47 protein-coding genes, 2 pseudogenes and 1 riboswitch are annotated in these 44,582 nt (G+C 45.5%); of the genes and pseudogenes, 28 read left to right on the top strand and 21 right to left on the bottom strand.

The genetic code is table 11. The features are described from left to right. Positions 1 to 386 precede the first annotated feature (386 nt). Together BN1234_RS06740 and tkt are read left to right on the top strand one after the other, a co-directional pair. A complete protein-coding gene (locus tag BN1234_RS06740) occupies positions 387 to 1,433 on the top strand; it encodes a 2,3-butanediol dehydrogenase (protein ID WP_054955899.1) in 1,047 nt (348 codons plus the stop codon). Positions 1,434 to 1,761: 328 nt separating this feature from the next. After that, on the top strand, positions 1,762 to 3,777 hold the full coding sequence (tkt, locus tag BN1234_RS06735; protein ID WP_054955898.1) for a transketolase: 2,016 nt from the start codon (positions 1,762 to 1,764) through the stop codon (positions 3,775 to 3,777). A gap of 269 nt (positions 3,778 to 4,046) precedes the next feature. Here the strand turns inward: tkt and BN1234_RS06730 are convergent, their stop codons facing one another. Further along, complete coding sequence (locus BN1234_RS06730) at positions 4,047 to 4,994, bottom strand: NAD(P)-dependent oxidoreductase (RefSeq protein WP_082423125.1); 948 nt, start codon at positions 4,992 to 4,994, stop codon at positions 4,047 to 4,049. A 160-nt stretch (positions 4,995 to 5,154) separates the two neighbouring features. Between BN1234_RS06730 and BN1234_RS06725 the strand changes: the two genes are divergently transcribed. The 3 genes from BN1234_RS06725 (at position 5,155) to BN1234_RS06715 (ending at position 7,840) form a co-directional block, all read left to right on the top strand. Beyond that, positions 5,155 to 6,510, top strand: a complete 1,356-nt coding sequence (locus tag BN1234_RS06725; RefSeq protein WP_054955896.1) for a glucose-6-phosphate isomerase — start codon at positions 5,155 to 5,157, stop codon at positions 6,508 to 6,510. A 98-nt stretch (positions 6,511 to 6,608) separates the two neighbouring features. Further along, positions 6,609 to 7,241 (top strand): YigZ family protein, encoded by a 633-nt coding sequence (locus BN1234_RS06720; protein ID WP_054955895.1) that lies wholly within the window; start codon positions 6,609 to 6,611, stop codon positions 7,239 to 7,241. Positions 7,242 to 7,246: 5 nt separating this feature from the next. Then, positions 7,247 to 7,840, top strand: coding sequence for a TetR/AcrR family transcriptional regulator (locus BN1234_RS06715; protein ID WP_054955894.1), 594 nt, complete (start codon positions 7,247 to 7,249; stop codon positions 7,838 to 7,840). Positions 7,841 to 8,004: 164 nt separating this feature from the next. Here BN1234_RS06715 and BN1234_RS06710 read toward each other — a convergent pair whose 3' ends face one another. Further along, complete coding sequence (locus BN1234_RS06710) at positions 8,005 to 8,406, bottom strand: secondary thiamine-phosphate synthase enzyme YjbQ (RefSeq protein ID WP_054955893.1); 402 nt, start codon at positions 8,404 to 8,406, stop codon at positions 8,005 to 8,007. A 188-nt stretch (positions 8,407 to 8,594) separates the two neighbouring features. On the opposite strand from BN1234_RS06710, the gene BN1234_RS06705 reads away from it, so the two are divergent. The 3 genes and pseudogenes from BN1234_RS06705 to BN1234_RS23050 all read left to right on the top strand — a co-directional run. Continuing rightward, positions 8,595 to 8,837 (top strand): hypothetical protein, encoded by a 243-nt coding sequence (locus BN1234_RS06705; RefSeq protein WP_054955892.1) that lies wholly within the window; start codon positions 8,595 to 8,597, stop codon positions 8,835 to 8,837. Between the two features lies 1 nt (position 8,838). Then, positions 8,839 to 9,903 carry a sulfate/molybdate ABC transporter ATP-binding protein gene (locus tag BN1234_RS06700; RefSeq protein ID WP_054955891.1) on the top strand — a complete coding sequence of 355 codons (1,065 nt, stop codon included), beginning with the start codon at positions 8,839 to 8,841 and terminating at the stop codon, positions 9,901 to 9,903. Between the two features lie 98 nt (positions 9,904 to 10,001). Continuing rightward, a pseudogene (locus BN1234_RS23050) lies at positions 10,002 to 10,571 on the top strand (substrate-binding domain-containing protein); the annotation flags it as partial. Between the two features lie 33 nt (positions 10,572 to 10,604). Here the strand turns inward: BN1234_RS23050 and BN1234_RS06690 are convergent. The 4 genes from BN1234_RS06690 to BN1234_RS06675 all read right to left on the bottom strand — a co-directional run bounded on the left by BN1234_RS06690 (position 10,605) and on the right by BN1234_RS06675 (position 13,136). Further along, positions 10,605 to 11,285, bottom strand: a complete 681-nt coding sequence (locus BN1234_RS06690; RefSeq protein ID WP_054955889.1) for a hypothetical protein — start codon at positions 11,283 to 11,285, stop codon at positions 10,605 to 10,607. Next, the gene (locus BN1234_RS06685) at positions 11,285 to 12,178 is read right to left on the bottom strand and encodes an ABC transporter ATP-binding protein (RefSeq protein WP_054955888.1); all 894 of its coding nucleotides are present in this window, start codon (positions 12,176 to 12,178) and stop codon (positions 11,285 to 11,287) included. Before BN1234_RS06685 ends, BN1234_RS06690 begins: the two co-directional genes overlap by 1 nt. Continuing rightward, positions 12,171 to 12,545, bottom strand: coding sequence for a GntR family transcriptional regulator (locus BN1234_RS06680; RefSeq protein WP_054955901.1), 375 nt, complete (start codon positions 12,543 to 12,545; stop codon positions 12,171 to 12,173). Before BN1234_RS06680 ends, BN1234_RS06685 begins: the two co-directional genes overlap by 8 nt. Positions 12,546 to 12,716: 171 nt before the next feature. Next, positions 12,717 to 13,136, bottom strand: a complete 420-nt coding sequence (locus tag BN1234_RS06675; protein ID WP_054955887.1) for a hypothetical protein — start codon at positions 13,134 to 13,136, stop codon at positions 12,717 to 12,719. Positions 13,137 to 13,327: 191 nt separating this feature from the next. Between BN1234_RS06675 and BN1234_RS06670 the strand changes: the two genes are divergently transcribed. Then, complete coding sequence (locus tag BN1234_RS06670; protein WP_054955886.1) at positions 13,328 to 13,882, top strand: N-acetylmuramoyl-L-alanine amidase family protein; 555 nt, start codon at positions 13,328 to 13,330, stop codon at positions 13,880 to 13,882. 43 nt (positions 13,883 to 13,925) lie between these two features. Here the strand turns inward: BN1234_RS06670 and BN1234_RS06665 are convergent, their stop codons facing one another. After that, positions 13,926 to 14,435, bottom strand: coding sequence for a hypothetical protein (locus tag BN1234_RS06665; protein ID WP_054955885.1), 510 nt, complete (start codon positions 14,433 to 14,435; stop codon positions 13,926 to 13,928). Between the two features lie 271 nt (positions 14,436 to 14,706). Here BN1234_RS06665 and BN1234_RS06660 point away from each other — a divergent pair, with 271 nt between their 5' ends. From BN1234_RS06660 to BN1234_RS06635, 7 genes and pseudogenes are all read left to right on the top strand, one after another. After that, positions 14,707 to 15,057, top strand: coding sequence for an ECF-type sigma factor (locus BN1234_RS06660; RefSeq protein WP_054955884.1), 351 nt, complete (start codon positions 14,707 to 14,709; stop codon positions 15,055 to 15,057). Next, positions 15,048 to 15,215: a helix-turn-helix domain-containing protein gene (locus BN1234_RS21805; RefSeq protein ID WP_082423124.1), complete on the top strand. Its 168-nt coding sequence runs from the start codon at positions 15,048 to 15,050 to the stop codon at positions 15,213 to 15,215. The genes BN1234_RS06660 and BN1234_RS21805 overlap by 10 nt, the downstream gene beginning before the upstream one ends. A 314-nt stretch (positions 15,216 to 15,529) precedes the next feature. After that, positions 15,530 to 15,992, top strand: a pseudogene (locus tag BN1234_RS06655) (IS256 family transposase); the annotation flags it as partial. A 230-nt stretch (positions 15,993 to 16,222) separates the two neighbouring features. Continuing rightward, entirely contained in the window at positions 16,223 to 17,491 is a 1,269-nt protein-coding gene (locus tag BN1234_RS06650; protein ID WP_054955883.1) for a serpin family protein, read from the top strand. 129 nt (positions 17,492 to 17,620) lie between these two features. Beyond that, positions 17,621 to 18,652 carry a TIR domain-containing protein gene (locus BN1234_RS06645; RefSeq protein WP_054955900.1) on the top strand — a complete coding sequence of 344 codons (1,032 nt, stop codon included), beginning with the start codon at positions 17,621 to 17,623 and terminating at the stop codon, positions 18,650 to 18,652. Further along, complete coding sequence (locus BN1234_RS06640) at positions 18,649 to 18,879, top strand: hypothetical protein (protein ID WP_054955882.1); 231 nt, start codon at positions 18,649 to 18,651, stop codon at positions 18,877 to 18,879. Before BN1234_RS06645 ends, BN1234_RS06640 begins: the two co-directional genes overlap by 4 nt. Before the next feature lie 151 nt (positions 18,880 to 19,030). Then, positions 19,031 to 19,804 (top strand): MBL fold metallo-hydrolase, encoded by a 774-nt coding sequence (locus tag BN1234_RS06635; protein ID WP_054955881.1) that lies wholly within the window; start codon positions 19,031 to 19,033, stop codon positions 19,802 to 19,804. 137 nt (positions 19,805 to 19,941) lie between these two features. Here the strand turns inward: BN1234_RS06635 and BN1234_RS06630 are convergent, their stop codons facing one another. The 6 genes from BN1234_RS06630 to BN1234_RS06600 all read right to left on the bottom strand — a co-directional run bounded on the left by BN1234_RS06630 (position 19,942) and on the right by BN1234_RS06600 (position 26,208). Then, a complete protein-coding gene (locus tag BN1234_RS06630; RefSeq protein ID WP_054955880.1) occupies positions 19,942 to 20,757 on the bottom strand; it encodes a carbohydrate ABC transporter permease in 816 nt (271 codons plus the stop codon). Beyond that, positions 20,747 to 21,631 (bottom strand): carbohydrate ABC transporter permease, encoded by an 885-nt coding sequence (locus BN1234_RS06625; RefSeq protein ID WP_054955879.1) that lies wholly within the window; start codon positions 21,629 to 21,631, stop codon positions 20,747 to 20,749. The genes BN1234_RS06630 and BN1234_RS06625 overlap by 11 nt, the downstream gene beginning before the upstream one ends. Then, positions 21,628 to 22,428 (bottom strand): sugar phosphate isomerase/epimerase family protein, encoded by an 801-nt coding sequence (locus BN1234_RS06620; protein WP_054955878.1) that lies wholly within the window; start codon positions 22,426 to 22,428, stop codon positions 21,628 to 21,630. Before BN1234_RS06620 ends, BN1234_RS06625 begins: the two co-directional genes overlap by 4 nt. A gap of 27 nt (positions 22,429 to 22,455) precedes the next feature. Next, positions 22,456 to 23,757, bottom strand: coding sequence for an ABC transporter substrate-binding protein (locus tag BN1234_RS06615; protein ID WP_054955877.1), 1,302 nt, complete (start codon positions 23,755 to 23,757; stop codon positions 22,456 to 22,458). A gap of 710 nt (positions 23,758 to 24,467) precedes the next feature. Further along, the gene (locus BN1234_RS06605) at positions 24,468 to 25,274 is read right to left on the bottom strand and encodes a Cof-type HAD-IIB family hydrolase (RefSeq protein WP_054955875.1); all 807 of its coding nucleotides are present in this window, start codon (positions 25,272 to 25,274) and stop codon (positions 24,468 to 24,470) included. Positions 25,275 to 25,305: 31 nt separating this feature from the next. Then, entirely contained in the window at positions 25,306 to 26,208 is a 903-nt protein-coding gene (locus BN1234_RS06600; protein ID WP_054955874.1) for a DMT family transporter, read from the bottom strand. A 238-nt stretch (positions 26,209 to 26,446) separates the two neighbouring features. Here BN1234_RS06600 and BN1234_RS06590 point away from each other — a divergent pair, with 238 nt between their 5' ends. After that, a complete protein-coding gene (locus BN1234_RS06590; RefSeq protein WP_054955872.1) occupies positions 26,447 to 27,157 on the top strand; it encodes a metal-dependent hydrolase in 711 nt (236 codons plus the stop codon). A gap of 103 nt (positions 27,158 to 27,260) precedes the next feature. Here BN1234_RS06590 and lplA read toward each other — a convergent pair whose 3' ends face one another. Further along, complete coding sequence (lplA, locus tag BN1234_RS06585) at positions 27,261 to 28,271, bottom strand: lipoate--protein ligase (RefSeq protein ID WP_054955871.1); 1,011 nt, start codon at positions 28,269 to 28,271, stop codon at positions 27,261 to 27,263. Positions 28,272 to 28,470: 199 nt separating this feature from the next. Further along, positions 28,471 to 28,679, top strand: a riboswitch (cobalamin riboswitch). Between the two features lie 212 nt (positions 28,680 to 28,891). Between lplA and BN1234_RS06580 the strand changes: the two genes are divergently transcribed. From BN1234_RS06580 to BN1234_RS06565, 4 genes are all read left to right on the top strand, one after another. Beyond that, positions 28,892 to 29,938, top strand: coding sequence for a FecCD family ABC transporter permease (locus BN1234_RS06580; RefSeq protein WP_054955870.1), 1,047 nt, complete (start codon positions 28,892 to 28,894; stop codon positions 29,936 to 29,938). Next, on the top strand, positions 29,935 to 30,726 hold the full coding sequence (locus tag BN1234_RS06575; RefSeq protein ID WP_054955869.1) for an ABC transporter ATP-binding protein: 792 nt from the start codon (positions 29,935 to 29,937) through the stop codon (positions 30,724 to 30,726). Before BN1234_RS06580 ends, BN1234_RS06575 begins: the two co-directional genes overlap by 4 nt. Before the next feature lie 205 nt (positions 30,727 to 30,931). After that, positions 30,932 to 32,326, top strand: coding sequence for an L-cystine transporter (locus BN1234_RS06570; RefSeq protein WP_054955868.1), 1,395 nt, complete (start codon positions 30,932 to 30,934; stop codon positions 32,324 to 32,326). Positions 32,327 to 32,537: 211 nt separating this feature from the next. Then, positions 32,538 to 33,278, top strand: a complete 741-nt coding sequence (locus BN1234_RS06565; RefSeq protein WP_054955867.1) for a DUF4184 family protein — start codon at positions 32,538 to 32,540, stop codon at positions 33,276 to 33,278. Between the two features lie 78 nt (positions 33,279 to 33,356). Here BN1234_RS06565 and BN1234_RS06560 read toward each other — a convergent pair whose 3' ends face one another. After that, the gene (locus BN1234_RS06560; protein WP_054955866.1) at positions 33,357 to 34,445 is read right to left on the bottom strand and encodes a M24 family metallopeptidase; all 1,089 of its coding nucleotides are present in this window, start codon (positions 34,443 to 34,445) and stop codon (positions 33,357 to 33,359) included. 238 nt (positions 34,446 to 34,683) lie between these two features. Here BN1234_RS06560 and BN1234_RS06555 point away from each other — a divergent pair, with 238 nt between their 5' ends. From BN1234_RS06555 to BN1234_RS06540, 5 genes are all read left to right on the top strand, one after another. After that, entirely contained in the window at positions 34,684 to 35,193 is a 510-nt protein-coding gene (locus BN1234_RS06555) for a GNAT family N-acetyltransferase (protein WP_054955865.1), read from the top strand. Between the two features lie 48 nt (positions 35,194 to 35,241). Then, positions 35,242 to 35,817: a GNAT family N-acetyltransferase gene (locus BN1234_RS06550; RefSeq protein WP_054955864.1), complete on the top strand. Its 576-nt coding sequence runs from the start codon at positions 35,242 to 35,244 to the stop codon at positions 35,815 to 35,817. A 185-nt stretch (positions 35,818 to 36,002) separates the two neighbouring features. Next, on the top strand, positions 36,003 to 36,926 hold the full coding sequence (locus tag BN1234_RS06545; protein WP_054955863.1) for an AEC family transporter: 924 nt from the start codon (positions 36,003 to 36,005) through the stop codon (positions 36,924 to 36,926). A gap of 125 nt (positions 36,927 to 37,051) precedes the next feature. Beyond that, positions 37,052 to 37,219 (top strand): hypothetical protein, encoded by a 168-nt coding sequence (locus BN1234_RS22460; RefSeq protein WP_170307997.1) that lies wholly within the window; start codon positions 37,052 to 37,054, stop codon positions 37,217 to 37,219. 178 nt (positions 37,220 to 37,397) lie between these two features. Then, on the top strand, positions 37,398 to 38,273 hold the full coding sequence (locus BN1234_RS06540) for a VOC family protein (RefSeq protein ID WP_054955862.1): 876 nt from the start codon (positions 37,398 to 37,400) through the stop codon (positions 38,271 to 38,273). A gap of 95 nt (positions 38,274 to 38,368) precedes the next feature. On the opposite strand, the gene BN1234_RS06535 is transcribed toward BN1234_RS06540, so the two are convergent. Beyond that, positions 38,369 to 38,887 (bottom strand): hypothetical protein, encoded by a 519-nt coding sequence (locus BN1234_RS06535; RefSeq protein ID WP_054955861.1) that lies wholly within the window; start codon positions 38,885 to 38,887, stop codon positions 38,369 to 38,371. Between the two features lie 126 nt (positions 38,888 to 39,013). On the opposite strand from BN1234_RS06535, the gene BN1234_RS06530 reads away from it, so the two are divergent. After that, positions 39,014 to 39,814 carry an MBL fold metallo-hydrolase gene (locus BN1234_RS06530; protein ID WP_054955860.1) on the top strand — a complete coding sequence of 267 codons (801 nt, stop codon included), beginning with the start codon at positions 39,014 to 39,016 and terminating at the stop codon, positions 39,812 to 39,814. Between the two features lie 113 nt (positions 39,815 to 39,927). Here BN1234_RS06530 and speD read toward each other — a convergent pair whose 3' ends face one another. Then, on the bottom strand, positions 39,928 to 40,743 hold the full coding sequence (speD, locus tag BN1234_RS06525) for an adenosylmethionine decarboxylase (RefSeq protein WP_054955859.1): 816 nt from the start codon (positions 40,741 to 40,743) through the stop codon (positions 39,928 to 39,930). A 198-nt stretch (positions 40,744 to 40,941) separates the two neighbouring features. Beyond that, positions 40,942 to 41,193, bottom strand: a complete 252-nt coding sequence (locus tag BN1234_RS06520; RefSeq protein ID WP_054955858.1) for a YolD-like family protein — start codon at positions 41,191 to 41,193, stop codon at positions 40,942 to 40,944. 343 nt (positions 41,194 to 41,536) lie between these two features. Between BN1234_RS06520 and BN1234_RS06515 the strand changes: the two genes are divergently transcribed. Then, positions 41,537 to 41,986, top strand: a complete 450-nt coding sequence (locus BN1234_RS06515) for a DUF6843 domain-containing protein (RefSeq protein ID WP_054955857.1) — start codon at positions 41,537 to 41,539, stop codon at positions 41,984 to 41,986. A gap of 140 nt (positions 41,987 to 42,126) precedes the next feature. On the opposite strand, the gene BN1234_RS06510 is transcribed toward BN1234_RS06515, so the two are convergent. From BN1234_RS06510 to BN1234_RS06500, 3 genes are all read right to left on the bottom strand, one after another. Beyond that, positions 42,127 to 42,588 (bottom strand): SRPBCC family protein, encoded by a 462-nt coding sequence (locus tag BN1234_RS06510; RefSeq protein WP_054955856.1) that lies wholly within the window; start codon positions 42,586 to 42,588, stop codon positions 42,127 to 42,129. 83 nt (positions 42,589 to 42,671) lie between these two features. Further along, positions 42,672 to 43,457 (bottom strand): AraC family transcriptional regulator, encoded by a 786-nt coding sequence (locus BN1234_RS06505; protein ID WP_054955855.1) that lies wholly within the window; start codon positions 43,455 to 43,457, stop codon positions 42,672 to 42,674. Then, a complete protein-coding gene (locus BN1234_RS06500; protein WP_054955854.1) occupies positions 43,454 to 44,521 on the bottom strand; it encodes an RluA family pseudouridine synthase in 1,068 nt (355 codons plus the stop codon). Before BN1234_RS06500 ends, BN1234_RS06505 begins: the two co-directional genes overlap by 4 nt. Positions 44,522 to 44,582: the final 61 nt, after the last annotated feature.

The raw sequence follows: 44,582 nt of genomic DNA, 5'->3' as shown, positions 1-44,582 counted from the left end.
CAGCGGGCGGGCGCGCTGCAAGCCCGCCGCCACCGCCGCCGCCGAAACAACCGAAGGCATCCGGCGGCGGGAAGGCTTCGCCTGCTGAGGAGCAGGGCGGCTCAGCAATGGACCGCCTGCTGCAGGCGAAAAACCGCAACAAACGTTAGAAAGCTATGCTTAAGAAGGCATCTAGGGCTGCAGACCCGATGCCAACAGATAAGAGTTTCCGCTTTTCAGGCTGTAAGCCTGGAGGCGGAATTTTTTTTATTTACTTTAAAGTAAGTCATTTACATTTGTAGTTCACGATTTACATTATATTAATTATTTACCTGTGTTAAATCTGGATATGAGTAGTAATATTGTTGTGTAAGCGCTTATAAATTTTACATCAGGAGATGATTGTGATGAAAGCATTGAGATGGCATGGTGTAAAGGATTTAAGACTGGAGAACATTGAGGAACCGAAGCCTGCAAAAGGCGAGGTAAAAATAAAAGTGGAATGGTGCGGCATTTGCGGCAGCGACCTTCACGAGTATACAGCGGGACCTATCTTTATTCCATTGGAAACCCATCCGTTGAGTGGCGATAAAGCACCGGTGGTGATGGGCCATGAATTTTCGGGACAGGTTGTTGAAGTAGGTGAAGGCGTAACAAGAATAAATGTCGGGGATCGGGTCGTGGTCGAGCCGGTTTATTCGTGCGGAACCTGTGAAGCATGTAAGCAGGGCAAATACAATCTGTGTGACAAAATGGGCTTCTATGGCCTTGCCGGCGGTGGCGGCGGCTTTTCTGAATATGCTGCTGTACCGGAAGTGATGATTCATAAAATTCCGGAATCGGTATCCTATGAGCAGGGAGCGCTTGTTGAACCTTCAGCTGTTGCGCTTCACGCCGTTCGTTCAAGTAAATTAAAAGTAGGAGACAAAGCGGTCGTATTTGGTACAGGTCCGATTGGTCTGCTGGTTATTGAAGCGTTGAAAGCATCCGGAGCTGCCGAGATTTATGCCGTTGAGCTGTCTCCTGAGCGTAAGCAAAAAGCAGCTGAGCTTGGCGCCATTGTTATTGATCCGAAAGAGTATGATGCTGTGGAAGAAATCCACAAACGTACAAACGGCGGCGTCGACGTTTCCTTTGAGGTAACTGGCGTACCTCCTGTACTGACTCAAGCCATCAATTCAACAAAAATCGGCGGCGAAACGATGATCGTCAGCATTTTTGAGAAGGAAGCATCGATTCATCCGCAAAATATTGTAATGAAAGAGCGTACAGTAACCGGTATTATCGGATACCGTAATGTATTCCCTGCTGTAATCAGCTTGATGGCTCAAGGGTACTTCCCTGCCGATAAATTGGTGACTAAACGGATTAGTCTTGATAAAGCCATCGATGAAGGCTTCGAAGGTCTGCTGAAAGAAAGAAATCAGGTTAAAATTTTAGTGAAAGCGGAATAAGAACCTTTTATACCAGTCGCCGGGATTCCACGAACTGTGGAGTCCCGGCTTTTTTGTGAAGAATATGTTGAGTTCATCCGGAACTTTTTTAGTCATCATCCGATGCTTCAAATGAAGGTTTTCTGGTTATAACCCCTGTTATTAGGGACATAATGCATGATGGATAGAACCGTCCGAAAGGAAGAAATAAAATCGTGTATGGAAATGCCAAGGTACAGATGATACAATAAGAGTCAAAATGATATTCTCAACATTCCTAACTGCCTTATCAGTATAAAATATGACAGGGAGAACGGAATTCAAGCACCACATTTGAGGAGGACGAATCATGACAACCAATCAGACAATTGACAACTTGTCCATTGCTACAATCCGGACACTAGCTATTGATGCTATTGAAAAGGCGAAATCGGGCCATCCCGGCATGCCTATGGGTTCTGCTCCAATGGGATACCAGCTTTTTGCCAAAACGATGAATCATAACCCGGATCAGCCGTCTTGGATTAACCGCGACCGTTTCGTATTATCAGCAGGTCACGGCTCCATGCTGCTGTATAGTCTGCTTCATTTAAGCGGCTATGATCTCTCGATGGATGACCTGAAACAATTCCGTCAATGGGGAAGCAAGACTCCTGGCCATCCGGAATATGGACACACAGCAGGGGTTGATGCAACGACTGGACCGCTGGGTCAAGGGGTTGCAATGGCCGTTGGTATGGCTTTGGCTGAGGCTCATATGGGTGCTGTATATAACAAAGACAACTATAAGGTCGTTGACCATTACACTTATGCTATTTGCGGTGACGGAGATTTAATGGAAGGCGTATCCGCAGAGGCTGCTTCTATGGCTGGTCACATGAAGCTTGGCAAATTGATCATGCTGTACGATTCCAACGACATTTCTCTGGATGGAGAGCTGAATCTTGCATTCTCCGAGAATGTAGCGAAGCGCTTTGAAGCATATGGCTGGCAGGTGCTGCGCGTCGAGGATGGTAACGATCTTCCTGCAATCGAGAAAGCCATTGCAGAAGCACAGGCTGATGTGAATCGCCCGACATTGATCGAAGTGAAGACCGTTATCGGTTACGGAAGCCCGAACAAGCAAGGTAAGGGCGGACATGGCGGTACTCACGGTTCTCCGCTTGGAGCAGACGAAGCGAAACTGACTAAAGAATTTTATAAATGGGTTTACGAAGAAGATTTCTATGTTCCTGAAGAGGTCCGTGAGCATTTCGCACAGGTTAAAGAGCGCGGAATTGCAGCTTTCAAGGCATGGGAAGAACAGTTCGAGAAGTACAAAGCAGCGTATCCTGAGCTTGCAGCACAGTTTGAAAGAGCAGTAGCAGGCGAGCTGGCTGAAGGCTGGGATAAGGACCTGCCGAAGTACAGCACAGAAGATAAAGCGGTATCGACACGTGTTGCTTCTGGTAAAGCACTGAATGGTCTGGTTCAAGGCGTACCGAATCTGCTCGGCGGATCTGCAGACCTTGAAAGCTCTACAATGACACATCTGAACGATTTGGCATCCTTCACACCAAGCAGCTATGAAGGACGTAACGTTTATTACGGAGTTCGCGAATTTGCTATGGCTGCTGCAATGAACGGTGTTGCGCTGCATGGCGGACTTAAGATTTTCGGAGGTACCTTCTTCGTATTTACGGATTATCTGCGTCCGGCTGTACGTCTCGCTGCGCTAATGAAGCTGCCGGTAACGTATGTATTGACTCATGACAGTATTGCAGTAGGTGAAGACGGCCCGACACACGAACCGATCGAGCAGCTTGCTTCCCTGCGGATTATTCCGGGTCTGACTGTGATCCGTCCGGCGGATGCCAATGAAACTTCAGCTGCATGGGCTTATGCTGCCGAGAATCAGGATCGTCCGGTTGCCCTTGTTCTCACTCGTCAGAACCTGCCGATTCTTGCTGCTACAGCTGACAATGCACGCGAAGGCATTAAGCGCGGTGCCTATGTAGTTGCTGATGCGAAAGAAGGCAAGGCTCAGGCACAAATTATCGCGACGGGTTCTGAGGTGCAGCTGGCTGTAAAAGCACAGGAAGCACTTGCAGAAGAAGGTATTCAGGTTCGCGTGATCAGCATGCCGAGCTGGGATCTGTTCGATCAGCAGGATCAGGCATACAAGGATTCCGTGATTCTGCCGGATGTTAAAGCTCGTCTTGCTGTGGAAATGGCTCACCCGTTCGGCTGGGAGCGTTATGTTGGAGAGAAAGGCGATATCCTGGGTATCTCCACCTTTGGCGCTTCAGCTCCTGGAGATCGCGTAATTGCCGAGTATGGATTTACTGTAGAAAATGTAGTTAGCCGCGTGAAGGCGCTCCTCTAATTCCATAGCTTGTAATATCAAGATAATAGTTTTCGACACCCGCACATTTTTGCGGGTGTCGATCTATATACATAGCTTTTTACGGTTTTAGCAGATGTTCCATGTAATAGTAATCGGGGTAATACTGAAGGAGATCGGCTTCGCCTATGAACAGTTTGTCGAGCTGTCTAAACATAAAAAAACCTGCCCTCTGTATATGCCATGCCTTATAGGCATAAAAGCATGGCAGCTGAGAAGAGCAGGTGTAGTTATAATATATACAGCGCGTATTACTGTTTTTGCTGCTCGCCAATCTTTTGGCCGATCCAGGCTTCATAACATTTAACCACGGCGGATAGATCCTCATCGCCATACCCTTCGCTTGCACCTGCCTGGAACAGACTTTTGGCCAGATTCAGCATCGGTGAAGGCATGCCTATGCCATCGGTCAGGGAGGAAGCCAGCTTCAGATCCTTGAGCATCAGAGCGAGTGAGAATTGGTTGCTGAAATCTCCCTCGATAATCTTACGTCCCTTTAATTCAGCAGCTTTACTACCAGCAGATCCAAGCTGAACGAGCTCCAGAAAGTGATCAGCAGGGATGCCGGATTTTGCGGCAATGGCAAATCCCTCGGCAAGGGCAAGGTTGTTGATTCCTACGACCGTATTATGGGCAAGCTTAGCTACAGCACCGCTGCCATTTGGGCCCATGTGGATTACTTTTTTTCCAAGGGTATTGAATACATCGGTAACGGACTCGATCACGGCTGCGTCTCCGCCAACCATAAATACGAGCGAACCGTCGATCGCTGCCGGCTTGCTGCCAGTCACAGGTGCATCAAGGAAAGAAGCTCCTTTTGCTGATACAGCTGCTGCAATTTCCTTAACCAGGGCTGGTGAAATCGTACTGCAATCGATAACGGTCATGCCATCCGTAAGTGAGGAGAGGATACCGCTCTCACCATAATAGACATCACGTACAGCGTCATCGTTTGAGATCATAGTAATGACGACATCGGCTTCTTCCGCAGCTTCACGCGGAGATGTTGACGTGTAAGCTCCTTGCTCAGCTAAGGGGCGGCATTTCTCATCTGTTCGGTTGTAAACGGTAACCTCGTAGTTTTGTCTCAGCAGATTGGAAGCCATGGGAGCACCCATAGTACCAAGACCGATAAATCCGATTTTTTTCATCACTATCACCTTCGTATATAATTTCGTTGATTGCGTTAATCTTAACATGAGAGTAGTCTTTATTCTAGCTTTGGCAGGCAAACGGTTGTTCTGTAGTGACGAAAGCTTGACGGTTAAAGGACGAAACTTGATACATGAAACAAATTAAAGTATCCTAACTTATGAATGTTGACTCTCTTTACATGATAAAACAGGAGGCTGTAAACTTATGTCTAAAAAAGTGAAGTTTGACTATAGCAAGGCCCTTTCATTTATTAATCAACATGAGATTGATTATTTAGCGGAACCTATCCGTACGGCTCATGAACAGTTACATAACCAAACCGGTGTAGGCTCGGATTTCCTGGGATGGATCGACCTTCCGGCTCAATATGACAAAGAAGAATTCGCGCGTATTCAAAAAGCAGCAGCGAAGATCCAGAGCGATTCTGAAGTTCTGATCGTGATCGGGATCGGCGGATCTTATTTGGGAGCCCGCGCAGCGATCGAAATGCTGTCCCATTCCTTCTATAATATTCTTCCGAAGGATAAGCGTAAAACGCCGGAAATTTATTTTGCAGGAAACAATATCAGCTCCACTTACGTAAATCACCTGCTTGAGCTTATTGAAGGCAAGGATTTCTCGATCAATGTCATTTCGAAGTCCGGTACGACTACTGAGCCGGCTATCGCATTCCGTATTTTCCGTGCAGCACTGGAGAAGAAGTACGGTAAGGAAGAAGCCCGCAAGCGTATCTATGCAACCACAGATAAAGAAAAGGGTGCGCTTAAGAAGCTTTCGAATGAAGAGGGCTATGAGTCCTTCATCATCCCGGATGATGTTGGCGGGCGTTATTCCGTATTAACGGCTGTAGGCCTTCTGCCAATCGCAACCGCTGGCATTAACATCGAAGAGATGATGCAAGGTGCGGCTGACGCAGCAAAAGAATACAGCAACCCGAATGTAGCAGAGAATGAAGCTTACCAATATGCCGCAGTTCGTAACGCTCTGTACCGTAAAGGTAAAGCTATCGAAATCCTGGTTAACTACGAACCGTCACTTCACTTTGTTTCCGAATGGTGGAAGCAATTGTATGGTGAGAGTGAAGGTAAGGACTATAAAGGCATCTATCCGGCATCTGTGGACTTCTCGACTGATCTTCACTCCATGGGCCAATTTGTTCAGGAAGGCACCCGGAACATTTTTGAAACAGTGATTCAGGTAGAGAATGTATCGAATCATATTACGATTGAATCCGATCCGGACGACCTGGATGGACTTAACTTCCTGACAGGAAAAACAATGGATTTTGTTAACAAAAAGGCGTTTCAGGGTACCATGCTCGCTCATACAGACGGACAGGTTCCTAACCTAATTGTTACAATTCCTGATTTTTCTCCCTATTCCTTTGGATATCTGGTATACTTTTTCGAAAAGGCCTGCGGAATCAGCGGTTACTTGCTGGGTGTGAACCCGTTTGACCAGCCGGGTGTAGAAGCGTACAAGAAGAATATGTTCGCTCTGCTTGGCAAGCCGGGTTACGAGAAAGAGAAAGCCGAATTGGAAGCCAGACTTTCCGAATAACACCACATTTCACATTAGACAGAACAGCTGAAGGAAGCAGTTTTCCGCTATTTAAGCCGGAGACTGCTTTCTTGGCAATAAGGGGTTGAAATCGGCAAATGCTGGAACGTTACAAGACGGTGCGGTCAGCGGGTTTGCAGGAAATTGTTATTAAGAAATCTCGGTTTATTGGTCATGTTATGCCGGTGGAAACCGAGGAAGCCGCAATCGCATTTATTGATGAAATCAAGAAGAAGCATTGGAACGCAACACATAACTGTTCCGCTTATATGATCGGGGAACGGGATGAGATTCAGAAGCAATCAGATGATGGAGAGCCAAGCGGAACGGCAGGCAAGCCTATACTTGAGGTTATTCGTAACCAGGGGCTTAAAAATGTAGCCATTGTTGTGACGCGTTATTTTGGCGGGATTATGCTGGGTGCCGGAGGATTGATCAGAGCTTACACAGATGGTGCAGTAGCAGCTATTGAGGCTGGGGAAGTTATCACACGCGTACTTCATCGGGAAGTATATGTTGAGCTGGATTACACATGGCTGGGTAAGGTTGAGAATGAGCTTCGGAGTCGACATACCCGAATGGGTGAAACGTTATTCGCAGATAAAGTAACACTCACTTGTCTTCCTGAAGATCAGGAGAAGGATGCCTTTATTGCATGGATGGTCGATTTAACTCAGGGGCAATCGGTGATTACGGAGGGAGAGCGGCTCTATTTTATTGAAGGGAAATAAAAGATATGGCAAGAAGAGCGGTAGAACGGGAGTTATCTAGGGAGCGTATTTTGGAAGCGGCCAGGCATTTGTTTATAACCAAAGGATACCGGGCCATCTCGATGCGAAGCATCGGGCAGCACCTGGGTTACAGCCACGGGTCCTTATATTATCATTTTAAGGAAAAGGCGGAGCTTTTCTACGCCATTGTCATGAAAGACTTCAACGATCTTACTATTCTTCTGAAACAGACAGCTGGAAAAGCACCCAGTGACGGGACATCTAAGCTGGAACAGATCCTGCTGGAGTTTATCCGTTTCGGTATGAATAACCCCTATCAATATGAAATTATGTTTATGATCAGGGATGAAGAACTTTTGGCATACTGTCGATCCGAGCAAAGCCGCTGCTTTGATATATTCGCGACGCTGGTTCGACAGCATTTGCTGGAAGACACTTATTGTGATGAGGAGAGGCGGAACTTGCCGCTGACCTTGTTTTTGTCCACACATGGTTTTATTTCCTATTATATTCAGGACAAAATCAGCTTTGAAGAGATTAAGCCCGCCGCAATAGCTCACGTAAAGGTATTATGCCGAAGTTTCTATAGTAAGGTGTAACCCCCTGCATAAATTTGTGAAGGTGGTTTTATTGCAGGTTTTTACTTCAATCAATTGCTTCGTTGTAGCGTTGATACGTCAATTTCTTGATGTATATCAAAGGGCCATCCCACTTAGTAGAAAGAATCTACTCCTGGGATGGCCCTTTTGTTGAGTGGTGGTGTTTAACCCTCCATAATTTTTACGTAGTATTCGCGGTTTCGAGGTCCATCAAATTCACAGAAATAAATGCCTTGCCAGCGGCCTAACAGTGGCTTTCCTTCCGAGATGATGATCTGCTGAGACGGGCCGCATGTGATGGATTTGAGATGGGAGGCTGTGTTGCCTTCTACATGCCGGTATTTCGGGTGTTTCCATGGATAAACCTCATCCAGACGCATAAGCACGTCACGTTTTACGTCAGGATCGGCATTTTCATTAATAGCAATTCCGGCTGTTGTATGAGGACAGTAGACAAGGACCGTTCCGTTATGAACGCCGCTTTCCCGAACGATTTGAGTGATATCTCGTGTAATATCTCTCATTTCATCACGTTTAACGGTTGACAGATGCAGATGATACAGCATTTGCTCTTCACTCCTTATGTAATTATTTTTTTTACTGATACCAATATATTAACCCGTTAGGTCCCAAAGTTGGATTGACGATCATATTCAACTTTTGGTAAAGTGTGTATAACATAAAACCAAGTATACTAATAGGAAATATTGTTTTTAATAATTTGGTTAACGGGAACACCGGAAGGGAGGGAGAAATGCTTACTGCACTTACGCGCCATAAAGGCTGGATGTGGGGATTTAGAAGCGTTATACTGCTTTACTTTGCCGTACTCATTGTTCTTCCGGTAATAGGTGTATATGTGCATTCGTTTTCTGCGGGATGGGAGCATTTCGCCGTCAGTCTTCTGGATCCGATTACATGGAATGCGGTGCTCGCCTTTTCAGCAGGACTCCTGCTTTTGATGGAATGGGTCAAAAAGAGAAAGGAAGTGCATTGATATGCATGTGCAAGTCCGTGATCTGAGTAAACATTTCGGTTCTTTTCATGCTGTAAAGAATGTTAGCTTCGATATCGAAAAAGGGCATTTAATCGGGCTGCTGGGGCCAAGCGGGGGCGGTAAAACATCGATTCTGCGAATGCTTGCAGGACTGGAAAGCCCGGACTCCGGACAAATTTCCTTCCATGGCCGGGTTGTAAATGATATCCCGCCTCAGGAACGAGGCATCGGGTTTGTATTCCAGAATTATGCGTTGTTCAAGCATATGACGGTGTACGATAATATCGCGTTCGGCTTGAAGGTTAAGAAGGTTCCCAAATCCAAGATCAAGGATAAGGTCATGGAGCTGGTGGAGCTGACCGGGCTCAGCGGCTTCGAGCGGCGATATCCGCATCAGTTATCAGGGGGGCAGCGCCAGCGGGTGGCTTTTGCCCGTGCACTAGCACCGGAACCGCAGCTGCTGCTGCTTGATGAGCCGTTCGCAGCAATTGATGCCAAGATCAGGCAGGAGCTTCGCTCATGGCTGCGTGATCTGATTGAACGGGTCGGTATCACCTCGATTTTCGTCACACATGATCAGGATGAGGCGATTGAAGTAGCTGATGAGATTATGATCATTAATGAGGGGCGAGTGGAGCAGAAAGGTACGCCTTGGGATATTTACAAAGAGCCGTCTACACCGTTTGTCGCGACTTTTATCGGTGAATCTACGATGGTGGAGGATGCATCGGCTTTGAAAGGGTTTGATGCGGTTGGCAGCGGAACTCAGACGCGTGCTTTAATTCGTCCGGAATATATTGAAATTGGTAGAGATGGGGACTTTCCAATCTTGTCGGCAACGGAGAAAGGGATTGTGAGACATATGCATTTTCGCGGCAGTGAGTGGCTTATTGAAATAGAAGTTGGTGGTCACAAGCTAGTCACTTACCGGTCCTTAGAGAAAGAAACATTACAGGTCGGACAGGAAGTACGAGTGCTTGTCCACCGGGCATATTTATTTAATGATACGGACAATTGGATCGAGGAGAATCGGCTTAAGGTCGATCCGATGCCGATTATAATTTAATCAACCATGGAAAGGGAGAGGGTGGGGAGTCGGATTATGAGAAAGAGCAAGAGTGCACATCATATTAGGTTATGCTGGTTGCTTATGCTTCTCCCTCCTTTCAGGAATCATACAAAGCTTCGGGCACACAGGCCCGTTCCATAGCGGGCGGCTTTGAAGCAGACGTCACTCTGCTGGCATTAGAGGGGGATGTGAAAAAGCTGGTGAAGGCAGGCCTGGTGAAGGAGGAATGGAGTCGGCAGCCGTATGACGGAATGGTTACCCGTTCGATTGTAGTACTCGGGACAAGGGAAGGAAACCCGAAAGAGATTCAGGATTTTGAAGATCTGACAAGACCGCATGTGAAGGTGCTGTATCCGAATCCAAAGACCTCAGGCGGCGCGCAGTGGGATATCAACGCCATTTATTTACGGTGCAGGCTTGAAACGGTCTGAGGAGCAAGGAGGCAAGGACCTGCTGCAGCAAAAGCCTTTCTCGCGCAAGCACAGCGTGTATTTATGAAGCACGGCTTCCGCACGGTGGATAAGTCCGTATTTATGGAAAGTGAGCAGCAATTTCCACAGCCGCCGGGGCTGTTTGATATGGAGTATCTCGGCGGCTGGGACTATGTCAGGGAAACCTTGTATTCGAAGCGCGGAATATGGTATCAGGTGCTGACTGGTTTGTGAAGGGGATGGAATTACAAGCGCTAACCGTTTAAATCAGACTGTAGCCTTACGCAGCAAAAGATATGACGCACTTGCAAACACAACAATGAAAGGAAGCATCCATAGGGTGTAATCAACAGCCGTTTGACGAACTATCCATTTATATATGGGGTCAAACCAATTCAGATAGGTAATGAGAAATCCAAGAACAGTGAAAGCGATAAGTAGTATGCCGGATATCAAGAATAAGCCGTTTTTGCCTGTGCGTCTATAAAGGGCGGAGATTAAAACACCAGTAAAATGCATAAGGAGTAATATAACCAGCGGCACGAGAAACTGATTGATCAAGGGACCGTCGCTGTAATAAGGCAGGTGGAAGAAGTGGAGGCCAGTGCCCCATGAACCCGTCCACACTTCCGTGAGACTGAGAAGAAACAGCACGAGGGCAGAACCGATGCTCGTCAGTAGGACCATTGTAGATGTGCCAATATAATAATCCGTTCGGCTTACCCCTATGCCAAGTGCAAACGGAAACGTCTGTGCCAGCGTGATGATTCCAGCAACGAACATATAAATGTAGATGGAAGAAACACCGCCAGTATAGATAGGCGTATCTACAAAAGCGCTGATTGCAAAATTGATGAAAAAGCTTGAAAGCATGACCAGCCACGGGATGATAAACCATGACCACTTATCCTTGCTGTGCATTTTGATAACACTTGAGATTCGGTTCATTAGACCTCGACCGCCTTTCTCGGGGGTTTACCGTTCGTCAGATGAATGATTAACTGCTGAAGGGATACAGGGGTAAGCTCCAGTCCCAATTCTACTGCTTCTCGCCTTTCAGCGGTTGTCCAGCTGCCCATAACGGTTGCAGAGATCAGATTGCCAAAAGGCTCCTGATGAATGACCTTTTTGCCTGTAATGAAGGGCTCTACGGTTGTTTTAAGACCCGTCAGGGTGAAAGCTCTGCCGCGCAGTGACTCTGCATCCTCATTGAGAATCAACGCTCCATTGTCGATGACAAGGACATGTTCAAGGAAACTGCTCACCTCATCAATCAGATGGGTAGAGAGAACAATGGTACGCGGATGATTAGCGTAATCCTCCATCAGCTGATCATAAAACAGATTGCGGGCGACCGCATCGAGTCCAAGATATGGCTCGTCGAAGATCGTCAGCGGTGCACGGCTTGCAAGACCTACAATAATGCCGACAGAGGAGAGCATCCCTCTGGACAGCTTTTTCATTCTCCGCTTCAGTGGAAGCCGGAATTGTTCAGCGAGTGAAAGGGCAAAAGCATGATCCCAGTTAGGAAAGAAGGAAGCGGATATCTCCAATACATCGATAATGCGGTAAATATCAGGGTATTTCTGGCTCTCCTTGATAAAGCAAAGCTGGCTTAGCACCCGGTTATTCTCGTATGGTGTCTCTCCGAATACGCTGAGCTCCCCGCTTGTGGGAAACAACTGGGCAGTGATCATATGCATGATCGTGGTCTTCCCGGCGCCATTTCGCCCCAGTAATCCATAAATCTTTCCTTCTTCCATGGAAAAGCTGACTTGATTCACCGCCTTGACCTCACCGTAAGATTTCGTCAGATTCTTCAGCTCTACGACTTTACCCATTGGCTTTATCCCCTTTCCGGATCATATCCGTTAACTGTTCCGCCGAAATGCCGAGTTTCTTCGCTTCCCGAATCATCGTCACTACATAATCCTCAAAAAACTGTTCCTTTCGCTTCTCCATAACCTTCGCACGTGCGCCTTCAGCCACAAACATTCCAATCCCCCGCTTCTTGTACAGTATTCCTTCATCAACAAGCATATTGACGCCTTTTGCTGCGGTTGCCGGGTTGATCTTGTAGAAGGCAGCAAACTGGTTCGTGGAAAGAACTTGAGATTCCTCAGGAAGTGCGCCCTCAATGATGTCATCTTCGATCCGTTCTGCAATTTGAATAAATATGGGCCGGCTGTCGTCCATTAAAAATGCCATTTTCATCCTCACCACCAAATTGGTTAACTACTCATGTAAGTAACCATATAACGTGAGGGATATATTGTCAATATAATTGTTGGAAAATAGGTATTAATCAATACAAACTCAACGCAAATATGAAAAAGCCTCACCTCGGTTGAATACCGAAATGAGGCATGACAGTCAGAACTACTTCGAAGAAGTGATAATTTCTTTTAAAACTCCGGAATTTGTTTTGTTTAATCTTTTGTATGAATGAAGTTCAGTGATATAGATTTCAGCGTAACCGTTAGTAAACCATACATCATAGATCACAGCTTTGATTTCACGACCATCCGTCGGTTGAAAGTACAGTTTGTACGTTGGAGGTGTTTGCCGTTCGAATTTAACTTTGCTCCATTTTCCTTCCTCCAATAGCTGCTGTGCTCGGTTCACAGCTTGTGGCGTGGAGATTCTCAGGGGCTTGTCATATTTATTTTCTGAACCTTTCTGTTTCTGAACGAACAATATCATATCTGAAGTGTCCGTGGTGTTTACCGATGTCAAATCAGCCGGTAGAGTACTGACCTGAAAATACAAAAGCAATAAAATAACTGAAACCAGGCGCATGGAATTTCATGCCTCCTCATCATGCGAATTAACATAATGACGCCTCTAATTCGAGAAATGTTTCATTTGTGAATCGTTACTTATAAAGAAGACTTAATTTCAATGTTGTAAAATTTATTACTATTTTCCCTACTATATGAAGAGTACTTCTGGCCAGGATACTTTATCTTAAAGAAAAGAGGACTGATAATATGAGTTTAGCTGGAAAAAGAATTATTGTGGACGCTGGTCATGGTGGTAAATATCCAGGAACTATTGATAATGCTGTTCATAAAAACGTTGAGAAAGAAATTGCTCTAAAAGTCGCAAAACTTGTGCAGAGTAAATTAGTAGCACTAGGTGCGACTGTGTATATGACACGAACCACTGACAAAGATTTCGGGGGGGTAAATGCCGACGATGATGTTAATAAACGTTGGGCCTATATTAACGCCAACATCCCTTCGTCTCATGCTCTCGTAAGCATCCATCTTAATGCAGTTGGCGGAAGAGTTGGATCGTTCTATCAAGAAGGGACGTATGCTTCTAAAAGTTTTGCAGAATCAATCCAAAAAGCGTGCACGCGATACTATGATGCTTTCGGCTGTTACGCAGCTAACTTTGCCATTCTTCGAGAAGTAAAGGTAGCAGATCAGAAATCACTTATTGAAATCGCACAAATTGATGATCCTGAAATAGCATTATCTTCAAGACAAAGTACTATTGCTTCGGCAATTGTAACAGGCATTCAAAATCAGTTGAAATAATAAAAAGCATGGTGGACACATTGTCCACCATGCTTTTTATTAACTAATGACTTTGCCTGAATTTTACTAAACTATCATATCTAGAAATTTTAAGTTTTGGCTTTCCTTCACTACCTTTAATGAAATAAACATCGGTTACTAATAACGAAATTTCAACAGATTCATTAACAAATTTTTTGAATTTCTCCCTATCGGAATCTGTCAAAGCACCAGTCTTCTTGTAACTTGAAGCTATGGTTTGAAAATCATCAAACATAAGATTAGCAATAGGAGTAAGTAGTCCCACTCCGACACCTTTGTCTACAGCAGTTGAATAGCTTTGAATACTATATAGTTTGTTATATATTTCTTGAATTTTAATATCATCTAAATTGTCACCATAACCTTTCATAGAGTTATATTGTTCGTATATTTTATCCAAGGAGTAACCCAGTACGTTTCCTAGTTTAGATTTTATATCGCCATCCGATTTTTTATGAAAAGACCAAGAGACAGAGACAATAGCAACTAAGACAATTAGTGATATTATTAATGGCTTCTTTTTAAGATACACAATAAATTTCACTCCTATAAGTTATAATTATTACCAATTCAATTGTAACATAGCATTGCTGAAATAATACATATGCATTGCGTTAGGCTAGTGGACTAAGCTTAGATCAGACAGAGCAAGAACTAAAAAGTTTAGTTTATGTAATTTAATGTCAGGAATATTCCCTGATTTTGGGATGTAATAAGAACATAAGTTCGCGAAATAGTTGTGAAAAAACCTTTTTCATTTCCCTACATAATGAAGATCAGAAGAGCTGAAAGGAGATGGATATATGATAGGAAATCAGCAGCAAACTATGTACGATAGATACAAGAGAGAGATTTATAGAATTGGTTGGAGAGTGCAATATAGGGCAAAAAAGATCAAGACGTCTGAATTACCTATTTTTGAAAGTGACTCCACAAAAGAAGATTTCACTGTCCCTGCTGAAGATATGATTGTCGTAAAACAGTTATTCAAGAACATCCCTAAAAATGGAAGAGTAGTCTTGGAAAAGATGTATTTATATGGATTTTCTGAGGCTGAGGTTGCACAGGAATTAAATATAAGTCAACAGGCGGTGAATAAATGCAAAAGGAAAATGTTGAAACTTATATCACAGAAAGCGAGTTTATGGAACTAATCAGTGCAGCAAAAGATAATGATCATGAAGCAATCGTGAAATTAATAGAGATTTTCAAACCCGATATAAAAAAAATAAGTAGATATACTTACTTATCTGAAGAGGATGTTTTCTCAGAAATAATCGTTGAATTTCTTGAGTTTCTCAACAAAGAATAATTCCCACAACAATTGGTGGAATGTACAAAAAGTCGCGCGAAGATTAAGAAGAAGCGGCTTTTTTTATTGTTACTGGCTTTCAGAATAGAAAAAATATTAGTTCAGATGAACGAAGCTGATTTATAGGGTCACGCAGATATCCTAAAACAGCTACTATATATATAAAGGTTAATGTGGATAAAATGTTAAAGATTGTAACTTTAAACCGTTTAGAGTCAACATAAAAGGAAAGTAGGCTAGATATTAATCTGATTATAGGATTATTAATCAAAATGAATTTTATTATTATCTGTACCGTAGAGAACTTAAAATAGCTCAACATTCCACGGGATCGCAACGGAGAGTTTAAACAGCAGACTGTGTCTTCGTACATGCGTTCCAATGATACTCTTGAATCCTTCGTCATCCACATGGAAGGGTGTGACCATGACAGAGATTGCTGACCTTATCGAGAAAATGTACGGTCATCATTACACACCTCAAACCGTATCTAACATGACTCAAGTTATGGTTGAACACGTAGATGCCTTCATGAAGCGTGCGCTAAATAAACGTTATGTTTGCGTCTATTTAGATGCGACGTACATCCCAATTAAGCGTGAAACCGTGTCAAAGGAGGCCGTATATCTGGCGGTTGGAATTTGTGAAGATGGCTCAAAGTAAGTCTTAACCTATGCCATTGCTCCAACTGAATCGGCCTATGTGTGGAATGAACTACTGCAAGACGTGCAGGAACGTGGTACAGAAGAAGTGCTTCTCTTTATCTCAGATGGACTGAACATAAAGTTCGCGTAACTGATCGTGCTGAGGTAACTTTTTTCATATGAACTTTTCCTCCGAATCACATGCTGTAGGTATTAGAAACATGATCAGATAACCATTTCTCCGGCAGGGGAGGAACCTCCTTTATTTTTCTGACCTGGAAGCAACCTTTGCAAAAAATTCAGCGTTTATAAATATATGGAAAATAAATGAAGCAGCCAGGTTTAATATAGGGGAGATTATATATGAATAAAAAGTGGATTGCAGCTTGTTTATGTCTTGTGCTTGTGACAACAGCTTGTGGAGCGAAGGAATTATCCGATGAAAAGAGGATGCTTCAAGAAACACAAAGACAAGAGCAGGAAGCGAAGGAGAGATCAGCTCTTCTTAATCAGTTAGACCGTAGGATTGTAGAGTCAGAAAATACATTCGGCTTACTCATCCATAAGGAGTTAACCAAGTTTGGGAACGGTGAAAATGTTCTTATATCTCCCTACAGCTTATCTACGGGTCTGGCTCTGGCGTATAACGGTAGTGTAGGTAAAACTGCAGAGCAGATGGAAGATGTGCTGGGATGGAGTGATTTGGGGCTGAATGAGATGAATAGAGCGAACCGCTTGCTTCGGTCTATTCTGGAGCTGGGCGGTGGCGTGGAACTGAACATAGCGAATTCGGTATGGGTGCAGAATGATTTTGTGATGAAGGAAACCTATCTGAAAATGGTCAAAGATGCTTATGAAGCGGAAATTCAAGCAGCGGATCTAAGTCATCAAAGTTCCGTGGATTCTATGAATAAATGGGTGAATGAGAAGACGAGCGGGATGATTCCAGAAATATTTAGTAAACCGCCAGACGCAAAAGCGGTTCTCATTAACGCCGTTTACTTTAACGGGGGCTGGACGGATGAATTTAATCCGGAGGACACGAAGGATAAGGACTTTTCGTTAGCAGACGGCACGGTAAAGAAAATACCGATGATGAAGCAGGAACAGGAATTTGGCTACAAGGAAACCGATTCATGGCAGGCGGTGCGCCTTCCGTATAGTGATGGACGAATGCATATGGTTGTTGTTGTTCCGAGCAAGGATTCCTCGCTTGAAGAGCTGCATAAGGAGCTGTGGAAGGATCCTTCCGATTGGCAGAAGAATTTTGAGTCTCGGACGGTCAAGCTGGAGCTGCCTAAATTTAAAGCAGAGCTGTCAAATGAATTGTCGGCAAAGCTGATGGATGTGCTTAAGGGTGCAGGAATGACAGATGCCTTTGATAGCGGGACAGCTGATTTCAGCGCCATGGCTGAAACTCCATTATATATTGGTGATATCAGGCATAAAGTGGTAGTGGATGTGAACGAGAAGGGAACGGAGGCGGCTGCTTTCACATCCATTGGGATGGTGTCTAGTGCTTCAGAGCCTAGAGAGCCTGTGGAGATGAAGGTCGATCGTCCATTTTTCTTCGCGATTGAGGACGGGGATACGGGTGCTTGGCTGTTCATGGGGTCCATCACAAACCCTTAACATATAATAAATAATCAAATATTTCCCATAAAAAAGGTAGCTTTGTTGTAATGGTCGAATAATAGATGGATTCACTAATTTGACTAATCTCCAGTAAATTGAACAACAAGGGGAGTATTTGATGTGCCTATGCCTAATCCGAAGCCGAATTTATTTATTGGATCATCCAGAGAAGCCATCAAGTATGCCCGGGCCATTCATGAACAAATGAAGAGAACAGCTCAGGTAACACCGTGGTATGGTGGAACGTTTGGAGCAAATCAGTATACGATGGAGTCGCTGGAGAAGCAGCTCGAACATAGTGACTTTGGCGTGTTCGTATTCGCTCCCGATGATGTTGCACTTATCCGGGGCAAGCATGTATTTATAACGAGAGATAATACTTTGTTCGAAATGGGCTTGTTCTGGGGAAGTCTTGGAAGGAGGCGTGTCTTCTGCATAGTGCCGGACCAAGTGGAGCCAAATGATCAACTGATTCAGGACGTGACGATCAAGGATTATCATCTGCTGTCTGATCTGCAGGGGCTGACACTGCTGGAATACGAGCTTCGCACCGATCAGGATTATAAATCGGCGGTAGACGTTGCCTGCGGTCATATCATTAATGCAGTGGAAGCTGAGTCGTTTTTTCATCCTCCTGCCGCGGTCATCGAGCAGAAAGAAGTGGAGTTAAGGCGCAAGCAGAGTGTTCTTCATTTCTTTTGGGAATATAATCGTAATGTGAACGTCACGGATCAGGCAGAGAAATATCATGCGCTGAGCGAAGCGGTCCGCAATTCTCTGCTTCCGCCGGCACGGGGAGACTTCCGGGTGACTGGGGCTGCGTTTTGGGCTAAATCCGGAAATGATGGAATGGCTCATATAGGGGGTAATGTAGGAAGAGGGCGATTTTTTTCGTTTCATGGAAATGAAAGCAGCGGAGGTACCCAGCAGTCTATATATGTGATAGATGTCTATAACAGCGGGAAATGGGCATTTTATCATGAAGAGGAAGTTGCACAGGTGTATGTGTTCTGCTATCCTTTAGGTGAAAACCATGTATTATCCGTACATTTTACAGGTCATGAGATGCTGTTAGATGAAGAGCTTGGAGAAGTTGTAGAGCATAATCGGGAACTGCTTCGTACCATCAGACATTTAGTGGGAGGGGATTCCATATGAACAGGAACGAGAAGAGGAAGATCGCCGGAAATATCGGGTCCCAGCATGGTCACTGGGTAGTTCGCGGCAGCATTCCGGTGGAAGAGGCCTTGAAACCGCGTCAGCGGTCTGTAAAGCGTCAGCTCAAATCAAGTATCTTTATGGGGCCTTCCGTAGAGGGTGCCGACAAGAAGTATGTGAAGGTCATTAGCGGTTCAGTTGATGACAATAAGCCGTCATTTGCTTAATCTATGATGAAGTTGAGTGTACTCATGATATTTATGTATGATAAATAAAGGCCGTTCGGCAGTTTGCCGGGGGTCTTTTGTTGAAAGCACACATACTTGTAAATAAGCAGCATGAGATCGTCAACTTGGGGATAAGGAGTATGTGAACGACATGGATACTTTAACTTTTTTGGGCACAGGAGATGCCATGGGTGTTCCGCGAGTGTATTGTGATTGTGAGATCTGTTCCGAGGCCCGTATGAGCGGGATGAATCGCCGATTGCGCTCATCGGCACTAGTATGCGATGGACAGGATATGTTCGTCATCGACTGTGGTCCGGATTGGCGTAAAATGATGGAGCTGATCGAAATGCGGGAAGTTCAGAGTATGCTGATCACGCATGCTCATTTCGATCATATTGCCGGTCTGCCCGAATGGGCTGATGCTTGCCGGTGGCTTGGCAGAAAAGGTAATCTGTATGCACCTCGCGAAGTTCTGGAACAGATTGGGCGTCAGTATCCCTGGTTATCCGGTCATATAAATATGATGGAAGCTGATACCGGTATTACGCTGTGCGGTTGGGATATTACCTGCTGGAAAGTTAACCATGGCAAGAATGGTTATTCATATGCTTATCGCTTTGAGAAGAATGGTTATGCGTGGGTGTATAATTCTGATTCCATTCATCTGAGTGAAGAAGAGAAGAAGCCTCTTCACGGGCTTGACCTTCTCGTATTAGGTACGAGCTTTGTTCATGAGACAGCGGAATTCTCAACCCGTTCCGTATACGATATGAAAGAAGCGGCTGAGCTGCTGGCTGAGGTGAAGCCGAAGCGGGCGATTTACACGCATATGTCGCATGATGTGGACACCAGAAAGAAGCTGGATCTGCCTGTTGGAACCGAGCTGGCTGCTTTCGGTATGGTTGTGAAAATTAAACGGTAAGATGGCTGCATAAGGCATACTCACAAACGAAATTGGTTTCCCGTGACGAACGCAAATCAGTGGATAAATCATTCTTTTAGAATATCCACTGATTTGGCTGTTTGGACTTATGAAATTGACTCAACACAGGAGATTATTCACTTCACGCCTGAGCTTAGAAAGCTGCTTATAATATGCTTCTGAACCGTAAGGAACGCCAGTATTGGCGGAATAGATGCTACGGTTGCAACCGCCATCATAGGCCCCCAGGCTGTGCCGCCTTCAGAATTGATGAATAGCTGCAAAGCCAAAGGAATCGTGAACATTTTCTCATCGTTAATCACCATCAGCGGCCAGAAATACTCATTCCACACATTAATAAAGAAAATGATGCCAATCGCTACAATCATCGGCCGGACCGCAGGCACAACGATCAGCCACATACGCTGCCATTCATTCGCACCTTCCACCTGTGCTGACTCGAGCAGCGCTTTGGGGATTGTCCGAAACGCTTGTCTTAAGAAAAACACGCCCATGCCGTTTGCAAGCTGCGGTAAAATAATGGCGGCGTAAGTGTTCAATAATCCCCAATCACTCAATAACAAATAATTGGGCAGCATCGTAACTAGAACGGGAATAAACATACTGGCAATGATCAGGTAAAAGGCAATTTCCCGCCCCCAAAATCTGAACTGAGTTAACGCATAAGCGGCCACAATGCTGGTTAGCAACTGAAATATTGTCGCTGTCAGAGCAACAATAAATGAATTCGTAATAAATCCGAACATAGGCGTGGTTGAGATAGCGTGATGGAAATGCTCAAACGTAAGCGGCAGCGGGATCGGATTAAGAAAGTCAGTAAAGATTTGATCCGTTTCCTTCAGTGCTGTGCTCACCATCCACACTAGCGGAAAAAAACTGATTACCAGAGTGACAAGAAGCGGCAAGTGCCATAGATTAAGTTTAATTTTCATAGTGTACTCTCCGTTCCATCACAAAGGCCTGGAATATAATAAGCCCGATAAACGCGATAAATGTCAGTACGGCTACAGCAGACGCTAGACCGCTTTGGAAAAATTGGAACGCATACTGGTAAACATTAAACACTAGATGCGTCGTCATTTGATTAGGTCCGCCGTTCGTCAGCATCTGAATAGGAACGAAAGACCATTGGATGCCGAAAACGACCGTTACGACGAACACAAACATAATGGTGCCGCTCGAAAGCGGAATGTATATTTTCCGTAAAAGCCCTAAACTGCTGTTCACTCCGTCAATCCGTGCCGCCTCGACCAGATCCTGCGGAACGGATAAGATGCCGGACAAAAGTAAAATAAAGTGATAGCCGAATGTTTTCCATGATGTAATGATAACGACCGACAGGAGCGACCATCCGGGTGCGGACAACCAATTGATGCTGGGAATACCGAACAAGCCCAGAAAATGGTTGACCGACCCGCTGATCGGATTAAGCAGCCATAAAAAAACGATGGAAGATACAGCAAGGGATAACACAGTTGGTAAAAAAATAGCGCTTTTGTAAAAGGACTGCAGCCTGTTGCGAACTTGTGTAATCCCATAAGCGACGAGAAACGGAAACACGAGCAAGAATAATAATAGAAGCAGCGTATAAACAATTGTATTCTGTACCGATTTCCAGAACTCATCGCTGTTCAACAGGTGCGCATAGTTATCCAGCCCGACATACTGCCGGTTAACACTAACCATATTCCAGCTGTAGAAACTAATTTCCAACGACTTAGCAAGCGGATAAAAGACGAACACCGCGATTGGAATAAGAACGGGAGCCAAGTATAAATATGGTTTTAGTTGATTAAAAAACTTCATACAGGCGATCCGAGTTTCCCCATATTGTGTTCCAATGCTTCAGCATGCTCCAGCAGCAACTCCGTGGAGGTTCCGATGTTGTACTCCAAAATCAAGTCAATCTTATGCTGAGCACGTTCCAGCGCTCTCCAGATTCCGTCCCATTCTATCGTTCCTTCGCCAATAGGCACATGCTCATCATAGAGTCCATTATTATCATGCAGATGGACTACGGTCAGGCGTTCTCCCAGTCGCTCGATCATACGCGGAATGTCCCATCCATTGATATGGGCATGCCCAACATCAAGCAGCGCATCTATAGAAGGGATTTCGTTGAACAATTCTACAAATTCATCCTCATCGTACAAAGCGCATTCATGGAATCCGACATTCTCGACTACAACTTTCACACCGAGCGCTTCACCCATTTCTCCTAACTTTCTCAGATAGTTCTTGGAGCATTGCTGTGTTTCTTCCCGATGGTAAATAGGAGTGGATTGCAGATTCGGATGAATGACTGCATGCTTGGCTCCCAAACGTGCGGACCACTGAAGCGCCTGCTCATAAATCTCATAGGAATATTCGGTCAGAACGCTGTAACGCGGTGCGGCCAAATTGAGATCGAAGATAGGAGTATGCACACTGATTGGACCTGAGAACGCTTGGAATTTAGGATTTTGTTTGTTCCAGTCCGTTGCATTATTTGACCAATCATAACCTTCGGTTACAACCTCAATACCGCCTTTCCAGCGCTTCAAAAATTGATCCAATTGTTCCTCATCTCTCATATAAGGCAGCAAATTTATGAAAATCGTCATTTTTAATCTCCTCCTACATTTTTATTGTTATTTCAGCAGTTTACTAATTTTCTCCGCTGCAGCATTCAGTGCTTCCTCAGCCGTGTTCGTTCCATTCAAAACCTGATCCCTGGCATCGATCAGTGCTTGCTCAGCCTGCAATCCGTTTTCTCCCGGGAAGCTTGCCCATTGTACGCTCGAGCCTTTTTGTTCAATAGCCGCCTTCATAAGCGGGTTAGTCTCAAGAAATGGCTTCAAGCCGTTTGGATCTTCTGCAACGCCTTCGCGAGGCGGCAAATATCCTGTGCCTTCCACCCATGTCTTTAATGACTCAGGGGAATGCAAAAATTTGATGAACGTCCATGCTGCTTTTTGTTTTTCTTTATCAGTTGCGAATACAACTAGGGAGTTTCCGCCCGCTGGAATAGAACGAGGCTTGTCGCCGAAAGTAGGAGACTTTGTGGTACGCAAATCAAATTTGCTTTGCTCCTGAATCCCCACCATGCGTCCAATCGTGGTGTAGTACATCGCAATCTTTCCATTGCCGAACGCCTGCTGACCTTCTTCATGCTTTCCGTGGAAGGCCAGTTTGTTTTTCACCATATCGCCGACCATCTGATACGCTTCAATATTCTCAGTGGAATTGACGACTACTTTCCACCCATCTCCATCTTTCTCCAGCCAGCTTCCGCCGTTAGATTTCACAAGCGCGTACTGTGCCCAGTTATCCGGCGGCTCTTGAATATAAAGACCATAATTGCCGGTCTGGTCACGCACCTGCTCGCTAAGCTTCATAACCTCTTCCCAGGTAGCCGGCGGACTGTTAGGATCCCAGCCCACTTGCTTCAGGATATCCGCATTATAATAGAGCACCGGATTACTTAATCCATATGACAAACCGACCAGTCTTCCATCTTCAGCACGGCTCAGGTCTACTATATTGGGAAGAAAGTTGTCTTTAATGAAATTCGGCTCTTCTTCATCAAGCGCAGCAACTTCTTCAATAGGTGTATAAGGCAGATTGCCATTAATGTAGGACAAGTAGTTATATCCCATCATCGCAACATCAGGAGGTGTTCCACCAGCAATTGCAGCTTGCGCTTGTTGAATTACTCCTTGATATTGATTAGGGATATATTTGCCCACGACCTCCACCTTGTCTTGAGAAGCGTTAAAGCTTTCGATAATGCTCTTGACCTGGTTTCCACCCCATTCATTGGAATTGACATGCCAGTATTCAATCGTCACTTTCTTGCCGGAATTGCCGTTACTTGAAGAAGAACAGCCAGCAGTAACGGTTACGGCTAAGAGCAGCAAGCTTAATGCAACTATCCCTAATTTTCTCTTCATTTTGTTTCGTCCTCTCTATTGATCGTTACACAAATATGAAGCGCTTTCATTTTTTGTATTTTACAAAATAACCCATTCGAATTGTATACCAATACTACAGGCTTCAATGTTTCCGAGCAACGCTCCTTGATGAAGCCTTGAAATTTCATTAGCTCAACTACCACCTGCCTTTCTTTGATTTCCCTGCCCGCCAAGCTTCTTCAAGCTCTTCTGGCAGATTGAGGCGCAACGTTCATGATGCTGCAGTTGCTCCTGATGATGCACTACTTCATTCATGCACCTCCAATTTATGATGAGAAAATTGTATGAATTCCCGAATAGATCATCCCTGTGCCGTTCGTCTGAAGCACATCAGGAGAAATACGGGAAGAACCACCTATCGATGCGCTTATACCGTTGGATCGATGAACCGAGTCTCTGCTCACATTTGTTCATTTATGTATAATAATTGTTTATGTAAGATAATACTTGCGCAGGTAAATGCTGTCAAGTTATAATTTGAATTTTTTGTGAAACATCAAAAAAGCATGCTATTTACTTATAGAACGCCTTATTTCAAATTATATAATATACGTTTTTATGTTTGAAAATGAACAATTATGAGTAATCATCGCCTGCATTAGTCACCGCTTATCCTTATGATATCAACACAAAGAAACCCGTTTCCGGACCTATAAAGTCCTGGAAACGGGTTTTTAACATGCCATTCATTATGATGCATTTAGTACAAATTTCTCGATGACATGCTTAACGCCATCTTCATTATTGCTAAGCGTTACATAATCCGCGATCTTCTTAAGCGGTTCTATAGCATTGCCCATGGCAACACCAAGGCCTGCACATTCCAGCATTTCATGGTCATTCCAGGAGTCTCCGATGGCAATAGTCTCATCTAGCAGGCATCCGAAATGATTTGCCAGAAAGGTCAAGGCGTGGCCCTTGGTTCCCTCTTTATGCATAAACTCCAGGAAATGCGGTTTGGATTTGGTAATATGCATCTGATCGCCAAGCATCTCCTGGAACAAAGGGATCAGTTCATCGAGATATGCGGGATCATCGATAATAAGCAGTTTAGGTGTAGGCTGCTCAATCAGCTTCATGAAATCAGGCTCGATGTAGTATGGAGCACGGTTAAGTTCACAATAATCAATTAGCTTTTGATTCTCTTCCCGGGAGTAAATCTTATCATCGACATAAGTTTGCAGGTGCAGATTATGCTCCATGCAGAACTTGTACAGCTTCTTCGCACCATCGAGAGGAACATAACGCTCATACAGAACCTCTTCATCAAGCAAGTTCTTAATGAGTGCCCCTTGATAAGTAATAATAGGAACATTTAGTCCGGTCTGACGTGCAATTGCCTGTGCAGAGGTATAGGCTCGCCCAGTTGCGAGGGTAACAACAACATCTTTGGCGACAGCCTGCTCAAGCGCATGCTGGACACCGGGTGTTACTTCTTTATCGTCATTAATCAGTGTGTCATCGATGTCAATGGCTATCAGTTTATAGGTAGTCATGGATTCCTCTCCTTTTTTCTGTCTGTATCTCCTATTGTACCGGATGCGGTGCGGATTTCAATTCGGCAATAATCATCCCTGCCAGTATGAGAAGGCAGCCAATACCGCCAATCCAGCCCAGAACTTCCCCTGCGAACAATATCCCGGTCAAGGCAGCGAATACCGGCTCTGTTGCAAAGATAATCGCGACCCGTGAAGGTGTCGTGAATTTTTGGCAGACCGTCTGAATCCAAAAGGCAAAAGCGCTCGTTGGGCCGATGGATACGAGTAACGCAATGGCTACCTCAGGCTGAAGCAGCTTGTCCATGAGGACAGGCAGGCTCCCTGTATCTTCTGTGAGAAGTGAAGCGATCAAGCTGAGGAGCCCGACAAAAGTCATCTGAAGTGCAGCCAGGGGAAGCGAAGGGTACCGAGATGAATACAGCCCTGTGTAACCAATATGCAGAGCAAATCCTATGGCACAGATTAAGACCAGAATGTCGCCTGTATTCCATTTCATCTCGGAACCGGCGAATGCAAGCAAGTACAACCCTACCGCTGCCAGCAGGGCACTAAACCAAGTAAAGCGGGAGATGGAATGCCGCAGCAGGAAATAAGACAGGAACGGTACGATGACAACGGAAAGACCGGTAATAAACCCGGCGTTCGAAGTGGTCGTATACAGCAGCCCTACGGTCTGGAAAGCGTAGCCTATAAATAAAAAAAGGCCGAGCAGGCAGCTGTGAAGTAACATTTTTCGAGACAATAAACGCCACTGGTCACGATAGAAAAAGGTTGTAATGATCGCTAACAAGAGTCCGGCACCAATAAAGCGAACGCTGTTAAAGGCCATCGGCGGAAGCACCCGAACGGTGTGCTGCACAATTAAGAAGGTACAGCCCCACATCATGGCGATAAGAAGCAGGCTGAGGTCTGCGAGGCGAGAGCGGTTCAAGGTTGGTCATCCTTTCAGGAAGGTATATAAAACGTTGATTAAATACACAAGTGAACAAATTGTATCCCATTATTTTGAAGGCGGCAATACTAATAGAGTCCTTTATAGTAAGTGGTTTCCAAATCATTAATATAGAGAATGGAAAGGGTAGACAAAAAGAGGTTATTTTTGTTATACTAAAACGCCGAACGTATATTCCCGTTAATTACATCAAGAGACTGAAAGGAAGTTATGTATTATGATGGGAAGAGCCCATTTGATTATTAGTACCGGCGTCACCTTGTCGGTTATGGGGCTGACCGGAATTCCTGTCACATTACCGGCAGCGGCAGTTGCGGTGATCAGTTCGCTGCTGCCTGATATCGATGAGCCGAATTCCATATTGGTAAGAACAGCGATCCCGACCGGTTTGCTGCGCGTGCTTCAACTGGCTCTCGTTGCGGGAGCGATATTTATTTACTATTTTGGGCAGGATTATGCTCCATGGAATCTGGCATTGGCGGGACTAATAGCCGTCGTATCCTTTCTGCCGGGAAGAACGCTTCGTCATATTGTGATGTTCATGATTGGTCTGGGACTTGTTCAATTCGGCCAATCATTCAGTCCCTGGAATACGATTGCCGGTTGTGTACTGATGATATCTTCGCTCGTATCCCACCGGGGACTGACGCACTCCTTATACGCCGTCTTGGGCTGGACGCTGCTGTTATATTTCGGAACCGGTGGAAGCGCCGCAGGGCAGAGCCTATGGGTTGCAGGGGGCTTGTCTTATGGTCTACACTTGGCTGCAGATATGCTTACGAACCGTGGAATTCGGCCATTGCCTCCGCTAAAGTTCAGAATCAAGTTCAAATTGATGAGTACGGGAAGCAAATGGGGAAATATCGTAGAGAATATTTGTATCGTGCTTACACTTGTCCTGGTGTGGTATGTGTTTCTAGCTTCATAAATGAATTTACCGGTATTGTTCAAGCTCATTTATACGAAAAGCCTCAATACGGAGAACAAACGGTCTCTGTATCGAGGCTTTTTTTAATATGGATCAGGCTCGGTTACTCTTCAAGGAAAATCAGGCTGATCAGGTCATCAAGCTCCAAATTACCGAAGTAATGCTTTACATCGATGGAAGCAAGGGCTTCTCTGACTACGTTTTCCTCATAGCGTTTGCCTCGAAGTGCATTTTCAATATCTGCTACATCGCCTACACCGAAGAAGTCGCCGTAAATTTTGATCTCGCCAATATGGCCATCTTTGATGTTCATCCGGATATCAATGATGCCGACCGGAAATTTCTTCGCGTGCTTCACATTGCTTTCCGGTGATAAGCCATAGTTCCAGTCCCAGTTCTGGTAACGTTCCTTAGAGATTTGGTTAATGATTTCCCAATCCTTCTCCTTCAGGACATACTGAGGAACTTCGTCCGGTTCCATACCGAAGATCGAGCGGAGCAATTCCGCACGGAACTGTTCAATCGTCATATCGGTTCCGTCTGCTCCAAGCAGTTCCTTGATGTTGGCTACACGGCTGCGGACGGATTTGGTGCTTTTCGATTTAAACTTCTCCGGATTTACATTCAGTGAAGATTGTACATCTTCCAGGTTGAGATCAAACATCAGTGTTCCATGACTGAACATACGCCCGCGGGTAGAGAATTGAGCATTGCCGGAAATTTTCTTCTCTCCAACTTGAATGTCGTTTCTGCCGCTGAGCTCAGCGGGAACACCCATCTTTTGCAGAAAATCAATGACAGGCTGCGTGAATTTCAGGAAATTGTGAAAGGATTGGCCATCATCTTTGGTAATAAAGCTGAAATTCAAGTTACCAAGATCATGATAGACCGCACCGCCTCCGGACAAGCGCCGCACAACCTTAATGTTGTTATCACGGACATACTCCTGATTGATCTCTTCGATGGTGTTTTGATGCTTGCCTATAATGATCGATGGCTGGTTAATGTAAAACAGCAGGTAGCTTTCATCCATCGGCAGATGCTTTAGAGCATATTCTTCAATGGCCAGGTTAATGGATGGATCATGAATTCCTTGATTATCGATAAACAGCATATGTACGCCTCCGTATGGTTTGTATCAGCTTATAGTGCTTCAGGTCTATTGTAAACTAACGCTTGCCCTAAGAGCAAAGATTCAGCCTGAAAAAGTGAAAATGGAAAAGAAAATGAACTGCCGCTATGAAGTTCAAGGTTGTAAGCTGGGCGAATATTGCATATAATCGTCAACAGAGAAGAGTGCTTGGCAAAAAAAGAATATTTAAAACTTGCGCGGTCCCGGAGAGAGCAATCTCTATAGTTAGCTGCTCCCGGGTTAAAAGGGAAGCCGGTTAAAGTCCAGCACGGTCCCGCCACTGTGAATCAGGGATACATTCATTTATGCCACTGGCCTGTACGGGTTCGGGAAGGCGAAGGTATCATTTCAACCTGAAAGTCAGGAGACCTGCCCGCTTGATCATCTAACGGTCCTTCGAGGAAAGGATTGCGTTTGGCGGACTTATGCCCTGGACGAGCAGACCACAAACGTAAGCCCTTGATTCTCTTAGGGAGAGATTAAGGGCTTTTTACTGTTTAAACTTGGGATTAGGAGAGAAATCGAGTGAATAATTATAGGGAATCATGGTTTCCTGCCCGGGTAGCGGAATTAGCGATATATTCGGCAGGAGAAGCAAGATCATGAGTAAAAAGCTTGCGGTTTACGGAACGGCTGGCTTACTGCTCTTATTGCTGACACTCGTGGTCAGCCTTGGCATTGGCTCCGTGCATCTGCCTGTTAAGGAGATTGGTGCAATGCTTCTTCACCGGGTGCCATGGATTGGTGATTCCATCGCGATGAACTGGGAAGTCTCTTCCGAGCAGATCATTATGAAGGTAAGACTTCCCCGCATTCTGCTGGGCATGCTTGTTGGGGCTTCTCTTGCGGTTGCTGGCGCTGCATTCCAAGGTGTTCTGCGTAATCCGCTCGCGGATCCGTTTACGCTAGGGGTATCCTCCGGTTCTTCACTTGGGGCTGCTTTTCTGATCTTCTACGGATTGCAGTATTCCTTCGCAGGAGCCTGGACGCTGCCCTTGGTCGCGTTTCTGACTGGAATTATCACGTTATGGATTGTGCTGCTGCTGGCTAGGGATCAGGGTAAAATACCGACCCATGGGCTGATTCTATCCGGTGTGGTCATGCAGTCATTTCTCGGGGCGGCGGTATCGTTCCTGACGGTGATGTCCAAGGAAACCCTGACCGATATTTTGTTCTGGACGATGGGAAGCTTAAGCATGAGAGGATGGACATACATCGCTGTTCTATTTCCTTATTTCACTTTAGGACTGCTGTATTTGTGGAGCCGGGCGCGCATGCTGAATCTTCTCGCACTAGGGGAACGTCAGGCGGCCCATATGGGACTTCATGTAGACCGCCTGAAGACGAGCGTCCTCATCATAGCTACGCTGCTGACGGCAGCTGCTGTATCGGTATCGGGTGTAATAGGCTTCGTGGGCTTGGTTGTACCTCATATGATCCGTTTAATAACAGGTTCGGATTACCGGATCATTATCCCACTGTCCGCCTTGGGAGGAGCCATTTTTATGGTCTGGTCCGATACCGCAGCGAGAACATTACTGTCGCCGACTGAGATTCCGATCGGTGTTGTAACAGCGTTTGTGGGTGCTCCGTTCTTTGCCTATTTGCTGTACCGGAACAAGAAGCAGCGCAGGGAGGGAAGGTCATGATTACACTTCAAGGTGTCAGCAAACGTTATGAGCGGTTGAACGCGGTGTCGGAAATAGACTGGTGCGTGAGTCAGGGGGAATGGTGGGGGGTTATCGGACCGAACGGAAGCGGCAAGTCAACGCTGCTGCAGCTTCTGTCTGGTGTAGAAACGCCATCTGCGGGACAAATCACGCTTCAGGGAAGAGAAATTTCAAGTTACAGCCGAAAAGAAATGGCCCGGATTGTTGCTGTGCTTCAGCAGGATGGTCTTGCTCCTACGGATTTTACGGTACGAGAAGTGCTTGAGATGGGGCGGTATCCTTTTCAGGACTGGCTGGGACGGGAGAAGAGAGATACAGCACCGCTGCTTGATCGTATTATTCATAAGCTTGAGCTTGAAAATCTGGAATCCCGTAGGCTGGATCAGTTAAGCGGAGGACAGAGACAGCGTGCAGCCTTGGGGAAAGTGATGGCACAGGAGCCAGACCTTTTATTACTGGATGAACCTACTACGTATCTGGATATCCGGTATCAGCTGCAATTCATGAACATGGTAGCAGAGTGGCGTGAAGAAACAGGCATTACTGTTATTAGTGTGCTGCATGATCTGAACCTGGCTGCCCAGTTCTGTGATCGGCTGCTGGTCCTGAAAGACGGGAATATAGCGGGAGAAGGAGTTCCGTCCAAATTACTGACAGAGGATTTTATCCGGCAGGTGTTTCGGGTGGACCCGGCAGTAGTGATGCACCCTGAGAATGGAGCTCCACAGGTACTGTTGACGGCATGCCATAGATCTGCAAGCGGATAAAATGGTGTTAATAAGGACTGCAGGTATTGATAAATGAAATATGCTGCAAAACATTGGACGGCTATTAGCCGTCTTTTTCGCATTAACAGAATTTCTTTTTCATAATAATAGATAACGGGTGGGATTTTAAGGGTAATGTTTAAAGTGTATTTATATTTGGAAATGAATACGTATATCACTTATTTAAAATGGGGAGGCATCATACATGGATACAGCCTGGATTGTTATTAATGTCCTTGTTCTGCTTCTGCTTATCGGAATACTGTACTGGATGCAGAAGAAACATTATTCATTTACGAAGCGGGTATTTGCGGGTTTAGGGCTCGGTGTATTATTTGGTGCCATTTTGCAATTAATCTATTCTGCAGATTCAGATGTCGTTGCAAAATCAACACAGTGGTTTAACCTGGTGGGTTACGGTTATGTCCGCCTGCTGCAAATGATGGTCATTCCGCTCATTATGGTATCGATTATTTCTGCGATTATGAATTTAAAGGGCGGCAAGAATCTCGGCAAAATGAGCGGTCTGATCATTGCTGTTCTGATTCTGACGACAGGTGTTGCAGCCTCGGTCGGAATCACGACATCACTTGTCTTCGATCTTTCTGCGGAGAATATACAGGCCGGAGCTGCAGAGCATGAGCAGGGCGCTCTGTTGGAAGATAAACTGGGGGATGTAAGCAATCAGACACTGCCTCAGCAAATTCTGGAGTTTATCCCGTCCAATCCGTTCGCGGATATGACCGGTGCAAGAAAATCATCCACAATCGCGGTTGTCATCTTCTCCGCCTTCATCGGCGTCGCCTTGCTTGGGCTTGATCGCAAGCAGCCGGAACAGGCCGAGACATTCCGGGGAATGATCCGAGCGTTGTATGCTGTGGTGATGCGGATGGTAACCCTGATCCTCAGACTGACGCCGTACGGGATTTTGGCGCTGATGGCCAAGACCATAGCAGGAACGGATTTCCAGGTTATTCTGGACTTAATCGATTTTGTGCTAGCTTCTTATGTCGCTTTGATCGTTATGTTCTTGATTCATATGCTTCTGCTGCTTCTGTTCCGATTCAATCCGGTCACTTATATTCGGAAGGCGCTGCCTGTATTGACGTTTGCGTTCACTTCCCGCTCGAGTGCAGCATCCATACCGCTGAGTGTGCAGACGCAGAACAAGAAGCTTGGTGTGCAGGAGGGGATAGCGAATCTGGCGGCTTCTCTTGGTGCGACCATGGGCCAAAATGGATGTGCAGGAATTTATCCTGCCATGCTGGCCGTCATGATTGCGCCAACGGCTGGAATCGATCCGACGGATTGGTCATTTATCCTTCCGTTGATCGCTGTTGTGATGATCAGCTCCTTCGGTGTCGCAGGTGTAGGCGGCGGGGCAACCTTCGCTTCCCTGATTGTACTATCCACGATGAATCTGCCGGTCGCTTTGGCGGGACTTCTGATCTCGGTGGAACCATTGATTGATATGGGCCGGACAGCTCTAAATGTTAATGGATCAATGACAGCCGGTATGATTACGGGCAGAGTCATGAATGATGTCAACGATAACGTATTTAAGGATCGAAATCAGGATATTGATATCATGCAATCGTAATGCAAAGATTTAAGGAAGCCGTACCCTCCCGGGTAAGGCTTTTTTGTTTAGGCTTCGGACAGTTGAGAGGGTGAAATGCGTGAAAATAAAATACCAATCCGGATATTCTATTTCCAGTACAGTTATTGTATATTCAAACAAAGCCACCAGCGAGTTTGAAGAATGGTTAGCGGAATAGTAATCGGGGGTTTTATTACACAGGAGTGACTTTATGCCATTAACGTTTGCACATCCGGCAGCTGTACTGCCATTTTCGAGAAAGAGCAAATACGTCGATTTTTCTGCATTGGTTCTTGGGAGCATGGCTCCTGATTTTGAATATTTTCTGAGAGGGAGACCTATAGGAGAGATTGGACATACCTTTAGCGGGTTTCTATATTTTAATCTTCCGTTGGTGATTCTCTTGTACGGGATATATCATATCGTAATCCATCAAACTCTTGTAAAGCATCTGCCTGCTACTTTACAAGAGTCGATTCCAGCGAAGAGCAACTCCAGCCTGGGACTTCGAATCATCGTCTTTGTTTATTGTGCGATAGTCGGGATGGTGACACATGTGGTGTGGGACGCATTCACGCATAAGCATGGATTTATGGTTACAAAGTTTCCGTCTCTGAGTCATACGTTTCACATCGCTGGTTATGATATACCGTTATACAAGTTCCTGCAGCATGGAAGTACATTACTGGGATTAAGCATCATACTTGTTTACATGTATTATAGAGCGGCCCATACTCAGGGAACTAAGGTGAATAGTGTGCCGCCGAAACAGAAAGTGTTCTTTTGGACTGCATTCATCCTGTTAGCTATACTAACGCTGGTATGCTGGTATCTCATAGACTATGTTTCAATCCGGAGCTACGGCGTCGCTGTGGTTCGCATAATCGACTCAGCCTTCATCAGCCTGTTCATTATGTCTTTGTTCATCAAATACAGGAATGGGTTTCAATGAAAAATAGCTTTCCAATTAAAAACGGCCATTCCTCTGTAAAGCTTGAGGAATGGCCGTTTTTTGTGTAGTTAAGTCAGCTTAGCCTAAAACGGTAAGCTGTTTAGGGAACGAAGTCAATACTTCAACGCCGTTGTCTGTTACGTATACATCATCCTCGATCCGTACTCCTCCAACGCCGGGAACATAGATGCCGGGCTCAATCGTGAAGACAGCGCCGCTGGTAAGCAGATCTTCATTTAGGCCGTGAATGGAAGGGTACTCATGCACATCAAGCCCCAGACCGTGGCCCAGGCGATGCAAGAAGGCAGGGCCGTAGCCTGCTTCTTCAATGACGGATCGGGCTGCTTTATCAATGGATCCGTAGGTAACCCCGGGTTTAACCGCGCGAATCGCTGCTTCATTCGCTTCCAGAACCGTGTTGTATATGCGTTCTTGCTCCTTGCTGATTTGGCCGACAGCGAAGGTACGGGTAATGTCCGACGCATATCCTCCCGCGTATACACCCATGTCGAACATAAGCAGGTCCCCTTCCGCAATCTTCCGTGATCCCGGAACGCCGTGGGGAAGGGCGGTGTTCGTGCCGGTCAGCACCATCGTGTCAAAGGAAGGAGCGTCTGCCCCTAGCTTTTTCATCAAATACTCCAGCTCGGCCACAAGCTCGATTTCCTGCATTCCGATCTTTACCTGCTTTAATCCCTGTGCAAGAACATCTTCCACAAGAGCGACAGCCTGTTTCATGATAGTGATTTCACTCTCTGACTTTCGGACACGCATATCACGCAGCACCTGACCTGCATCTATATACGAACGGGCAGGAAGGAATTGCTGAAGCTGTTCATAACGGGAAACGGTAAGCTGTTCCTTTTCAACAGCCAGGGTTCCGATCGATCCATTAATCTGTTTACGGAGCAGTTCATAAGGATTATCTGTATCCTGGTGGGTTACGATGCTGCTCACGGACGAAGCGGCTGCAGCGGCATCCCCATCCAGCGCCGGAACGATGAGTTTAGGTTCCTCACCGCGCTGCATCAGCAGCCCAAGGAAACGTTCATGCGGATCACTTGCAAACCCTGTTACATAATACACATGCTTGGGATCGGTTATTAATAAAACATCCCAGTTATTTATGGACATCGCTTGGGTTAATTGATCTAGTCTTTCATTCATGGTTATATACATCCCTTTCCACTTTGTTCACAATGGTAGTTTGTCTAGTTACAAGCGTAGCCTTTTCGGGGAGTGAAGTAAAGTGTGGGGGAGGACAAGCTGGTTTTCTGGGGATCTACTGGTGTGAACTAGTCGAAAGAATCTGTAGCGTGCAATGATACAAGAAAAAAATGCGTTTCTTGCCGGTCTCCTGTAAAATAAACATACATATATCTACACAAGTTGCGGAGGATTAGACATGGCAATTGAACACCATCAGATTGATTATGCTGTTAAAGAAGATTTGCCGGCCATTGTAGACATTTATAACTCGACGATATCTGGCAGAATGGTTACTGCAGATCTGGAGCCTGTGACAATAGAGAGCAGGATTCCCTGGTTTGAGGAGCATACCTCTGATTCGCGTCCGCTGTGGGTCATGCGCAAGAATGGTGAGGTTGCGGCTTGGATGAGCTTTCAATCCTTTTACGGGCGGCCTGCTTATCAGGGAACGGCTGAGATCAGCATTTATGTCGCTGAGAAGTATCGCGGGACCGGTGCAGGAAGCATCCTTATCGTGAGGGCGCTGAAGGAATGCCCTCGTCTTAAAGTAAGTAACCTCGTTGGCTTTGTCTTTGGACATAACGAGCCGAGCTTGAAGCTGCTCGCAAAATTTGGCTTTGAACAGTGGGGTCTGCTTCCTGCTGTTGCAGAACTGGATGGGGTTAAGCGTGACCTCGTTATTGTGGGTCGTGCCATTGAAAGTTAAAAAAGCTGATTAATCAATAGACGATAAGGCAAGAGGGGGGGACATAGCATGGATAGTGAAAGTTCGAACTCGTCATCATTTCGTTTTTTAACAGGTGAAAGAGTCTATTTAAGACCGATTGGACTGGAGGATGCGGAAAGCTATTATCGCATGGTTTTAAATCCGGAGGTCAGAAGGCTGACCGGAACTCAGCAGCCGTTTACGCTGGAGGGAATTCGCAGCTACATTGAAAGCCTGTCAGGGGACAGATCTACAATCCTGCTGATCATTGCTTTATCCGAAAACAATGAGTTTATTGGGGATATTGCTTTGCTGGACATTGATCGAACGAACCGTAAAGCAAGCATGCGAATTGCTATTGAGTCAGACAAGCATATGGGGAAAGGATACGGCTCGGAGGCCATTCGCCTGCTTCTGGAATATGGCTTCGGTTTTCTGAATCTGCACCGGATTGAACTGCAGGTGTTCGGGTATAATGAACGTGCGATCAAGGCCTATGAAAAAACGGGATTCAAACAAGAGGGTGTGCAGAGGGATGTTCTATTTTATGACCACTGTTATCATGACGCAATTATGATGAGTATTCTGGAGGATGAATATCGGGAGATGTATCACCAATCATAACAGCAAAATTTTGTTACGGACCATAACTCCTCTTTCTTAGAAGGGAGCTTGTGGTCTTTTTTTGTGCCGGAATAGAGATTACCTATAGCACTTATAGTTACCCGGTCTTGGACGTAAAGAACTTTAAGCGATACGATGTGAAAAAAAGATTGTATGTAGTTCACTATTTTCAAGGAGGGAGTAAGATGTTGTCCTCTTTCTTCATTACATTATATAGTGTCTTTCTTCCAATCTCCCTGCCTGTCATCGCCGGGGGCTTATTGAAACGGTTTAAAGGGCTGGAAACCAAAACGCTGTCAGCCCTCTCGCTATATGTTACAAGCCCTGCGCTCATCTTTGAGACACTGGCTAATAGCTCGGTCACCTCAGGAGATGTAGCAGTAACAATTGCTTTCTGTATTCTTAATGTCCTTGTTCTCTGGCTGCTGTGTGGAGCTGTTGGGAAGATGCTCAAGCTTTCACAGCCGGAACGATCCGGGCTTGGCCTTACGACCATGTTTACGAACAGTGTGAATTATGGTTTGCCTTTGGTACTGCTTGCTTTCGGACAAGCGGGACTCGATAAGGCTTCCGTATATGTTATTGTGCAGATTATTATTATTAATACGATTGGTGTGTATCTGGCCGCAAGATCGCATTTTTCCGCAATGAAGGCTGTGAAGTCTGTCTTTACGCTTCCATCGGTGTATGCAGCGTTCCTTGCTGTCTTAATGAGGCTTACAAATGTGAACCTTCCGGAAGGGCTTGAGACAGGTATATCGATGCTGTCAGCCGCCTATGCCCCTTTAGCGCTGGTCATCCTTGGAGCACAGATGATGGGAGTGCGCGGCGGCAAAGAAGCTTCTTCGGTCTCACTCCGGGGATTTTGGTCGGGTATGGTTATGCGTATGGCCGTGGCCCCTTTAGTAGCTTGGTCAATTCTCGCTGCCTTGTCCGTGAAAGGTACATTGTTTGAAGTCATCCTGATTCTATCCGCTATGCCAGCGGCAGTGAATGCGGTGATCCTTGCAGAGCAGTATGATGCAGCACCGAGGCTGGTGTCCATGTGCATTTTGTGGACGACACTGGCTTCCTTTATCCTTTTGCCTGTTCTCATCGGTGTACTATAAGCTAATGTAAAGGACCATATGTCTACGTTATTGTGGTTCATTCCTCGTTGTTAGGTGTAAAAATAACCAGCAGCAGATAACCAGGTCTCCTGCGGAAAGCAGGACAAGAAGGGGAGGTGGAGCATATGGATCCACGCGATCGCCGTGAGAGCGTTGAGGTAGAGACGCGCAATGTTGAGGAGCGGAATGATTCCAGTATGGTTGCTTCTACGCTTATCAAGTACGTAGCATATTTAATTATCTTTTTCGGGCTGTTATACTTCCTGATCAGGTACGTGTTCCCGATGTTTTAAAATGTTTAACTCAACTTAGATATATAGATAACAGCAGGGCCGGGCATTAGTCCCGGTCTTTTTGTGTTGCGGGAGATGTGAAACGTTGATTTTTTTATTCTTAGTTAAAAGGTTGTAATTGACTTTATTTTTCTCTGTAACTATAATTATTATATGAAGTAAGTGAGGAGTGATACACATGCCAGCAGTTTTGCATCCGTCCACAGAACTTGGACAAATATCGCTGCGTATTCGCAATTTGGCAAGATCCATACAATTTTATACTGAAGTGGTTGGATTGAGAATGCTTCGTCTGGAAGGGAAGGTAGCCGAACTGACGGCAGACGGCAAGAGCACGATGCTCGTCCTTGAAGAGGTAGAAGGTCTGGTTCAGCAGCCTGAACGTACAGCGGCCGGCCTTTATCACTTTGCAATTCTTGTACCTGATCGGGTGAGCCTGGGGCTGGCTCTCCGTAATTTGGCTGCACATCATATTCCGATAGGGCAAGGGGACCATCTGGTTAGTGAAGCACTTTATTTCAGCGATCCTGATCATAATGGAATTGAAATCTATGCTGACCGCCCTCGGGATACCTGGAAGTGGGATGCACAGGGTGAAATTGGGATGACTACCGATCCTGTAGATGTAGAGGGCCTGCTTGCTGAATCCGAAGGTAAGGAGTGGAGGGGGCTTCCCGAAGGAACGGTAATCGGACATGTGCATTTTCATGTATCCGATCTTCAGGAAGCTAAGCGGTTCTACTGCGATGTTCTCGGATTCGAATTGACAGCGCACTATGGCAATGCGGCATTGTTCCTTTCGGCAGGAGGCTATCATCATCACATCGGGTTAAATGTGTGGGCAGGAGCAGGTGTACCGAATACTCCATGGAGTGCGGCGGGCATGAGTTATTTTACTGTGATGCTTCCAGATAAAGAGGAGCTGGAAGTTGTAAAAGGACGGATTCGCAGCGCTGGGCTTGTGATCGAGGAGCGTGGGGGAGACTTTTATGTGAAGGATCCTTCTGATATTGAAGTTAGATTCACAATCGGCGTTGGCGGTACAACCGGCTAATAGATCATTAGGCAAATCGCCCTTGATGGCATGGATGCGGTGAAGCATTCGCGCTGATCAAGGGCGATTATTCTATACATATATTCATGTGCTTCTCACGTGATATGGGTAAGCTCTTCTAGTGTACGTATCATATATTCCACCAGATTGGGGATATCCGACATGTTGTCCTCATTAATTTTGCGAGGGAATTTCAATTCAATTGTGTTATTGTAAACGAGAGGTTCATTACTATAAACACAACTGAGCGTCTGAACCGGAGCGATCTGGGGCTCCCAGATGACCTGCATGAGATTGGATATTCGCCGGCATTGCTCATTCACATTCTTAACTTTTGTGTAGAAGCGAAGCGATAAGGCACAGCCTGGCTGTTCACCCGGCAGTTCTAATATTTCCGCAGCCAGATCTTTTAGGAAAGCTTCGATCCGGATTTCAGCAGAAGCGCTTGTTTGCGGGACTAAATCGAACCTGAGACTGAAATCCCGCGACATCGTTGCCATATCCATCCGGTCTGTCCGGCCTGTGACCAAAATCCGCCCATCTAGATTATCCAGATCATAAACTGTATTTTCTATTGCAACCTTTAAGTTTTCGAAGATGGTTGGATCGAACATTAAAGACACTTCCTTCTGACAGTGATAATTAAACATGAATGTGGTTAATATACCACACCCTGTGAGGAAGAGAAACATCATCGCTTATATCAAGATGCTGTAGCATTAATCGGTGGGGGAATACATATGAACAACTATCCAATTGTTATTGACGATGCTTGGTTTACGGTATCTCAAATTGACCAAGAAACGTTCGCAATCAGCGAATACGGTCATTGGGAGAAGGTCCATTCTTATCTGCTAATCGGTAAAAATAAGGCGGCACTTATTGATACGGGACTTGGCATTGACCAGATGAAACGAATGACCGATCAGCTCACGGATCTGCCGATTATTGTACTAACAACGCATGTCCATGCAGATCATATCGGCAGCCATGGCCAGTTTGATGAAATTTATGTGCACGAAGCCGAAGAAGATTGGCTGGTAAATGGAATTCAGAAGCTGAGCATTGAGCAAATCCGCAAGGATATAGGCCGGGACATAACTCGTCCTGTGCCGGACACATTCGATCCCAGTACATATAAGCCGTATCAGGGTCAGCCAACAGGATTGCTTCATGATGGAGATGTTATCGATCTGGGTGACCGTAGTTTGACGGTATATCATACACCTGGTCACTCACCCGGCCATATTGCTCTGTTTGATGTACGCCGGGGGTTTCTGTTCACCGGAGATCTGCTGTATGATGAGACGCCCATCTACGCCTTTTATCCAACAACAGACCCTGAAGATTTGGTCAACTCGCTGGAACGAATCTCTCAGCTTGCGGGTGTAAATAAAATATTCGGCGGACATAACACGATCGGACTGGAGCCTGACTTGCTTGAAGAGGTGCGGGAAGCAGTTCGGCAGCTGCGGGAGCGGGATGTAATCCGTCACGGAACGGGAATTCACTCTTTTGCCGGGTTTCGTGTGCAGTTTTAATATAATTATCGGTATGGTCTTTGCTCGAAAAATAAGAGGCACGACTCTTGTGAGTCTTGCCTCTTTTAGCTGTTTCTGTGGCTTCAATTCTTCGTGCAAGCTGTGAGGAATATTTAATAACTTCGATCCATATTCTTTCCGTAATAAATCTCGTCCATTTCAAGCTTCAGCCGTTCCGTAATTTCCTGCTGCTCCTGTGCCGAAAGCTTGTCTTTGGTGTACCCGAAGAGATAATTGTCCAGATCAAACTGCTTCAGCTTGCATTTGGTGTGGAAGATATTCTCCTGATACACGTTGACGTCAATCATATCATACAGTTCCTGAACCTCATTCGGAATATAGTTCTGGATGGAGCTGATTTCGTGGTCAATGAACAGCTTATGCCCGTTAATGTCCCTCGTGAAGCCGCGAGTCCGGTAATCGATTGTCATAATATCGGTGTCAAAAGAATGAATGAGATAATTCAGTGCCTTAAGCGGCGAGATTTCTCCGCAGGTAGAGACATCAATATCTGCGCGGAAGGTGCTGATGCCTTCATCGGGGTGATATTCGGGATACGTATGAACCGTGATATGACTTTTGTCCAACTGAAGAACGACATTGTCCGGCAATGGTCCAGGCGATTCATCATACGATTCCTCGGGCACCTCGACGACAGGCCCTTCGGAGACAAGCACCGTTACACTTGCTCCCTGCGGTACATAGTCCTGCTGTGCAATGTTGAGCACATGGGCACCGATAATATCAGAGACATTTTTTAATATCTTTGTCAGTCTGTCGGCGTTATATTGTTCATCAATGTATTCAATATAGGCTTCGCGTTCAGCCTTTGTTTTGGTATAACAGATATCATACATATTGAAACTGAGTGATTTTGTAAGATTGTTGAAGCCATGAAGGGTAATACGCTGTTCCGGTTCTGCTCTCATATCTCATTTCCCCTTATGTTCAAGTTTGGTTATTTTCCTGAGATGCTCCTATCTTTTCCATAGGCATGGTTAATTACACAAGGAGCGCTGAAATCCTGCAGACTGTACTTAACAATGTGTTTACCCGAATCTTCCTCTTTCTTAACAGGCAAAAAGGCCGATCGCACCTGTAGTGGATCAGCCCTTAAGTATCGTTTATTAATCTCTAGGATAATTCATTGCCATGATATCCATGAAGGGAACCTTGATAATCTCCCCATGTGAAGTGACATGAACTCGGCCTGTACGAGAGTCCATCTTGATGATCCGGCCTCTAACGGTTTCTTCCCATCCCCAGACGGTGAGCTCAACTTCAGAATCCTCCTGAAATGCTTCTGTCAGCTGATTGCCGAGCTCCTCCAGTACAAACTCATCCCTTGTTGGTCTCTTGGGCACCTTAGCTTTAGCCATATTATATTCCTCCTTAATCATGTCGGTCATGATGAAATATTGATGATTTATATCAATCAATGACTTATGAAATTGTTGATATGATCATTATAAGGCTTAACATCATGTTATCCAAAAGTTATATAGAATCAGCGGGTATGGAGCGGTTTGGAAGATACTGTCACTTTGTAGGCTACGGGGGATAATATGGAGGATAACCACCCCCACCCTGAGAAAGTTGATGGATTACTTCTGCTCTGCAGGGTAGTAAAATGACGCACGTGCTCTTCATATATAAAGAGTTTTTAAACGGCATCTAACAACCGGATGGAGATGATTTTATGAAAAAATATTTATTTTTTTAATGGTGATATGTTTTGTTGTAGCTGCTGCAGGCTGCAGTAAGTCGATTGGAAAGTATGAGTATCTGATTCCAGAAGATTACGTTGGATGGGTTTATATTATATATGATCAATCAGAGTATCCAGAGATCAAAATGGAGAATGGATTAACTACCATCCGAATTGGAAAGGACGGCATTCTTAAAACATCAAACAAAGATGCCCGCTATGGTACTTCTACTGACAAATTTTTTTACGTAGATGAAGAAGGAAATAAGATAAGCGAAATTGATCAGACAGAAGAGATTCACGGTCGGAATATGTCAAACAGAGGAGGAGGCGGCGTAAAGAATGGTGTAGAGTACACAATAGGACTAATTCCTACTGTCGAATCCTTTTTTGTAGGAGATGAGAGTCTGATGGAAAAGTACAAGAACGTTTATCCAGAGGACGAAATGGAGCAAACGAAGTAGCGTAGCGTCTAAAATCAGAAATAAAGAGCCACCCCGCAGGATACAATATCTTTTGGGATAACTCTTATGTATTTTTGCTACTGAAAACGATCTATTGCCGTCCCGGCACAGTCTGAATTCGTTCTTGTATTTGTTCTCCACTATTCGCAGCAGAGCTTGCCTTCGCCAGACTCGATACTGGATTTCAAACTTCCGAGCATCTGCTCCCATGCCTGTACATGCCATTCCCTCGCCTGTAACCAGTCTTCAGAATCTCCCCAGCCTGTATGAAGCAGCGATACCTGAGTCCCGTTCTCCAGAGGTTGAAGTTTAACCTCGACAACGGTTAAATGGTCCTCGTGATTCATAGCTGCTGCAAAGGGATCAGGCCCTTTCCACTGAAACGCTAGAGTATTGCAAGGTTCAAGCTTTACTATTTTGCAGCCCTTGGTGCTCATCGTGCTCTTGTTGGCAGGATTAAAATAGAGCTCAAACTTTCCATTCAAACGGGGCTCAATTTCAGCTGACGGTGCAAACCATTCAGTGATCCGATCGCTCTCGGTCCAAGCACGCCACACAAGTTCAGGTTTGGATTCAATAGTGATAGATTGTGAAATGTTCATATGCATTCCTGCTTTCTCTATGAATGAATCTAGCTTTACTTTCTTTATAAGAGTATAACTTGAAACCCGGACGGAAAATTCTCCTACTTTGCGTTTTTTTTCTGATCCTGCTCAAATAATAAAAGTGGGAGGTTGATGACAATCGGGGGATCAAAGGGACTAGGTTCCCTTAGTGTAATCTTGAGGTTCAAGTCTGTTGTTTCATCAACCAGAATGGAATGATCATATATACCTCTCGGTGCGTGTTCCAGCAGGAAATAATCCCTTGGATTCAAACTCCAGGGGATACCGGCTGCCAGCACATAGTACGTTCCATGAGGGACTCCGGTAAATTGACATGTTCGGTTCCGAAGATTGAGTGCGGTCCCGGCTACAGGTCTCTGATCGGGAACAGGACGAGGGAATAGACCGACAAAAATCAAGCCGCGAAAGGTTTCGGGCGTTGTTACATGACACTGAATGCGGGGGAGCACACTTTCCTGTCCCTGGGGCAGAGAAAGTGGTGCAGATTCATACTGCTTCACGTAATTGTGAAGGAGTTCAGATGAAGAACGAAACTGTTTAGGCGATAAGCCTACAAACTGTTTGAACCTTGTATGAAAGGACCCGCTGCTGCTAAACCCGATGGAGTGCAGTATTTTGACGAGCAGTGAGGGCTCTTTCAATAGGTAGGACTTGCCGGACTCAATCCGCAAGGCCGAAAGATACTGGCGGATCGTAATTCCGGTGATGGATTTGAATACCCTGGCAAAATGGTACGGACTGTAGCCCACGATATTCGCGAGCTGCTCGGCCTTGATATCTTCATTCAAATGTTCCTTCATGTACTGAATGGCCTTTTCTACGGCCTCTTCACGATAGTCGTTCATGATGGATTTTGACGAAACGGATACATGAAAGATTTTGGAACCGGGCTTTCAAATCGCATGAGCTGGCCATCTGCTGGATGTGTAAAGGCGAGTACTTTGGCATGGAGACCTAATCTGCCGAGGATCTTGGATTTTGAGCCGTATTTCTTGTCGCCTACAATCGGATGGCCGATGTCCTCCATATGGACACGTATTTGATTTTTGCGGCCTGTCTCCAGGTTGACCTCAAGCAATGAATAATTCCGGTTCGATTCAATTGTCTTGTAATGGGTGATGGCATGCTGACCGTCATTCGGATATGGACTGGAGTACATTTTCAGCGTACTGCTCTCTTTAAGCCATGAAGAAATAGTACCCTCGGGCTTTTTCACGGCTCCTTCAACAAGAGCAACATAGGTGCGTTCCTTCACGGTGTCCTGCCATGTGTTCTGAAGCGCCTGCTGAACCTGCTCGCTTTTGGCAAACATCATGACACCGGAGGTGTCGCGGTCAAGACGGTGGACAACGAAAATACGTCCATTTGGATCCTGGCTACGTACATGCGCCATTAATTGGCGATAGGCAGTCATCTCGTTTTCTTTTGGAGAAGCGATTGACAGAAGACCCGCATCCTTCTGAATGACAATAACATCATCATCCTCATGGAGAATGGATAGCCCTACAAGTGCCGGCTTGTCCGATACTTTATCTTTACTAAGTGTAATGATCTGACCGGGAACCAGTGCATGGTTGTAGGCTGTAACCGGTTGTCCATCCACGAGCACCTGACCCCGTGCGAGAAGAGACTTAACCGAGTTACGGCTCAGGTTGGAAATGCTGCTTAACAGAAATGCGAGTAATTCTGAAGGCTCGCTTACGGTATACGCCTTGGCTGGCGCCGGTTTAGAATGGGACTTCGCTGCGCCGCTCTTATAGGAACGTCCCCCAGATTTTCGTCTGTTATCTGCGGCTGAGCGAGGCTTGTTCGATTGATAGTCGGCGCCTTGTTCTGAAGCTGCGGCTGAGCGTGAAGAAGGTTGTTTATATGACTTCGGTCCCTTGGCGGGACGACGTTTGTTATCCATGGTCATTCTCCATCCTGAAGTAGATTTCAGAGTCAACTATACCATGCACCGGCGGGTAATT

The sequence above is a fragment of the Paenibacillus dakarensis genome (genome assembly GCF_001373415.1).
Classification (GTDB): domain Bacteria; phylum Bacillota; class Bacilli; order Paenibacillales; family Paenibacillaceae; genus Paenibacillus_AQ; species Paenibacillus_AQ dakarensis.
The sequence above is the reverse complement of the archived record's forward strand: the minus strand, read 5'-3'. Positions and strand labels throughout refer to the sequence as shown.

Excerpts from the sequence above, each read along its gene's own strand:
- BN1234_RS06710 (WP_054955893.1), bottom strand. The coding sequence starts at position 8,406 with ATGCTGTATCATCTGCATCTGTCAACCGTTAAACGTGATGAAATGAGA.
- BN1234_RS06650 (WP_054955883.1), top strand. The coding sequence starts at position 16,223 with ATGAATAAAAAGTGGATTGCAGCTTGTTTATGTCTTGTGCTTGTGACA.
- BN1234_RS06690 (WP_054955889.1), bottom strand. The coding sequence starts at position 11,285 with ATGAACCGAATCTCAAGTGTTATCAAAATGCACAGCAAGGATAAGTGG.
- BN1234_RS06725 (WP_054955896.1), top strand. The coding sequence starts at position 5,155 with ATGTCTAAAAAAGTGAAGTTTGACTATAGCAAGGCCCTTTCATTTATT.
- BN1234_RS06520 (WP_054955858.1), bottom strand. The coding sequence starts at position 41,193 with ATGGCTAAAGCTAAGGTGCCCAAGAGACCAACAAGGGATGAGTTTGTA.
- BN1234_RS06720 (WP_054955895.1), top strand. The coding sequence starts at position 6,609 with ATGCTGGAACGTTACAAGACGGTGCGGTCAGCGGGTTTGCAGGAAATT.
- BN1234_RS06535 (WP_054955861.1), bottom strand. The coding sequence starts at position 38,887 with ATGTTCGATCCAACCATCTTCGAAAACTTAAAGGTTGCAATAGAAAAT.
- BN1234_RS06540 (WP_054955862.1), top strand. The coding sequence starts at position 37,398 with ATGCCAGCAGTTTTGCATCCGTCCACAGAACTTGGACAAATATCGCTG.
- BN1234_RS06635 (WP_054955881.1), top strand. The coding sequence starts at position 19,031 with ATGGATACTTTAACTTTTTTGGGCACAGGAGATGCCATGGGTGTTCCG.
- BN1234_RS06545 (WP_054955863.1), top strand. The coding sequence starts at position 36,003 with ATGTTGTCCTCTTTCTTCATTACATTATATAGTGTCTTTCTTCCAATC.
- BN1234_RS06670 (WP_054955886.1), top strand. The coding sequence starts at position 13,328 with ATGAGTTTAGCTGGAAAAAGAATTATTGTGGACGCTGGTCATGGTGGT.
- BN1234_RS06615 (WP_054955877.1), bottom strand. The coding sequence starts at position 23,757 with ATGAAGAGAAAATTAGGGATAGTTGCATTAAGCTTGCTGCTCTTAGCC.
- BN1234_RS06730 (WP_082423125.1), bottom strand. The coding sequence starts at position 4,994 with ATGTTAAGATTAACGCAATCAACGAAATTATATACGAAGGTGATAGTG.
- BN1234_RS06515 (WP_054955857.1), top strand. The coding sequence starts at position 41,537 with ATGGTGATATGTTTTGTTGTAGCTGCTGCAGGCTGCAGTAAGTCGATT.
- BN1234_RS06620 (WP_054955878.1), bottom strand. The coding sequence starts at position 22,428 with ATGACGATTTTCATAAATTTGCTGCCTTATATGAGAGATGAGGAACAA.
- BN1234_RS06680 (WP_054955901.1), bottom strand. The coding sequence starts at position 12,545 with ATGGCATTTTTAATGGACGACAGCCGGCCCATATTTATTCAAATTGCA.
- BN1234_RS06505 (WP_054955855.1), bottom strand. The coding sequence starts at position 43,457 with ATGAACGACTATCGTGAAGAGGCCGTAGAAAAGGCCATTCAGTACATG.
- BN1234_RS21805 (WP_082423124.1), top strand. The coding sequence starts at position 15,048 with ATGGAACTAATCAGTGCAGCAAAAGATAATGATCATGAAGCAATCGTG.
- lplA (WP_054955871.1), bottom strand. The coding sequence starts at position 28,271 with ATGCTGTTTATCGATAATCAAGGAATTCATGATCCATCCATTAACCTG.
- BN1234_RS06550 (WP_054955864.1), top strand. The coding sequence starts at position 35,242 with ATGGATAGTGAAAGTTCGAACTCGTCATCATTTCGTTTTTTAACAGGT.
- BN1234_RS06570 (WP_054955868.1), top strand. The coding sequence starts at position 30,932 with ATGGATACAGCCTGGATTGTTATTAATGTCCTTGTTCTGCTTCTGCTT.
- speD (WP_054955859.1), bottom strand. The coding sequence starts at position 40,743 with ATGAGAGCAGAACCGGAACAGCGTATTACCCTTCATGGCTTCAACAAT.
- BN1234_RS06590 (WP_054955872.1), top strand. The coding sequence starts at position 26,447 with ATGATGGGAAGAGCCCATTTGATTATTAGTACCGGCGTCACCTTGTCG.
- BN1234_RS06555 (WP_054955865.1), top strand. The coding sequence starts at position 34,684 with ATGGCAATTGAACACCATCAGATTGATTATGCTGTTAAAGAAGATTTG.
- BN1234_RS06705 (WP_054955892.1), top strand. The coding sequence starts at position 8,595 with ATGCTTACTGCACTTACGCGCCATAAAGGCTGGATGTGGGGATTTAGA.
- BN1234_RS06630 (WP_054955880.1), bottom strand. The coding sequence starts at position 20,757 with ATGAAAATTAAACTTAATCTATGGCACTTGCCGCTTCTTGTCACTCTG.
- BN1234_RS06675 (WP_054955887.1), bottom strand. The coding sequence starts at position 13,136 with ATGCGCCTGGTTTCAGTTATTTTATTGCTTTTGTATTTTCAGGTCAGT.
- BN1234_RS06700 (WP_054955891.1), top strand. The coding sequence starts at position 8,839 with ATGCATGTGCAAGTCCGTGATCTGAGTAAACATTTCGGTTCTTTTCAT.
- BN1234_RS06560 (WP_054955866.1), bottom strand. The coding sequence starts at position 34,445 with ATGAATGAAAGACTAGATCAATTAACCCAAGCGATGTCCATAAATAAC.
- tkt (WP_054955898.1), top strand. The coding sequence starts at position 1,762 with ATGACAACCAATCAGACAATTGACAACTTGTCCATTGCTACAATCCGG.
- BN1234_RS06510 (WP_054955856.1), bottom strand. The coding sequence starts at position 42,588 with ATGAACATTTCACAATCTATCACTATTGAATCCAAACCTGAACTTGTG.
- BN1234_RS06660 (WP_054955884.1), top strand. The coding sequence starts at position 14,707 with ATGATAGGAAATCAGCAGCAAACTATGTACGATAGATACAAGAGAGAG.
- BN1234_RS22460 (WP_170307997.1), top strand. The coding sequence starts at position 37,052 with ATGGATCCACGCGATCGCCGTGAGAGCGTTGAGGTAGAGACGCGCAAT.
- BN1234_RS06625 (WP_054955879.1), bottom strand. The coding sequence starts at position 21,631 with ATGAAGTTTTTTAATCAACTAAAACCATATTTATACTTGGCTCCCGTT.
- BN1234_RS06605 (WP_054955875.1), bottom strand. The coding sequence starts at position 25,274 with ATGACTACCTATAAACTGATAGCCATTGACATCGATGACACACTGATT.
- BN1234_RS06500 (WP_054955854.1), bottom strand. The coding sequence starts at position 44,521 with ATGGATAACAAACGTCGTCCCGCCAAGGGACCGAAGTCATATAAACAA.
- BN1234_RS06685 (WP_054955888.1), bottom strand. The coding sequence starts at position 12,178 with ATGGGTAAAGTCGTAGAGCTGAAGAATCTGACGAAATCTTACGGTGAG.
- BN1234_RS06740 (WP_054955899.1), top strand. The coding sequence starts at position 387 with ATGAAAGCATTGAGATGGCATGGTGTAAAGGATTTAAGACTGGAGAAC.
- BN1234_RS06580 (WP_054955870.1), top strand. The coding sequence starts at position 28,892 with ATGAGTAAAAAGCTTGCGGTTTACGGAACGGCTGGCTTACTGCTCTTA.
- BN1234_RS06715 (WP_054955894.1), top strand. The coding sequence starts at position 7,247 with ATGGCAAGAAGAGCGGTAGAACGGGAGTTATCTAGGGAGCGTATTTTG.
- BN1234_RS06640 (WP_054955882.1), top strand. The coding sequence starts at position 18,649 with ATGAACAGGAACGAGAAGAGGAAGATCGCCGGAAATATCGGGTCCCAG.
- BN1234_RS06565 (WP_054955867.1), top strand. The coding sequence starts at position 32,538 with ATGCCATTAACGTTTGCACATCCGGCAGCTGTACTGCCATTTTCGAGA.
- BN1234_RS06645 (WP_054955900.1), top strand. The coding sequence starts at position 17,621 with ATGCCTAATCCGAAGCCGAATTTATTTATTGGATCATCCAGAGAAGCC.
- BN1234_RS06575 (WP_054955869.1), top strand. The coding sequence starts at position 29,935 with ATGATTACACTTCAAGGTGTCAGCAAACGTTATGAGCGGTTGAACGCG.
- BN1234_RS06530 (WP_054955860.1), top strand. The coding sequence starts at position 39,014 with ATGAACAACTATCCAATTGTTATTGACGATGCTTGGTTTACGGTATCT.